At 41.1% G+C, this 57,671-nt stretch carries 60 protein-coding genes (1 of these 60 only partly in view); 32 read left to right on the top strand and 28 right to left on the bottom strand.

Features of this window, described 5'->3' with window-relative positions:
• The 4 genes from JFU56_RS18195 to lexA form a co-directional block, all read right to left on the bottom strand.
• Positions 1 to 1,187 carry the 5' portion of a chemotaxis protein CheA gene (locus JFU56_RS18195; RefSeq protein ID WP_198438680.1) on the bottom strand. 871 nt of this gene lie to the left of the window's left edge, so 1,187 of the gene's 2,058 nt are visible here — the first part of the coding sequence; the start codon lies at positions 1,185 to 1,187; its stop codon lies beyond the left edge, outside the window.
• A gap of 2 nt (positions 1,188 to 1,189) precedes the next feature.
• Positions 1,190 to 1,552, bottom strand: coding sequence for a response regulator (locus JFU56_RS18190; protein ID WP_198438679.1), 363 nt, complete (start codon positions 1,550 to 1,552; stop codon positions 1,190 to 1,192).
• 9 nt (positions 1,553 to 1,561) lie between these two features.
• A complete protein-coding gene (locus JFU56_RS18185; protein ID WP_198438678.1) occupies positions 1,562 to 1,849 on the bottom strand; it encodes an STAS domain-containing protein in 288 nt (95 codons plus the stop codon).
• A 242-nt stretch (positions 1,850 to 2,091) separates the two neighbouring features.
• Positions 2,092 to 2,715, bottom strand: a complete 624-nt coding sequence (gene lexA, locus JFU56_RS18180) for a transcriptional repressor LexA (RefSeq protein ID WP_198438677.1) — start codon at positions 2,713 to 2,715, stop codon at positions 2,092 to 2,094.
• A 197-nt stretch (positions 2,716 to 2,912) separates the two neighbouring features.
• On the opposite strand from lexA, the gene plsB reads away from it, so the two are divergent.
• The gene (plsB, locus tag JFU56_RS18175; RefSeq protein ID WP_242066010.1) at positions 2,913 to 5,348 is read left to right on the top strand and encodes a glycerol-3-phosphate 1-O-acyltransferase PlsB; all 2,436 of its coding nucleotides are present in this window, start codon (positions 2,913 to 2,915) and stop codon (positions 5,346 to 5,348) included.
• Positions 5,349 to 5,467: 119 nt separating this feature from the next.
• Here plsB and ubiA read toward each other — a convergent pair whose 3' ends face one another.
• Positions 5,468 to 6,328: a 4-hydroxybenzoate octaprenyltransferase gene (gene ubiA, locus JFU56_RS18170; protein ID WP_198438675.1), complete on the bottom strand. Its 861-nt coding sequence runs from the start codon at positions 6,326 to 6,328 to the stop codon at positions 5,468 to 5,470.
• Positions 6,329 to 6,344: 16 nt separating this feature from the next.
• Positions 6,345 to 6,941: a chorismate lyase gene (locus tag JFU56_RS18165; RefSeq protein ID WP_198438674.1), complete on the bottom strand. Its 597-nt coding sequence runs from the start codon at positions 6,939 to 6,941 to the stop codon at positions 6,345 to 6,347.
• A gap of 173 nt (positions 6,942 to 7,114) precedes the next feature.
• Between JFU56_RS18165 and JFU56_RS18160 the strand changes: the two genes are divergently transcribed.
• Positions 7,115 to 7,516, top strand: a complete 402-nt coding sequence (locus JFU56_RS18160; protein WP_198438673.1) for a flagellar basal body-associated FliL family protein — start codon at positions 7,115 to 7,117, stop codon at positions 7,514 to 7,516.
• Positions 7,517 to 7,603: 87 nt separating this feature from the next.
• Here the strand turns inward: JFU56_RS18160 and hldE are convergent, their stop codons facing one another.
• From hldE to glpE, 3 genes are read right to left on the bottom strand one after another with little or no spacing between them, the layout of a single operon-like run.
• Positions 7,604 to 9,025 carry a bifunctional D-glycero-beta-D-manno-heptose-7-phosphate kinase/D-glycero-beta-D-manno-heptose 1-phosphate adenylyltransferase HldE gene (hldE, locus tag JFU56_RS18155; protein ID WP_198438672.1) on the bottom strand — a complete coding sequence of 474 codons (1,422 nt, stop codon included), beginning with the start codon at positions 9,023 to 9,025 and terminating at the stop codon, positions 7,604 to 7,606.
• Positions 9,026 to 9,042: 17 nt separating this feature from the next.
• Positions 9,043 to 9,891, bottom strand: a complete 849-nt coding sequence (gene glpG / locus JFU56_RS18150; protein ID WP_198438671.1) for a rhomboid family intramembrane serine protease GlpG — start codon at positions 9,889 to 9,891, stop codon at positions 9,043 to 9,045.
• Between the two features lie 9 nt (positions 9,892 to 9,900).
• Positions 9,901 to 10,221, bottom strand: coding sequence for a thiosulfate sulfurtransferase GlpE (glpE, locus tag JFU56_RS18145; protein WP_198438670.1), 321 nt, complete (start codon positions 10,219 to 10,221; stop codon positions 9,901 to 9,903).
• Between the two features lie 133 nt (positions 10,222 to 10,354).
• On the opposite strand from glpE, the gene waaA reads away from it, so the two are divergent.
• The gene (gene waaA, locus JFU56_RS18140) at positions 10,355 to 11,686 is read left to right on the top strand and encodes a lipid IV(A) 3-deoxy-D-manno-octulosonic acid transferase (RefSeq protein WP_198438669.1); all 1,332 of its coding nucleotides are present in this window, start codon (positions 10,355 to 10,357) and stop codon (positions 11,684 to 11,686) included.
• Between the two features lie 85 nt (positions 11,687 to 11,771).
• Here the strand turns inward: waaA and JFU56_RS18135 are convergent, their stop codons facing one another.
• Together JFU56_RS18135 and JFU56_RS18130 are read right to left on the bottom strand one after the other, a co-directional pair.
• Positions 11,772 to 12,437 (bottom strand): TetR/AcrR family transcriptional regulator, encoded by a 666-nt coding sequence (locus tag JFU56_RS18135; protein ID WP_198438668.1) that lies wholly within the window; start codon positions 12,435 to 12,437, stop codon positions 11,772 to 11,774.
• A gap of 94 nt (positions 12,438 to 12,531) precedes the next feature.
• The gene (locus JFU56_RS18130) at positions 12,532 to 13,239 is read right to left on the bottom strand and encodes a 3-deoxy-D-manno-octulosonic acid kinase (protein WP_198438667.1); all 708 of its coding nucleotides are present in this window, start codon (positions 13,237 to 13,239) and stop codon (positions 12,532 to 12,534) included.
• Between the two features lie 93 nt (positions 13,240 to 13,332).
• Here JFU56_RS18130 and JFU56_RS18125 point away from each other — a divergent pair, with 93 nt between their 5' ends.
• The 3 genes from JFU56_RS18125 to coaD all read left to right on the top strand — a co-directional run bounded on the left by JFU56_RS18125 (position 13,333) and on the right by coaD (position 15,962).
• Positions 13,333 to 14,334 carry a glycosyltransferase family 9 protein gene (locus JFU56_RS18125; protein WP_374221053.1) on the top strand — a complete coding sequence of 334 codons (1,002 nt, stop codon included), beginning with the start codon at positions 13,333 to 13,335 and terminating at the stop codon, positions 14,332 to 14,334.
• 87 nt (positions 14,335 to 14,421) lie between these two features.
• Positions 14,422 to 15,471, top strand: a complete 1,050-nt coding sequence (locus JFU56_RS18120; protein WP_198438666.1) for a CDP-glycerol glycerophosphotransferase family protein — start codon at positions 14,422 to 14,424, stop codon at positions 15,469 to 15,471.
• Positions 15,468 to 15,962, top strand: a complete 495-nt coding sequence (coaD, locus tag JFU56_RS18115; RefSeq protein ID WP_198438665.1) for a pantetheine-phosphate adenylyltransferase — start codon at positions 15,468 to 15,470, stop codon at positions 15,960 to 15,962. The genes JFU56_RS18120 and coaD overlap by 4 nt, the downstream gene beginning before the upstream one ends.
• A gap of 13 nt (positions 15,963 to 15,975) precedes the next feature.
• On the opposite strand, the gene mutM is transcribed toward coaD, so the two are convergent.
• The 5 genes from mutM to radC all read right to left on the bottom strand — a co-directional run bounded on the left by mutM (position 15,976) and on the right by radC (position 18,740).
• Positions 15,976 to 16,788, bottom strand: coding sequence for a bifunctional DNA-formamidopyrimidine glycosylase/DNA-(apurinic or apyrimidinic site) lyase (mutM, locus tag JFU56_RS18110; RefSeq protein ID WP_198438664.1), 813 nt, complete (start codon positions 16,786 to 16,788; stop codon positions 15,976 to 15,978).
• Between the two features lie 104 nt (positions 16,789 to 16,892).
• Positions 16,893 to 17,357: a hypothetical protein gene (locus JFU56_RS18105; RefSeq protein ID WP_198438663.1), complete on the bottom strand. Its 465-nt coding sequence runs from the start codon at positions 17,355 to 17,357 to the stop codon at positions 16,893 to 16,895.
• Between the two features lie 153 nt (positions 17,358 to 17,510).
• Positions 17,511 to 17,666, bottom strand: a complete 156-nt coding sequence (gene rpmG / locus JFU56_RS18100) for a 50S ribosomal protein L33 (protein ID WP_017222427.1) — start codon at positions 17,664 to 17,666, stop codon at positions 17,511 to 17,513.
• 11 nt (positions 17,667 to 17,677) lie between these two features.
• Positions 17,678 to 17,914, bottom strand: a complete 237-nt coding sequence (gene rpmB / locus JFU56_RS18095) for a 50S ribosomal protein L28 (protein ID WP_019441194.1) — start codon at positions 17,912 to 17,914, stop codon at positions 17,678 to 17,680.
• A gap of 151 nt (positions 17,915 to 18,065) precedes the next feature.
• Positions 18,066 to 18,740: a DNA repair protein RadC gene (radC, locus tag JFU56_RS18090; RefSeq protein ID WP_198438662.1), complete on the bottom strand. Its 675-nt coding sequence runs from the start codon at positions 18,738 to 18,740 to the stop codon at positions 18,066 to 18,068.
• Between the two features lie 211 nt (positions 18,741 to 18,951).
• Here radC and coaBC point away from each other — a divergent pair, with 211 nt between their 5' ends.
• From coaBC to slmA, 3 genes are all read left to right on the top strand, one after another.
• Entirely contained in the window at positions 18,952 to 20,187 is a 1,236-nt protein-coding gene (gene coaBC, locus JFU56_RS18085; RefSeq protein ID WP_198438661.1) for a bifunctional phosphopantothenoylcysteine decarboxylase/phosphopantothenate--cysteine ligase CoaBC, read from the top strand.
• 86 nt (positions 20,188 to 20,273) lie between these two features.
• Entirely contained in the window at positions 20,274 to 20,729 is a 456-nt protein-coding gene (dut, locus tag JFU56_RS18080) for a dUTP diphosphatase (protein WP_017222423.1), read from the top strand.
• A 28-nt stretch (positions 20,730 to 20,757) separates the two neighbouring features.
• Positions 20,758 to 21,351, top strand: coding sequence for a nucleoid occlusion factor SlmA (gene slmA, locus JFU56_RS18075; protein ID WP_198438660.1), 594 nt, complete (start codon positions 20,758 to 20,760; stop codon positions 21,349 to 21,351).
• 158 nt (positions 21,352 to 21,509) lie between these two features.
• Here the strand turns inward: slmA and pyrE are convergent, their stop codons facing one another.
• Together pyrE and rph are read right to left on the bottom strand one after the other, a co-directional pair.
• Positions 21,510 to 22,151, bottom strand: coding sequence for an orotate phosphoribosyltransferase (gene pyrE / locus JFU56_RS18070; protein WP_198438659.1), 642 nt, complete (start codon positions 22,149 to 22,151; stop codon positions 21,510 to 21,512).
• A 144-nt stretch (positions 22,152 to 22,295) separates the two neighbouring features.
• Positions 22,296 to 23,027 (bottom strand): ribonuclease PH, encoded by a 732-nt coding sequence (rph, locus tag JFU56_RS18065; protein ID WP_198438658.1) that lies wholly within the window; start codon positions 23,025 to 23,027, stop codon positions 22,296 to 22,298.
• Between the two features lie 122 nt (positions 23,028 to 23,149).
• On the opposite strand from rph, the gene JFU56_RS18060 reads away from it, so the two are divergent.
• The gene (locus tag JFU56_RS18060; RefSeq protein WP_198438657.1) at positions 23,150 to 24,013 is read left to right on the top strand and encodes a YicC/YloC family endoribonuclease; all 864 of its coding nucleotides are present in this window, start codon (positions 23,150 to 23,152) and stop codon (positions 24,011 to 24,013) included.
• A gap of 284 nt (positions 24,014 to 24,297) precedes the next feature.
• The gene (locus JFU56_RS18055) at positions 24,298 to 25,629 is read left to right on the top strand and encodes a GGDEF domain-containing protein (RefSeq protein ID WP_198438656.1); all 1,332 of its coding nucleotides are present in this window, start codon (positions 24,298 to 24,300) and stop codon (positions 25,627 to 25,629) included.
• Positions 25,630 to 25,720: 91 nt separating this feature from the next.
• Here JFU56_RS18055 and JFU56_RS18050 read toward each other — a convergent pair whose 3' ends face one another.
• From JFU56_RS18050 to JFU56_RS18035, 4 genes are all read right to left on the bottom strand, one after another.
• The gene (locus tag JFU56_RS18050; RefSeq protein WP_198438655.1) at positions 25,721 to 26,170 is read right to left on the bottom strand and encodes a PTS sugar transporter subunit IIA; all 450 of its coding nucleotides are present in this window, start codon (positions 26,168 to 26,170) and stop codon (positions 25,721 to 25,723) included.
• Positions 26,167 to 27,423, bottom strand: coding sequence for a PTS ascorbate transporter subunit IIC (locus JFU56_RS18045; RefSeq protein ID WP_242066009.1), 1,257 nt, complete (start codon positions 27,421 to 27,423; stop codon positions 26,167 to 26,169). Before JFU56_RS18045 ends, JFU56_RS18050 begins: the two co-directional genes overlap by 4 nt.
• Before the next feature lie 10 nt (positions 27,424 to 27,433).
• Positions 27,434 to 27,703 (bottom strand): PTS sugar transporter subunit IIB, encoded by a 270-nt coding sequence (locus JFU56_RS18040; protein WP_075518666.1) that lies wholly within the window; start codon positions 27,701 to 27,703, stop codon positions 27,434 to 27,436.
• Positions 27,704 to 28,005: 302 nt separating this feature from the next.
• The gene (locus JFU56_RS18035) at positions 28,006 to 28,476 is read right to left on the bottom strand and encodes a hypothetical protein (RefSeq protein ID WP_198438654.1); all 471 of its coding nucleotides are present in this window, start codon (positions 28,474 to 28,476) and stop codon (positions 28,006 to 28,008) included.
• Between the two features lie 266 nt (positions 28,477 to 28,742).
• Here JFU56_RS18035 and hppD point away from each other — a divergent pair, with 266 nt between their 5' ends.
• From hppD to JFU56_RS18010, 5 genes are all read left to right on the top strand, one after another.
• Positions 28,743 to 29,831: a 4-hydroxyphenylpyruvate dioxygenase gene (gene hppD, locus JFU56_RS18030; protein ID WP_198438653.1), complete on the top strand. Its 1,089-nt coding sequence runs from the start codon at positions 28,743 to 28,745 to the stop codon at positions 29,829 to 29,831.
• An 11-nt stretch (positions 29,832 to 29,842) separates the two neighbouring features.
• Positions 29,843 to 30,967, top strand: coding sequence for a homogentisate 1,2-dioxygenase (locus JFU56_RS18025; RefSeq protein WP_198438652.1), 1,125 nt, complete (start codon positions 29,843 to 29,845; stop codon positions 30,965 to 30,967).
• Positions 30,968 to 30,991: 24 nt separating this feature from the next.
• Positions 30,992 to 31,972, top strand: coding sequence for a fumarylacetoacetate hydrolase family protein (locus tag JFU56_RS18020; RefSeq protein WP_198438651.1), 981 nt, complete (start codon positions 30,992 to 30,994; stop codon positions 31,970 to 31,972).
• Positions 31,973 to 32,022: 50 nt separating this feature from the next.
• Positions 32,023 to 32,703, top strand: coding sequence for a maleylacetoacetate isomerase (gene maiA, locus JFU56_RS18015; RefSeq protein WP_198438650.1), 681 nt, complete (start codon positions 32,023 to 32,025; stop codon positions 32,701 to 32,703).
• Positions 32,704 to 32,992: 289 nt separating this feature from the next.
• Complete coding sequence (locus JFU56_RS18010) at positions 32,993 to 33,175, top strand: hypothetical protein (protein WP_019441208.1); 183 nt, start codon at positions 32,993 to 32,995, stop codon at positions 33,173 to 33,175.
• Between the two features lie 64 nt (positions 33,176 to 33,239).
• Here the strand turns inward: JFU56_RS18010 and JFU56_RS18005 are convergent, their stop codons facing one another.
• Positions 33,240 to 33,491, bottom strand: a complete 252-nt coding sequence (locus tag JFU56_RS18005; RefSeq protein ID WP_198438649.1) for a DUF1127 domain-containing protein — start codon at positions 33,489 to 33,491, stop codon at positions 33,240 to 33,242.
• A 586-nt stretch (positions 33,492 to 34,077) separates the two neighbouring features.
• Entirely contained in the window at positions 34,078 to 35,055 is a 978-nt protein-coding gene (locus tag JFU56_RS18000) for an LPP20 family lipoprotein (protein ID WP_198438648.1), read from the bottom strand.
• A 367-nt stretch (positions 35,056 to 35,422) separates the two neighbouring features.
• Between JFU56_RS18000 and JFU56_RS17995 the strand changes: the two genes are divergently transcribed.
• The 4 genes from JFU56_RS17995 to JFU56_RS17980 all read left to right on the top strand — a co-directional run bounded on the left by JFU56_RS17995 (position 35,423) and on the right by JFU56_RS17980 (position 39,342).
• A complete protein-coding gene (locus JFU56_RS17995) occupies positions 35,423 to 36,415 on the top strand; it encodes a hypothetical protein (RefSeq protein WP_198438647.1) in 993 nt (330 codons plus the stop codon).
• Between the two features lie 4 nt (positions 36,416 to 36,419).
• Positions 36,420 to 37,028 (top strand): LPP20 family lipoprotein, encoded by a 609-nt coding sequence (locus tag JFU56_RS17990; protein WP_198438646.1) that lies wholly within the window; start codon positions 36,420 to 36,422, stop codon positions 37,026 to 37,028.
• Between the two features lie 76 nt (positions 37,029 to 37,104).
• Positions 37,105 to 38,559: a transglycosylase SLT domain-containing protein gene (locus JFU56_RS17985; protein WP_198438645.1), complete on the top strand. Its 1,455-nt coding sequence runs from the start codon at positions 37,105 to 37,107 to the stop codon at positions 38,557 to 38,559.
• A gap of 12 nt (positions 38,560 to 38,571) precedes the next feature.
• The gene (locus JFU56_RS17980) at positions 38,572 to 39,342 is read left to right on the top strand and encodes an ETEC_3214 domain-containing protein (RefSeq protein WP_242066008.1); all 771 of its coding nucleotides are present in this window, start codon (positions 38,572 to 38,574) and stop codon (positions 39,340 to 39,342) included.
• Between the two features lie 107 nt (positions 39,343 to 39,449).
• Here JFU56_RS17980 and JFU56_RS17975 read toward each other — a convergent pair whose 3' ends face one another.
• Both JFU56_RS17975 and JFU56_RS17970 read right to left on the bottom strand, forming a co-directional pair.
• Entirely contained in the window at positions 39,450 to 40,070 is a 621-nt protein-coding gene (locus JFU56_RS17975) for a response regulator transcription factor (protein WP_198438644.1), read from the bottom strand.
• Between the two features lie 25 nt (positions 40,071 to 40,095).
• Complete coding sequence (locus JFU56_RS17970) at positions 40,096 to 41,955, bottom strand: sensor histidine kinase (protein ID WP_198438643.1); 1,860 nt, start codon at positions 41,953 to 41,955, stop codon at positions 40,096 to 40,098.
• 187 nt (positions 41,956 to 42,142) lie between these two features.
• Here JFU56_RS17970 and dsrO point away from each other — a divergent pair, with 187 nt between their 5' ends.
• The 5 genes from dsrO to JFU56_RS17945 all read left to right on the top strand — a co-directional run bounded on the left by dsrO (position 42,143) and on the right by JFU56_RS17945 (position 49,085).
• Positions 42,143 to 42,916 carry a sulfate reduction electron transfer complex DsrMKJOP subunit DsrO gene (dsrO, locus tag JFU56_RS17965; protein WP_198438642.1) on the top strand — a complete coding sequence of 258 codons (774 nt, stop codon included), beginning with the start codon at positions 42,143 to 42,145 and terminating at the stop codon, positions 42,914 to 42,916.
• Complete coding sequence (gene nrfD, locus JFU56_RS17960) at positions 42,913 to 44,040, top strand: NrfD/PsrC family molybdoenzyme membrane anchor subunit (RefSeq protein WP_198438641.1); 1,128 nt, start codon at positions 42,913 to 42,915, stop codon at positions 44,038 to 44,040. The genes dsrO and nrfD overlap by 4 nt, the downstream gene beginning before the upstream one ends.
• A gap of 10 nt (positions 44,041 to 44,050) precedes the next feature.
• Positions 44,051 to 47,140, top strand: a complete 3,090-nt coding sequence (locus JFU56_RS17955) for a tetrathionate reductase subunit A (protein WP_198438640.1) — start codon at positions 44,051 to 44,053, stop codon at positions 47,138 to 47,140.
• Positions 47,141 to 47,405: 265 nt separating this feature from the next.
• Positions 47,406 to 48,023 (top strand): c-type cytochrome, encoded by a 618-nt coding sequence (locus JFU56_RS17950; protein ID WP_198438639.1) that lies wholly within the window; start codon positions 47,406 to 47,408, stop codon positions 48,021 to 48,023.
• A 9-nt stretch (positions 48,024 to 48,032) separates the two neighbouring features.
• Positions 48,033 to 49,085, top strand: a complete 1,053-nt coding sequence (locus tag JFU56_RS17945; RefSeq protein ID WP_198438638.1) for a c-type cytochrome — start codon at positions 48,033 to 48,035, stop codon at positions 49,083 to 49,085.
• 54 nt (positions 49,086 to 49,139) lie between these two features.
• On the opposite strand, the gene JFU56_RS17940 is transcribed toward JFU56_RS17945, so the two are convergent.
• Positions 49,140 to 50,096: a LysR family transcriptional regulator gene (locus tag JFU56_RS17940; protein WP_198438637.1), complete on the bottom strand. Its 957-nt coding sequence runs from the start codon at positions 50,094 to 50,096 to the stop codon at positions 49,140 to 49,142.
• A gap of 108 nt (positions 50,097 to 50,204) precedes the next feature.
• Between JFU56_RS17940 and JFU56_RS17935 the strand changes: the two genes are divergently transcribed.
• The 4 genes from JFU56_RS17935 to JFU56_RS17920 all read left to right on the top strand — a co-directional run bounded on the left by JFU56_RS17935 (position 50,205) and on the right by JFU56_RS17920 (position 53,103).
• A complete protein-coding gene (locus JFU56_RS17935; RefSeq protein ID WP_198438636.1) occupies positions 50,205 to 51,407 on the top strand; it encodes a multidrug effflux MFS transporter in 1,203 nt (400 codons plus the stop codon).
• 86 nt (positions 51,408 to 51,493) lie between these two features.
• Positions 51,494 to 51,739: a YdcH family protein gene (locus JFU56_RS17930; protein WP_198438635.1), complete on the top strand. Its 246-nt coding sequence runs from the start codon at positions 51,494 to 51,496 to the stop codon at positions 51,737 to 51,739.
• Positions 51,740 to 51,811: 72 nt separating this feature from the next.
• The gene (gene cobO / locus JFU56_RS17925) at positions 51,812 to 52,420 is read left to right on the top strand and encodes a cob(I)yrinic acid a,c-diamide adenosyltransferase (protein ID WP_198438634.1); all 609 of its coding nucleotides are present in this window, start codon (positions 51,812 to 51,814) and stop codon (positions 52,418 to 52,420) included.
• The gene (locus JFU56_RS17920) at positions 52,420 to 53,103 is read left to right on the top strand and encodes a YceH family protein (RefSeq protein ID WP_198438633.1); all 684 of its coding nucleotides are present in this window, start codon (positions 52,420 to 52,422) and stop codon (positions 53,101 to 53,103) included. The genes cobO and JFU56_RS17920 overlap by 1 nt, the downstream gene beginning before the upstream one ends.
• 114 nt (positions 53,104 to 53,217) lie before the next feature.
• On the opposite strand, the gene JFU56_RS17915 is transcribed toward JFU56_RS17920, so the two are convergent.
• Complete coding sequence (locus JFU56_RS17915; RefSeq protein ID WP_198438632.1) at positions 53,218 to 54,093, bottom strand: LysR substrate-binding domain-containing protein; 876 nt, start codon at positions 54,091 to 54,093, stop codon at positions 53,218 to 53,220.
• A gap of 177 nt (positions 54,094 to 54,270) precedes the next feature.
• Between JFU56_RS17915 and JFU56_RS17910 the strand changes: the two genes are divergently transcribed.
• From JFU56_RS17910 to JFU56_RS17900, 3 genes are all read left to right on the top strand, one after another.
• Positions 54,271 to 55,527: a dicarboxylate/amino acid:cation symporter gene (locus JFU56_RS17910; protein WP_198438631.1), complete on the top strand. Its 1,257-nt coding sequence runs from the start codon at positions 54,271 to 54,273 to the stop codon at positions 55,525 to 55,527.
• An 89-nt stretch (positions 55,528 to 55,616) separates the two neighbouring features.
• Entirely contained in the window at positions 55,617 to 56,216 is a 600-nt protein-coding gene (locus tag JFU56_RS17905) for a TetR/AcrR family transcriptional regulator (RefSeq protein WP_198438630.1), read from the top strand.
• A gap of 119 nt (positions 56,217 to 56,335) precedes the next feature.
• Complete coding sequence (locus tag JFU56_RS17900) at positions 56,336 to 57,568, top strand: NADH:flavin oxidoreductase/NADH oxidase family protein (RefSeq protein ID WP_198438629.1); 1,233 nt, start codon at positions 56,336 to 56,338, stop codon at positions 57,566 to 57,568.
• Positions 57,569 to 57,671: the final 103 nt, after the last annotated feature.

Raw genomic sequence — 57,671 nt, 5'->3', positions numbered from 1 at the left:
ATTGGATCGGAGAGTTTCTCAAGCATAATTTTATCCAGCTCAGTTTCCTCTCCATGCATTCTCAGTAATACATTTTTACCGAGTTGTTCACTTAAATCTCTGACCATTCTTGGTATACGATTAAAAGCAAATTGGATTGGTAGCATCCTAATTTTCATCACACTGTCTTGCATTTCTCGAGTATGTTGCGATAACTGATCAAGACCTTTTTTTAATGCCGGTAATCTTTCAGCTGAAAAGTTTTGCCCAAGCTCACCTAACATGGCTTGTGTGATCACCAGTTCACCAACCATATTGATTAACGCATCCACTTTATCGATTGATACCCGGATTGAATTTGTTTCTGCCGATTTAGGCGCAGCAATATTTTTCGTAACAGCTGCAGAGGCTGGTGATTCACTTAATTTATCACTCACTATTACTATTTTATTGTCTGCTGATTCATCTGACGCAGTAGAGCGATTGATCGTTATCGTAGAGTCATCTTCCACCCATTCAAATGCTTCTTTTATTTGCGCCTCACTCACCGAACTGACTAACTCAAGTTCCCAACTTACATAGATATCCTCAGGTTCTACATTTTTCCATGTCGGAATATTTTTACATTGAGGTGTTACTTTAAGCTCTCCCATCTCAGCTAATTCCGCAAAAATTAATCGCGGTTCATTACCTTGTTTTAAAATATCCTGACCGGGAATAAAGTGGATTAACCAAGTATTATCATCGTATTCATTAAACGCTGATGGATTTCCTTTAATAACAAAATCATCCTCAACCGCTAATGTGTTTTGATTCGTATCAAGCTGTAAAAATTGGTTATATTGTTGCTTGAGGCTTTCGGCCGCCTCTGGGATTGATTGCGAGTCTTCCGCTAACAGTTGGATCCAGGCACTTAAACAATCTTTTGTTTGTAAAAAAAGATTAATGTGTCCATCAATAAGCGTTATTTTTTCTGCACGTAAATCATCAAGCAGTGTTTCAGCAACGTGCGTGAATTCGGTTAATTGATTAAAACCGAATGTACCAGCGCCCCCCTTAATCGAATGCGCGACCCGAAAAATGGTATTAATAACTTCACTATCAACGTTACCCGGAGTGAGCTTGAGTAACTCGGATTCCATTACCTCCAAGCCTTCTCGGCATTCTTCAATAAACACTTGTTGAAACTGCTTAAGATCGATATCCATGCTCACCTCAATACTTTTTGTACGGTAGCAATGAGTTTTTCTGGGTTAAAAGGTTTTACGATCCAGCCAGTTGCGCCAGCAGATTTACCGGCCATTTTTTTATCCGCACCAGATTCTGTGGTTAACATCAGAATCGGCGTAAATTTATAAGCACTTTCATTACGTAATTGACTAATTAAGCTAATACCATCCATACGTGGCATATTAATATCTGAAATAATAAGATCGAAATGGCCAGTCTTGGCTTTGGCTAAGCCATCAACCCCATCGACGGCCGAGTCGACCTGATAACCTGCTTGTTTTAAAGTGAATAAGACCATTTCACGAATGGATACCGAATCATCTACAGCTAATATTCGTTTCATTAGAGTGCCTCACATTGATGCGTAATTAAAATCCGTTTCAAATCCTAACGCTTTTACCACCGTCATAAATTTATCCGACGGAGATAAAAACACCAGTGTCGTATTATGTAATGCTAAGTGTTGAGCATAAGCATAAAAAAGTTGGCAAGATGCACTGTCTATATGCGTGATGTAACGTGCATCGAAAAGTTGAGGTTCGGTATTAATAGGCAACGAATCAAGCGTGGCTTTAAGGCTCGAGATCGCGGAGATATCGATCTTTTCACCGAGTTCCATGGTGATGGGGGCTTGTTCCATAAATTAATCCTGTATTTACACAAACGTATTAAAAAATAAATTATTAATATAACTCGTGTTGAGTATAGGAAAGGATTTTATAAATAAGTGGACGATAGAGAGAACTGTGATGTGAAGACAACATTTAAAGTCGTTTACAAGATGAGAGAACAAGAATAGACGGCGGAAAATACAAAATAAAAAGATAGATAGTCATAAGATTATTAACTATCTATCCTCAAAACAACCAAGGTAAAGCGTGATTACATCCAATCAGTATTACGAATAATACCCACAGCAACACCTTCAATATCAAAGCTTTGGAAGTTTAAATCAACACGTATCGTGCTCATTTCATCATTTTCAGGATGCAGTAAAATTTCACAGCCTTGTTGTTCAAAACGTTTCACGGTTACTTCATCGTCAACGCGTGCCACAACAACTTGGCCTTTACTGATGTTTTTAGTTTTATGTACCGCTAATAAATCGCCATCCATAATACCAATGTTGCGCATACTCTCGCCGCGAACACGCAATAAAAAATCAGCGTTTGGCGTGAACATTGATGGGTCAACATTATAATGCGCCTCAATATGTTCTTGCGCTAAAATTGGCTCACCAGCGGCAACCTGACCGATCAAAGGTAATCCACTCTCATTACTGGCTTCTTCAGCATTAACCAACAAACGAATACCGCGAGAGGTACCCGCTAAAATTTCAATGTGGCCTTTTCGGGCTAATGCTTTTAAATGTTCTTCGGCAGCATTCGGCGAACGAAAACCAAGTTCCTTCGCAATCTCAGCTCGGGTTGGCGGCATGCCGGTATTTTTAATATGCTGCTTAACTAATTCAAATACTTCTGCTTGTCTTTGTGTCAATGCTTTCATTATGAACCCTAACTGGTTTTATATACAGTTTCTTGTAATTATATACAGTATAATCAAGTTTGCAATATAAGCAGTCGGTATATCAAAATAATAATGAATTAACCGCTTGCTGGTGCTTAAACACAGATTTATAGCCACGTATCTGATATTATTGGAGTAAGCACTCTCGCACTTTAAATAACAGAATGATAACCATTATGCAACAAACACCGTCAATGTTAAGTCGAAGTTTCGTTAACGGCTTAGTTAAATCTCAGTACGTACCAGATAACCCAGTTGATGCGTTAAAGTTAGATTTAACGCGTCCTATTGTTTATGCTTTGAAAACTAAATCGATGACGGATCTCGTCGCATTACAACGCGCCTGTAAAGAACTAGGCCTGCCCGATCCGCTCACACCAATCAAAGTTAACGGTGTAATTATTCCTAGCCACGTTTGCTTAGATAATCCAGCCCCACTGTTTGGCAAGACCAAAAATACCGACGTATTTTTTGATGAATTCCAACAATTATTACGTTTACACAAAGATGATAAAGTCCTCGACATTCAATTGATGCCAGTAGCATTATTTTGGGGCCGTGCACCAGGAAAAGAAGGCCAAGTGCCACTGCTATCATTAGCTAACAGTATTTCACCAAGCCGCTTGCGCAAAACGTTAATCGTCGGACTGAACCGTAAAGACAACTTAGTTCGCTTTAATAATCCTGTGTCACTGCGTTTCATGGCTGATCAACACGGTAGTGACGAGAAACTCGCACAAAAATTAATTCGTGTTGCGAAGATCCATTTTAGTCGTCAAAAGTTAGCGGCGTCGGGTCCTAAACTACCAAATCGTTACCAATTGTTTGAACAACTATTACGTAATCCAGAAGTAAAAAAAGCGATTCAAGTTGAGATAGCGGAACATAACATTTCAGCACAAAAAGCTGAAAAACGCGCCAACGATTATATCGATGAAATTGCCAGTGACTTCTCGTATAAACTCGTCAAAAACACCAGTAATTTCATGAGCTGGTTATGGAATAAAATATACAGCGGTATCAAAGTAAACAATGCCGAACAAGTGCGTAAACTTGCAGCCGATGGCCATGAAATTGTATTCATGCCTTGTCATCGTAGCCACATGGATTACTTACTTATTTCTTATGTGATTTATAATGAAGGTTTGATTCCACCGCACATTGCTGCCGGTATTAATCTTAACTTCTTCCCTGCTGGGCCTATGTTCCGCCGTGGTGGTGCATTCTTCTTGCGTCGTACATTTAAAGGCAACAAACTTTACGCGACCATTTTTAGAGAGTACTTAAGTTTGCTATTCTCGAAAGGTTATTCGGTTGAATTCTTTACCGAAGGTGGGCGTAGCCGTACAGGACGTTTATTACCACCGAAAACAGGTATGCTTAACATGACGCTACAAGCGATGTTAAGAGAGCAAAACCGACCAATCACCTTAGTGCCTGTATATCTAGGCTACGATCATGTGATGGAAGTAAGCACCTATGTAAAAGAATTGTCTGGTGCCAATAAGAAAAAAGAAAGTATGTTCCAGGTATTTGGTATCGCTAAAAAATTGAAAAATTACGGCCAAGCATTTGTAAACTTTGGTGAACCAATCAACCTGAATCAATATTTAAATAAACACGTTGAAAACTGGCGCGATGACATGAATATGCCTGTCGAAGAGCAACCGCAATGGTTACAGCAAACCACTCGTGATCTTGCCAATAAAGTCATGGTAAATATCAATAGTGCAGCCGCGGTGAACTCATTAACTATCTGTGCACTCATTTTACACGCTGCACCACATAAGGCCTTAAGCCGAGAAATTTTAGTACAGCAAATTGATAGCTACCTAAAACTATTACGCAATAACCCTTATAGTGAATTCAGTACCTTGCCAGAAAATAGTGCAGAAGAAATTCTAGATCAAGCAATATCACTGAAAAAATTCACCGTACGTGAAGATAGCTTAGGACAAATGCTATCTATGTCATACGAGCAAGCCGTATTATTAACTTTCTATCGTAATAATATTCTACACTTGTTTGCGCTACCGTCTTTAATTGCGGCGATCGTGGCAGATACACCGACAACGACAGTCGAAGATATTAACGCTAAAGTTTGTCAACTTTACCCGCTAATTCAAGCTGAACTATTCTTGAAGTACTCAAAAGATGAGTTAAGTGATTGCATTAATAACACGTTAACTGAAATGCAAGAACAAGGATTGATTAACAATGACAATGATATCGTCACTCCGGTGAACGAACGCCTCATGTCATTGAAGCTACTTGCTGCCAGCATCCAAGAAACATTACAGCGCTATGCAATCGTACTAACAGTATTAGAGCATGACCAAGTAATTGAACGGACTCACCTTGAAGATCGTAGTCAGTTGATTGCCGAGCGTCTATCGTCACTCAATGGTGTGAGCGCGCCAGAGTTCTTTGATAAGAAAGTACTGACCATCTTTATTGATAAGCTGCAAGAACTGCATTACTTATCCGATACAGGTACCGCGAAAGCAGATAAGATCAGTCTGTTAGCTAACACTGTTAGAAATTTAACGACGTTAGAAGTAAAACAAACGATCTCAGATGTAATGCTCAGTCAGCAATCTAACAACGCCTAGCATTAATGCCGAAGACCTTTGATTTATATAATCAGCAACGGCCTGATATTTGATATTGAAGATAATAAAAAAGGAGCCTCGGCTCCTTTTTTATTATTCTGTGTATCGTCAACCTTTACCTATAAATAACTTAAAACCAAGCTTATAAAGATAACCATACCCACATAATTATTATGTAAAAAAGCTTTAAAACAAGAAGCTCTATCGCGCTCAACAATCAAGGTTTGTTGATAGACAAACAATCCGGCCACGATAGTCAAACCAATAAAGTACACGCTTGGCAATACCAGTAACCAACCTAACATACCAAGACATAACAGCGATGATAGCTGTAACAGTCCCACAATCAGTTTATCTTTTTCAGCAAATAAAATAGCGGTAGATTTAATCCCAATCTTTAAATCATCATCACGATCGACCATGGCATATAACGTATCATAAGCCACTGTCCATAAAATATTAGCGACAAATAATAACCAGGCATAACTCGGAACGGTATCAAGTTGCGCCGCAAAACCCATTGGAATAGCCCAACCAAATGCCATACCAAGTACTACCTGAGGTAGATGAGTATAACGTTTCATAAATGGATAACATGCAGCAAGGCCGACTGCCGCAAACGATAGCATGATAGTCAATGTATTCATGGTCAGAACAAGCAAGAAAGCTAACAAGGTCAACGCAAAGAAAAATGTTAACGCAGCGCGACTTGATATACGCCCAGCTGCCATCGGTCTATTTTCAGTGCGCTTTACATGACCATCTACATGTCGGTCAGCAAAGTCATTAATCACACAGCCAGCGGCACGCATTAAGATCACGCCCAGTGTAAAGACCAGCAGCACATCTAATTTTGGTAATCCTTCAGCTGCAATCCACAACGCCCATAACGTCGGCCACAATAATAGCAAGGTGCCGATGGGTTTATCCATGCGAGTAAGCTGTATGTAATCTTTTACTTTTTCTGTCATTAATGACATGTCGTTTACGTCCTTATTATTTATATGCCAGTGCGTCAGGCAAAAAAACTTCAGATACCAATAATGATTTACCCGCTAATAAAAAGCATGAACGACGACCAAATAACGACATTGTCGGTATTGAGGTAAGTTGACTCGCTAATTCATATACGCGGCTGTGAGCATCAAACTCTGCGATTTCAATTTCACTACGCTGCATATCCGGCGCACTAAATAACACCGTACCTAATGAACGTTCACCCAATTTTTCAAGTTCACCACCCGGCGCCGTTAAGGCATTAAGCGGCATAACACTGCGCGCAAATACCCAAGGAATACCGTCGAGTTTTAGTAATACCTCTCGTACGAAGCCAATGTTTTCTGTTAGGTTTAATTTTGTTTTTTCATCATCGGATAATGGATAATTGCCTTCAATAAGTATTTCGACCGTAAAGGCCTGACAATACTGCTTCAACCTTGCCGTTAACGAGCCTGTATCAACCAACCAATCAAAAAGGCTAGCAGACAAATTCTCTGCCAATATAGTTGGCCATAGCCAGTTAGCATCACAACCAATCGGATAATGAGCTGGTCTTGATTCACGCATCTGCTTATTATTTATATTATCTGACATATTATAAATTACTTTTTCTAACAACAAAATCAGGCATAATTATCTGCTATTCAGGCTAAGATTGTAAGTCGGGACACAAGTTGTGCACGGATTTATTTAATTAATCATTTGAAAATGAGTATACTAGCGACAACACTGCCATTTTCCATCTCATTTAACTAAGGATACGGTAAATGAAAAAGCTATTCTGGCTACTATGTATGATCACTGCATCACTTTCACCTACCGCCGTATCAGCAAATGGTGATAAGCCCGTGTATATTTATTTCGGTTTAGAACCTGATATTATTACTAACTATGTCAGTGAAACCAACAAAATTGGCTTTATCAGTGTCTCAGTCGAATTTATGTTGGCAGATAAAAATAGCCTCGAGGTGATTGAAAAACATGAGCCGTTAATCAGAGATAAGATTATCTCATTATTAGGTCAGCAATCACCACAGCATTTACGCTCATTAACAGGGCGAGAGGAAGTTAGAAAGCTTATCCAAAATGAAGTGAATAGCCTACTGAAACAAGAAAGTGGTAAAGGGGTTATTGAAAATCTGTTATTTACCAAATATTTATTAATGTAATAAAAAAGGAGTAAGCTATTTAGCCTACTCCTTCATTTATCTAGCTCACCAATAACATGCGCGTCACATGATTAGCCGTTAATCGTATTAACTTTTTATAGCATTAATAATCGCCGTCGTAGAGCAGCCATCTTCAAATTGGAGAATATTGACCTTACCGCCATTTGCTAACACTTGTTTATGGCCAGCAATCTCTTCAACTTTATAATCACCACCTTTTACCAATACATCAGGTAATAACTTAGCGATTAAACGCTCTGGTGTGTCTTCAGTAAATTCAACCACCCAATCAACAGCACCTAATGCAGCCAATACCGTCATACGGCGATCACAAGTATTAATTGGACGACTAGATCCTTTCAAAGCGCGGACGGAAGCATCTGAATTAACAGCAACAATTAAACGTTGGCCTAACTTACGTGCAGAATTTAAATAAGACACATGGCCAGCATGCAGAATATCAAAACAGCCATTGGTCATGACAATGTCTTCGCCGCGTAATTGCGCTGATTTAACTGCTATTTTCAGCTGTTCTTCAGATAATACCCCAAAGCCACTTTCGTGCGAGCCATACACTGAATTAGCCAATTCAAGCGGGCTAACCGTTGAAGTACCTATCTTAGCAACGACAACACTGGCTCCAGCATTCGCGAGGGCGCAAGCTTGTTCTAACGAGGAGCCAGCAGAAACAGCCGCCGCTAAAACCGAAATAACGGTATCACCAGCTCCGGTTACGTCATACACTTCTTGTGCTAGTGCAGGCAGATGAAATTCATCGTTATCAGCGCGAATCAACGTCATGCCCTTTTCACTGCGGGTAACTAATAATGCTTCAAAATCATGCTCAGCAATGAGCTTACGACCTTTTTCAACGAGATCTTGCTCACTCTTACAATGACCAACAACCGCTTCAAATTCCGATAAATTCGGCGTTAATAATGTCGCACCACGGTATTTTTCAAAGTCACAACCTTTCGGGTCAACAAAGACTTTAACGCCTTGTTGCTTCGCTGCTTGGATCATTTTCTGCACTTCAACCAAAGCACCTTTGTTATAATCCGATACGATCATTACCGAGTAATCAGCTAAGTTCGCAATCGTTTTTGCAACAAGCGGTTGCGTATCAACAGCCGCAACAGACTCTTCAAAATCTAAACGAATAACTTGCTGACCACGGCTTAATACACGTAATTTAGTGATTGTTGGATAATCCTCTAACTGCAAAAAATCACAAGTAACATCAACCGCATTCATTTTGCCAGATAACGCCTGCGCAGCTTCATCATTACCCGTTAAGCCAAGCAGTTTAGCCTTAGCACCTAAAGCAGCAAGGTTAAGTGCAACGTTCGCTGCACCACCAGGGCGGTCTTCAACATTACCGACTTTAACGATAGGTACGGGCGCTTCAGGAGAAATACGGCTTGAATCGCCAGTCCAATAACGATCTAACATGACATCGCCAACGACTAATATTTTTGCAGTGTTAAAGTCAGGTAAAATGATTTCCATTATTTTCTCGATAATATCTAGTTAAAAGATTTAAATTTATGGTCTACAAACGCTTGGGCACAACCGACAACTAAGCCAAGTACATGCGCGGCATTGGCAACATTAAGGCCAAATAGTGGGAAAAAGCCAAGTACCAACCAAACTAACATAAAGCCAATATAAGGCTTAGGCAAACTAACACCTTGTTCCGGCGCTAACCAACCAGTCCACCAAATATAACCGACTAAGGCATAAACCACACCCGATAAACCACCAAAATTAGGTCCGGATAATAAAAACTGGCCGATATTGGGTATTAACGCGGCAACTAAAAACAATAACAATAATTTCTTACTGCCCATTTTATTTTCAATCAAGCCACCAAGGTACCACCACCATAATAAATTAAACACGAGGTGTAACACTGAAAAATGCATGATAGCTGGGGTAAATAAACGCCAAACTTCACTCAATGAACTGAAACTTAAATCATACGGAAAATGCAATGCAGCAAAAATAAATTCATTTTGGGTCAACATGCTAAAGTACATTGCCGCAAAGACAATCAAACTCAAGGCAAAAATAACCAGCGTGACTTTACCAGCATGCATCAAAAAGTTGCTGAGCATATTACCCGAGCCATAACTGAAACTCGCCGTTCTGCTGTCAGCTACATCCCACGATGCCGCCTGGTATTTTTCTTGATAAGGGTCAGCTAAAAACAAGTCTAGTTCTGCTGACACCGTTTCAACGTGTGTCATCGCCGGTAAACAAATCGCAAATCCCTCATCGGTCTGAGCGACTTTCGCATCAATTTTTTGTACCGCTAAATAATCAACAAAGGCCTGCGCCATACGTGGATTATTAATTACACCAATCTCGATCATTACGATTACCTACTTTGTTACAAATGCACATTCTCGACGCCAAGCTTCAAACCCACCATCCATGCTATAAACGTCTTCAAAACCTTGTTCAACTAAATATTGCGCAGCACCCTGGCTACTACGACCATGGTAACAAACCACCACAACAGGCGTATCGAAATCAGTTTCTTGCATAAAATTACCTAACACCGAATCAGTTAGGTGCAAGGAATCTTCGATATGCGCATCGCTAAATGACTGTGGATCGCGAATATCGACAATTTTCAGTTCACCCTTATTACTGACTAATTGTTGAACTTCGTTAATTGAAATATGTTTAAAACTATCCATGCTACACCTTAATATAATTTAATTTCGTTCGATTTTATCGACAACAAATACCGAATTTAACAATTCAACAGCGAACCATTAGTTTATGATGATATTATCACATTGCTTATACTGATACAGAAGGGAATATTGAATGCTCAGCCGAACACTCTACACCACGTTACTTTATGCAACTTCACCGTTGATATTTTCGCTGCTATTAAAAACCAAAAAAGGTAAACCACCTGTTGGTGACCGCTGGAAAGAGTTCGTTGGCATCGCACCCGAGTTAAAGCAATCTCAACAACCAATCTGGATCCACGCCGTATCTGTGGGAGAAGTGATTGCAGCAACGCCTATTATCAATGCGCTACAACAACACTATCCTGAACAGCCGTTACTCATCACCACGACAACCAGTACAGGGGCTGAACGCGTAGCAGCCTTAACGGGGAATATTGAGCACAGATACTTCCCAGCTGATTACCCTTGCGCAGTGAAACAATTTATTAATCGCATGCAGCCTGCGCTGTGTTTAATCATGGAAACCGAGCTGTGGCCAAATATGCTCACCATTTGTGAAGATAAAAATATCCCGACCATCGTAGTAAATGCACGATTATCAACGAAATCACAAGAAAAGTATCAGCGTTTTCAATCGCTATTCTCAGCACCACTGCAAAAAATAACCCATATTTTATGCCAAGATGAAGATGACCAGCGCCGCTTTAGCAGTCTAGGATTAAACCAAGCCCAACTATCTGTCACAGGTACGGTAAAATTCGATATTCAATTTTCAGATGCCATCATCAATAACGGGCTCGCACTACGCCAACAGCTTGGCCTGCAGCGCCCTGTTATTATCGCCTCAAGTACACATAAAGGTGAAGATGAGATCGTTCTCGCGGCGTTTGAGCATGTAAAAACACAACACCCAGATGCCGTATTAATATTAGTACCACGCCATCCCGAACGTTTTGATGATGTTGCAGCGCTCTGCTTAAAAAGTTTCCCACATACGCAACGTCGTAGCCAAACCAAGCTAGCAGATGACTTAAGCCATTGCGATATTTACTTGGGCGATAGCATGGGCGAAATGCCAATATTACTCGCGGCAAGTGATATCTGTTTCATGGGCGGTAGTTTAATTGGTGATAAGGTCGGCGGGCATAACTTACTCGAGCCAGCTGCGCTTGCAAAAGCTTGCATCACAGGTCCAAGTTACTTTAATTTTGCTGATGTCACGGCGCAATTACTCGATTGTGAAGGCGTTGCTGTCGTTAATGACGCGCAGGAATTAGCTAACAAAATAAATACACTGATATCAGAACCCGAAATGGCAGTGACAATGGGGAAACAAGCAAAACAGGTCGTCGAAAAAAACAAAGGGGCGTTAGAGAAAATAATGCACACGTTAACGCATTATATTGACCAAACTATTAACCAGCGCAATGACCAAACCACTAAGCAGAACGGTACAAAATAAACTGATTATTCAATATGGTTTATCTTAGTCAACGACATCATCGACGATGAAAGAAAACCATATTGTATATAGCTAGCGTTACAAATTAGCCGTTAGTCTCAGTGACAACCACATCAGCCGTCGCTAAACGTAAATAATATTCACGCATATGCTGATAATCAACCAATGCTTTTTCGGTAAAGTAAGGCTTCATCATAAAGATTGATTTTAGAATACCGCGATAAATATCCGCTTTATATACCTTCGCATCTTTACTAATTGTAGTGCGGTAACTTACCCAAGAAACCAATACCACTTTAATCGAGTTAGCTAATTCATCCAGATCTTCCATCGGAATATTAACCACATTATTTTTCTGTAACGAAAATAATAAATCGACTTCACGTTGCGCTGAAACTTCTTGGAATTTCAAATACTTTTTATGTAAGTTCGGATCTCGCGATAGCAGACTTGGTAAGCTGTAATACAAAAATCGAAAACGCCACATGGTTTCAAACATAGAATCTAAATAACTCATCATCACTTCCAATGTGACTTCACCTTCACGGTGAGGCTGGAAATGTTCAGCTAAATAATTTACATATTGATCAAAGATAGAATCAATAATGTCTTCTTTATTTCGAAAATGATAATAAAGATTACCAGGACTAATGCCTAAGTGCGCAGCAATATGATTGGTAGTGACATTACGCTCACCACATTCATTAAACAGCTCAAGTGCAGTATGAATGATCTTATCTCTGGTTTTCATGAAAATGACCGCTTTGATTTATAATAGATTTGTTAATACTCGCACATTTATTACTAAATGACACAGTGTAATATCTCATTGTTAGAATATTCGCTCAATTCTGATAACCTGCGAGCAACAAATCCCAATCAGACATTTGCCATTTAAATGCAGTGTCTTTGTTTTGTTCTTTCACAAAAGAACGTTTTAAGCGGGCTAGGTTTGCTTGCTTCCATGAATCAGCTGCAGGTTTAAATTTACAGCGGTCAAAATCAATCAACCACCACTTGCCATCACCATCTAAGATGATGTTATGGGTGTTTAAATCGGCATGCCATAAATTCACATCGTGAAAACGTCTTATCATCTCGCCAATCTGTTGGTAATCATCTTGATTCAACGCGCGATCTTTTAATACAGCCACCAAATCGTTAGCGCCAGCAATTTTTTGAGTAATTAAATCCGCACGATAAAATAAGCCGTGTTTAATCACCTGCCCCGCTATCGGTTGTGGTGCCGGTAAGCCTTTTTCAACTAATTGCTGTGTCACCATAAACTCTTGGTAAGCACGAGTATTTTTAAGCCCTGTATAGCAATATTCATCCTTAATGAGCTTACCAATCAGCCCACCGCGGTGATAATGGCGTAATACAAACTCATCATGATTAATCTTGAAAAACCAGGTAATACCACGACCAAATGCCGACCCAATAATTGCATTATTCCGTTGCCAATACGCCCCATCAAAATATTCGGGGGTGATTTCGCCTTTTAATTCATCCTGAAAAAATAAGACTCGAGCGCCTTGTGTGTCTATTAACATGTGATCTCCAAAAAAACTTTACCGATAAATTTTACATTACCTCAAACGATTTGCATAATAGCCTTTTACATTCAACAACTAGAAATGATGAATATGACCCCTCCACAGAGTATCTGTATTTTACGTTTTTCCGCAATTGGTGATGTTTGCCATGCTGTATCTGTTGTACAAGCAATTCAGCGCCAGTACCCAAATGCCAAGATAACTTGGGTAATAGGTAAAATAGAGGCTATGTTAGTTGGGGATATCGCTGGTGTTGAATTTATTATTTTTGATAAAAAAACGGGTCTAAAAGGCTATACCGACCTGCGTAAAAAATTAAATAATCGCCAATTCGATGTATTACTGCATATGCAAGTTGCACTCAGAGCCAGCGTAGCGAGCTTATGCATCAAAGCAAAGCAGCGTTGGGGGTTTGATAAAGCCAGAGCCAAAGAAGGCCAATGGTTATTTACCAATCATAAAATCAAACCACAATCTCAACCGCACGTACTTGATGGTTTTATGGCGTTTGCCGAAGCCATTGGCGTACCTGTAGCGCCACCGCAATGGGATATACCGCTTACCACCCAGGATAGTTTATGGGCGCATTCGCAATTAAGCCACACAAAGAAAAACTTTATTATTTGTCCATCAGCCAGTAAAGCTGAACGCAATTGGACAACTACTGGCTATGCTGAAATTGCGAATTATATGCATGAAAATAATTACCAAGTCTCTATTTGTGGCGGTCCTACCGACAGTGAAAAACAATTAGCCAAAGATATTATCGAGCTTGCGACAGCGCCAGTTAATAATCTTGTCGGTGAAACATCACTAAAACAACTGCTCGCGATCCTAAAACATGCAGACCTAGTACTCGCACCAGATACTGGTCCTGCCCATATGAGTACCACAGTAGGTACACCTGTTGTCGGTTTATATGCACACAGTAACCCAGGACGGACAGGTCCTTATAATAATCTAAGTGATGTGGCTGAAGTTTATCATCAACATTTACCCGATAGTGAATGGGGTGTAAGAGCGAAAGGTCCTGATTTAATGGACGCGATTTCCGTTGGAAAAGTCAAATCTTGCTTACAAAAATGGCTTTAAAACGTCAATTAAAATTAGAGTAATATAGCGTTCAGTTGTACCTTTGTATTACTCACCAATCAAAATCTGAATACGAGTCGTGTGACCATGCCAAAAAAATACCTTTTTTACATTAGTCAAAATTACAGCTTCGCCATATTAAGACCACTACAAACCGAGATCCGACGCCGTGGTGGAGAAGTCTCATGGTTTTTAGAGCCAAATGTTAATGCCGATTACTTATCTAGCGATGAAATTCAGTTAACAACAGTAGAAGCGATCAACACCTTCAATCCGTTTGCGGTATTTGTGCCTGGCAATGTCGTACCGAGCTTCATTCCCGGTCTTAAAGTAACAGTATTTCATGGATTCGATGCAGGTAAACTTGATTGGAAAGGTAAGAATACCCACTTTAGGATCCGCGGTTGTTTTGATTTACATTGCTCATATGGCAAAGACATGACAAAACAATTTGAGCAATTGGCTGACAAATATCAAACATATAAAGTAGTGGATACGGGATGGCCCGCGTTAGATCCTTTGTTCACACCAGACACAACATTGAATCCTTACATTGATAACGAAGACAATAGACCAACTGTGTTATTTTGTTCTACATTCTCGCCGCGTTTTTCTTGTGCACCACATATTTTTGAGGCCATAAAGAAATTATCAGAATCAGGAAAGTGGCGTTGGCTAGTGCAATTCCATCCCAAAATGGGCGCTGATATTGTTGAGAAATACAAAGCGTTAGAAAGCGATAACTTAACTTTTATTGAAACTGATAATGTTGTTCCATTATTAAAAAGTGCTGACGTGATGCTTTGTGATACATCTTCAGTATTATTGATGTTTTTATTACAAAGAAAACCAGTGGTCACCTTTAAAGGTAACCAGCAAGGAGAGCACCTCATCAATGTCAGTTCACCAGAACAAATTGAATCCGCGCTAATTGACGCCCTCAAGCAACCTGATGAGCTCATGCGAAAAATTGATGATTACATAGAATACATTCATGCGTATACAGATGGTAACTCAAGTGCAAGAGTACTCGATGCCGTTGATAACTTTAATTTTGATTCGCTAAAAAGCAAACCATTAAATTTATTACGCCAACTGAAACTAAGAAAAAAATTAGGATACTGGAAGCTATCATGACAGTAAAAGTAATTTACCCAGGTACATTTGATCCAATCACCAATGGTCACGCTGATTTAATCGAGCGCGCAGCAAAACTTTTTGATTACGTGATTGTTGGCGTTGCATTTAACGCAACAAAGAAGCCTTTCTTCACGCTTGAAGAACGCGTGCAATTAGCAAAAGACGTCACAGCACATTTAGATAATGTGGAAGTCGTTGGGTTTAGTGGCTTGTTAGTTGATTTTGCAAAAGAATATAATGCATCGGTATTGATTCGTGGGTTACGTGCCGTATCTGACTTTGAATACGAATTCCAACTTGCGAACATGAACCGTCGCTTAAGCCCTGATTTAGAAAGTGTTTTCCTCACCCCATCTGAAGAGAATTCATTTATCTCTTCGACATTAGTAAAAGAAGTGGCGATCCACAACGGCGATGTGGCGCAATTCGTCGCGCCCGTGGTATGTCAGGCTATTTTAGCGAAGATCGCCGAAAATAACCCGCTATAAAAATTAGATCGCGTTAGCGCTGACACTGATTACAATAAATCGTGTTGCGCTGACCGATCTTAACCGCTTGTAGTACCTCTCCACATTTAGGGCACGGTTTACCTGCTTTGCCATATACCTGCAACTCTTGAACAAAGTAGCCTGGTTTACCATCGCTTTGAGTAAAATCTTTTAGTGTCGTGCCGCCTTGTTGAATGGCTTTGGCTAATACACTTTTCACTTCATCGACCAAAACTTTGTAGCGCTGCAAAGAGACATTGCCCGCAGCTCGTTTCGGACTAATACCCGCGGCAAATAAAGCTTCATTGGCATAAATATTACCAACACCGACTACGTTATGATTATCCATCAAAAATGACTTAACTGGCATCTTGCGAGAACGAGATCGTTCAAACAAACGCTGTGCAGTAAAATCATCCGTTAGTGGCTCAGGGCCTAAGCTAGCTAATAATTTGTGTTCAAGCACCTCGCCGACTTGCCACAATACCGAACCAAAGCGCCTAGGATCGTTCAGACGAAGACATTTACCAGAATCTAGGACTATGTCCACATGATCATGTTTTTCAACTGCTATAGTTGAATCAAGCACCCTTAGACTACCTGACATCCCCAGATGAATGATGATTGTGCCTTTTTCTGTTTCCAAGAGTAAGTATTTAGCCCGGCGACGTACACTTATCACAATACAGCCAACAGCATCCTGCAAGGTCATCGGTACAGGCCAACGCAATTGACCATTACGCACGACGATCTTGGTGATCTGCGCGTTTTCGAGATATGGGGCTATGCCTTGGCGGCTTACTTCAACTTCCGGTAATTCAGGCATAAGACATCCTATCGGTTATATTTAGGTTAAAGAGTAAATGGCAACATTAAGTGCAGCTAAGTAAAAGAATTACTCAGCCTCATTGGTGAGTATAAAACAAGAGACTAACGCGGTAATAAAACCTGTAATTCAGCTTCGTCAATTTGTAATAATTGGCTTTGCCAATTTTGTAACAAATAACCACTATCGATTTGATATAAAATCAAGATAACAGGTTCGGCTAAATTAGCTAATTCGAAGGAGATATTAATACCGTAAGCAAGATTGGCAATCACAACATCTTTAGCCACTGGTTTAAAAGTCGCGCTTTCCCATGCTTTGATGATTTGTTGCAATTGTGGCTGTGATAAACCCAGCTCAGGCTTTGTCGCCAATTGGCTACCAACGCGTTGGATTTGAATATTATCAAACTGCATCGACAATACGACAGCCCTAGAGGGCAATGCTGATTGATACTGGCTTTCGCTATCATCACCATTCATCTTCTTGCCTGAATATTGAAATATCAGCATCATAGCCAATACTGCAAATATTAAAACGTTATTCCAACCTCGTCGTGATAACTGCACGCGCTCATCCTTCCAATCTAGTCATTGATTTATCAATAAGTATACGCAAATTACGTGAAAACGCCGACCAGAGCAAGTTTCGTAAGAATGAATTTCAGGCAAAAAAAAACCCAGCAAAAGCTGGGTTTTAAATATCGAACATAAAATCAAGAATTACTTGATTTTACCTTCTTTGTAGATAACGTGCTTACGAACAACTGGATCAAATTTTTTGATTTCCATTTTTTCAGGCATGTTTTTCTTATTTTTATCAGTGGTATAGAAGTGACCTGTACCAGCAGATGAATTCAAACGAATTTTATCGCGCATAATATAGTTCCTTAAACCTTCTCACCACGGGCACGCATTTCAGCTAAAACTGAATCAATACCCTTTTTATCGATAATACGCATACCTTTACAAGTAAGACGTAATTTAACAAAGCGGTTTTCGCTCTCAACCCAAAAACGGTGTGAATGTAGGTTTGGCAAAAAACGGCGACGTGTGCGGTTTTTTGCGTGAGAAACGTTATTACCAACAGCTGGTTTTTTACCAGTGACTTGGCATACTTTAGACATGTCGTCTTCTCCAAATATTTTCTTGCTCGAGCAAATATACAGCGTCTTGTTGGCCGTCGCCCAAGACGCGTGCTAAAGGCCGCATTTTATACAGTAAATTAAAACATAGAGCAAGCTTTTTATATTTTGAAAATGAATGGAAATCGTAATTTCACACCCACCCTCGCTCTGCAAAGCTCGCTATGTCACTGTCACCTATAACAAAATGATCGAGGACTTTAACATCAATTAATTGTAAGGCTGAGATAAGTTTATCTGTGATCATACGATCTGCATGGCTGGGCTCAGCAATGCCAGAGGGATGATTATGCGCAAAAATAACTGCCGCAGCATTTCTTTCTAACGCTTTTTTTACCACCACTCTCGGATAAACACTAGCACTGTCTATTGTGCCATAAAACAACTCCTCAAAGCGAATAACTCGGTGCTTATTGTCTAAAAATAATACCGCAAACACTTCATGAGGCTGATCGCGCAGCTTTGCCCGAATGTAATCTCGACTTTCCTGCGGACTAGTGAGTGCATTACTACGCTCTAATTTTTCGGCTAAAAAACGTCGAGACATCTCCACTGTCGCCTGTAACTGTACATATTTAGCGACACCCAGCCCCTTAATCTGACAAAACTCATGTTCACTGGCCGCAAGTAATGCCCGTAAGGTGCCAAACTCAGCCAAAATATGACTCGCCAGCGCCACGACATTAGTCCCCTTGATACCAGTGCGTAAGAATATCGCTAACAATTCCGCATCAGATAATGAATCAGCCCCTAATTTAACCAACTTTTCGCGTGGCATTTCACTGCACGGCAATGATTTCAATTTCATTTATTTCACCATTTAACATAACGTCCTGTTAGCTTAGTTATTCGGTGAATAAACGAACTCAATAATGATAAAACAGTGAAATAGTTCAAATTTATAGATTTGATAATGATGCATATAAAATTAATAACAAACCTTAGCCTCTGCGAATTTAATTATGGTATTGTTATCACGTTATTAGAATATCCTTTCAGATTTTAACGTGGAATACACAATGACTGCTATTGCCAATAAACGCATTTTGCTCGGTATTACCGGCGGCATCGCCGCTTATAAATGCGCAGAGTTAACCCGTCGATTAACGGAACAAGGCGCGGAAGTTCGCGTCGTAATGACCCAATCGGCGCAAGAGTTTATCACTCCTCTCACCATGCAAGCAGTCTCAGGAAACCCCGTAGCACACAGTTTATTAGACCCAGCAGCCGAAGCAGGCATGGGCCACATTGAATTCGCTAAATGGGCCGATTTAGTATTAATCGCCCCTGCTACCGCTAATTTCATTGCCAAATTTACCGCCGGTATTGCCGATGATTTGCTTTCGACCTTATGCCTTGCAACGCCAGCACCTATTGCCATTGCCCCTGCGATGAATCAAGTGATGTACCAAGCGCCTGCAACACAAGCTAATTTAGCGACACTTAAACAACGTAACATTACACTTTGGGGACCAGCAGCAGGCGCGCAAGCGTGTGGTGATGTGGGGCCAGGTAGAATGGTGAACCCTGACGAATTAGTGACAGCGGTTGTTAACTACTTTAGCGAACAAGCGAAAATGAATACACAACCGCAACTCTTAGCCGGTAAAAATATCATGATCACCGCAGGACCAACTCGCGAGGCGATTGATCCAGTACGTTACATCAGCAACCACAGCTCAGGTAAAATGGGTTATGCCCTCGCACAAGCAGCACGTTCATTAGGTGCTAATGTCACCGTCGTAAGTGGTCCAGTCGCATTAGCGGCGCCAATTTCATGCAAACTTGTTAAAGTGACCAGCGCACTTGATATGCACGCTGCAGTCATGGCCGACATTCAGCAACAAGATATTTTCATTGCCTGTGCAGCCGTCGCCGATTACCGCCCTGAAAGCGTTGCAGAACAAAAAATTAAAAAGACCAATAGCGACGAAATGGTCGTACGCATGATCAAAAACCCCGATATTGTCGCCAGTGTGGCCGCGCTCGAAAATTCTCCTTTTACTGTCGGTTTTGCTGCAGAAACACAAGATGTTGAGCATTATGCACGCGACAAAATGCAACGTAAAAATCTTGCTATGATCGCCGCAAATGACGTGGCACAATCAGGCCAAGGCTTTAACGCAGAAGACAACGCATTAACGGTATTCTGGCCACAAGGCAGCATACAAATTGCACTCGCGAGTAAGCAAGACGTAGCAGCACAGTTATTACAATTAATCGCCACACAGTTCAACGCGAATAATAAACTATAACTAAAGTAGGCTCATTATTTTACCGTGTATTGCGCTAACGCAATGCATCAACGAGCCATCAATTGATATATTCAGTGAAGCAAACAATGAAACAAATAGAAGTTAAAATATTAAATCCACGCGTGGGTACTGAGTTTCCATTACCAAGTTATGCAACACCTGGTTCAGCAGGTTTAGATCTGCGTGCTTGTCTTGCAGAACCATTGACGGTTAATCCAGGTGAGACCCATTTGATCCCAACCGGTATTGCAATTCATATTGCAGATCCGACAATGGCAGCAACCATTTTACCGCGTTCAGGCTTAGGTCATAAACACGGTATTGTGTTAGGTAACTTAGTGGGTTTAATTGATTCTGATTATCAAGGTGAGTTAATGATCTCATGCTGGAATCGTGGTCAAGATAGTTTCAGTATTCAACCAGGCGATCGTATTGCGCAAATGATGATAGTGCCAGTAATACAAGCACAACTCACCATAGTTGAAGAGTTTGATAGTAGTGAACGTGGCGAAGGTGGCTTTGGCCATTCGGGTAAGCAATAACGGTTAACACCATTCTAGGATGAAAAAGATGTCAACAAGCACTAAAAAGAATCGTCGAGAACAGATATTACAAGCATTAGCACACATGCTGGAAACCAGTCCTGGTCAGCGTATTACGACCGCTAAACTTGCCAAGGAAGTCGGCGTATCAGAAGCTGCGCTTTATCGCCACTTCCCAAGTAAGGCGCGTATGTTTGAAGGGTTAATTACCTTTATCGAAGATTCAATCTTAGCCGGTATTAATCAAATCTTAAATGAAGAGAAAGATACCATTACCCGTTGTCATCACATCCTGCATTTGTTGCTGGTATTTACCGAACGTAACCCAGGTATCACTCGTATTATGACGGGCGATGCACTGCAAGGTGAACACGAACGTCTTGGTGAGCAAATCAGTGCGTTATACGCCAAGATTGAAACTCATCTAAAACAAGTACTGCGTGAAAAGAAAATGCGTGACGGTGCAGGTTTTAGCTTAGATGAAGGTATGTTAGCAAATCTATTGTTAGCCTATGCAGAAGGTCGTATCAATCAATATGTACGTACGCGCTTTGCATTGAAACCAACGACAGACTTTGATCAGCAGTGGGTATTCTTAAACAAGCAGCTACTGCAGAGCTAATCACAGTCAGTTCACCACAGTAACGTTCACGGTATAGAAATAAAAAAAGGCTACCTCGGTAGCCTTTTTCGTCTCTTCTTTAACGGCAGTGATAGATAGCGCGTTTATAAACAGAGTAGTTATAAATAATACGCTAACTTTGCCGTGAAGCGTGTAAATTAGATACCGTAGTTTTCACGGTATTTTTTTACAGTCTCAAGGTGCTGTTGCATTTCAGGCTTATCCGCTAAGAAAGTAACAAGGTCGCCCAGTGTTACGATTGATAATACGCTACAGCCATAGTCACGTTCAATTTCCTGGATTGCAGATAATTCGCCTTTGCCTTTTTCTTGGCGATCTAGCGCAATTAATACACCTGAAAGTTCAGCGTTATGTGCTTGGATGATATCCATTGATTCACGGATTGCAGTACCCGCAGTGATCACGTCATCAACCAATACGATACGACCTTCCAATGCAGAACCGACTAATGAACCACCTTCGCCGTGGTCTTTCTTCTCTTTGCGGTTAAAGCAGTAAGGTGCATCAATATCATGATGATCGTTCAGCGCTACAACCGTAGTTGTCGCGATTGGGATACCTTTGTAGGCAGGACCAAATACCACATCGTATTCGATACCAGAATCAACTAAAGCGGCTGCATAGAAACGACCAAGACGCGATAAGTCACGACCCGTGTTAAACAAACCAGCGTTGAAGAAATAAGGGCTAGTACGACCAGACTTTAGTGTGAATTCACCAAATTTAAGCACTTCTTTTTCTAAAGCAAACTCAATAAACTCGCGTTGGTAATCTTTCATCGTTTTCCCCTATTATGATTAATTAGATGTTGTTGGCTAAAAGCCACTTCACCTAAAAAGCCTAATAATATGGGGCATATTATTAGGCAATTAACCTTGTTAGCGCTTGGCGACTAACGATAAGCGCCGCTATTCTAACAAGCTTTACACTTTAATCAAGCTATCACCGAGTGCTTTCTTTTGCTCTACAATGATCTGTTCGATGCCGTCTTTCGCTAAGGCCAGCATGGCTAACATTTCTTCGTGGCTAAACGGTTCGCCTTCAGCAGTTCCTTGGATCTCGATAAATTTGCCGGTATCAGTCATCACTACATTCATGTCTGTTTCAGCATCAGAATCTTCTGGATAATCTAAATCGCATACCGCTTCGCCTTTATAGATACCAACAGACACAGCGGCAATCATAAATTTGATCGGGCTAATCTTTAATTTACCTTTACGGATCAAAAACTCAACCGCATCAGCCAAGGCCACACAAGCGCCAGTAATAGCGGCAGTACGTGTACCACCGTCAGCTTGAATAACATCACAATCGATTACAATCGTATGCTCACCCAATGAACCAAGGTCGATACAAGCGCGTAGTGAACGCGCGATCAGACGTTGAATTTCCATAGTGCGTCCAGTTTGTCCACCACGTGCCGCTTCACGATTCATACGTTTGTGCGTCGAGCGCGGTAGCATGCCGTATTCAGCCGTTACCCAACCTTGGCCTTTACCTTTTAAAAATCGTGGCACATTGTTTTCAACAGTCGCAGTACACAATACTTTCGTAGCTCCGAATTCAACTAATACAGACCCTTCTGCATGAGCGGTAAAGTTACGGGTAATTGTTACAGGTCGAATTTGACCTAATGTTCTTTGACTTGGGCGCATTATTTTAACTCTTCATTGATGATTGCCCAATATTATATGAGCTAAGCTAAACTATCGCTATAGCAAGTTGTAATAACCTACAGGTATAATTGGCTTAATTTACTTTAATTAACGGATTCAACATGATTCATAGTATGACGGCATATGCCCGTAAAGAGTTTAAAGGCGATTGGGGTACAGCAGTATGGGAGATCCGTTCGGTTAACCAACGCTACCTCGAAACGTACATCCGACTACCTGAGCAATTTCGTGGTTTAGAAGCTGTACTACGTGAACGTTTCCGTAAAAAATTACAACGCGGTAAAGTAGAATGTAACCTGCGTTTTGAAGCAAATTCAGCTAACAGCGGTGAATTACAGTTGAACGAAGCATTAGCAGAAAAATTAATTGAAAGCGCAAACTGGGTAGCTAAAAAAGCCGGTAAGGCAAAATTAAACCCAGTTGATATCCTACGCTGGCCAGGCGTAATGGAAGCGGCAGAAAAAGACATGGGCGAGTTATCAACTGACCTATTAAGCTTCTTTGACGAAACACTGATTGAATTCCTTGATTCTCGTGCGTCTGAGGGTGAAAAACTGCAAGCCATGCTAGAGCAACGCTTAACAGGTATTTCCGAGCAAGCTGATTTCGTTGAAGGCAAAATGCCTGAGATCATCGAATGGCAACGTGAACGTATTCAAAAGAAATTCAGCGATGCGAAAATTGAACTTGATGAAACACGCGTAGAGCAAGAACTTATCTTAATGGCGCAAAAATTAGATGTGGCTGAAGAGATTGACCGTTTAAATGCCCACGTCACTGAAACTCGTAGCATCCTAGCTAAAGGTGGCGCTTGCGGCCGTCGTTTAGATTTCATGATGCAAGAATTCAATCGTGAATCAAATACCCTAGGTTCAAAATCGATTAGTACTGATATTACAAAGTCGGCTGTAGAGCTGAAAGTATTGATTGAGCAGATGCGCGAGCAGTTACAGAATATTGAGTAGCACTCACTAAAGATCAGCTTAATTAAAGGCGATAACTTTTGTTATCGCCTACTTTCTAATACTCTAGCGCTAACTGAGCCTTTAAACCTTTCGATAAACTCAGTTTTCTTTCTTCTGCAAGAATTTTCAATATCATCATCACGTTATAATAAGCGTCTAAGCTGACGCAGCATTAAACGCTAAATATATAATCATACATAAAACTATGTAAGCATATGTATTTAAAGTTGCGATTAAATGTCCTACCATGCCAAGCTCTTTTTTAAGAAATAAGGGTCTTGAGCTTGTTACATAGTATCTATTTTGCAGTGAGAATGTTCATTGTTTCTTTTGTCGTGTTAACCGTTATGTTTTATTACATGTTCTCAGCAAGTACGCTTAAAGCGGAACAATCAACCATACACCAAACCATGAACGACCTCTCAGATGCCCTACTCGAGCTCTCTAACATCATTGTTATATCCGAGAATGAAGAGCTCGCATCATCAACACCACTAAATAAAAGATCTTATATTTATATGAGTAAGGCGGAGCCTAAAAAAGAGGCTGCGACTGAAGGCACAGCGCTTCTTTCTCAATATAAAAATGCCCTCGACAGTTTAGGTTTTATTACTACATCGTCTATTTCTGGTAACTTCATGATTAAAGACTGGCAGTCCCAGAGTGTGTTATACCGACAAAAATTAGCACCGAGTGTGGTAACTACTATTTTTGATCCCATTCGTTGCCGTGAACTCAATATTTGCAAAACAAAAATGAACAAGTACCGCGTTAGCTACATGCATGAAGATGCCCTCTCGGGTAATAAACTGTTCACGATATTCAAAGGCATGAATGAGCATATTGATATCAGCTTTAATGTGCACTTGAATAGTAACTCTTACTATGACGATAAAAATATAACGATCATTCCACCCAGCTCGAAAACAAATCAAAGAAATTATGTTATCTCGGTTAAATATGCCGATTATCCCGATTCTTTATTATTTTACCGCAGTGAATACGCCGTAATTGCCGATGGTATTACCGTGATAGTCCGGATCCCGTTATTATATATCCTTGATATACCCTTAAAAGTTTCCTTTATATTGTCTTTCTTTATCGCTATTTTCATTTTTTACTTTCACTTTATTCGACGTATTACCAGTGAGTCTGAACTGCATAAACAAAAATCCATGATAGATACCCTCACAAAAGCTTATAACCGACGTTATTTTGATTATTACAGTGAAGCAACTTCATCAGGTATATTGGCTGTTATCGATGGCAATAAAATAAAAGAAATCAATGACACCCTCGGTCACTCTGCTGGTGATAGTGCCATTAAATTGCTGGCGTCATCGGCTCAAGAAGCAATAAGAGACGAGGACTACTTAATCAGAAGCGGTGGCGATGAATTTGTCATTTTATTAAATGATTGTCCGTCAATAGACATTGCCACAGAGATAATAGAGAAAATTCAAAACAAAATAATTCAAAAATCTAAATACAAAAAAGAATTTAGAGAGCATAAAATTTCTTTTGCCTATGGATTAACACCTTACTCAGAGGGTGACCAATATGAGGATATTATTGAGATGGCTGATTTTTATATGTATGAGCACAAGAAAAAATAAATAGATCAACAAAGTCATCCATTCATATTTTAGCCAATAAAAAAGGCGATAACTTGCGTTATCGCCTCCTGATTCACACTGTCATTTCACGTTAATATTGTTTAAGTATCTCGATAATGTCAGCATGATTTTCCGCTGCAATGATCTTATCGATATCATCATCGTTTTGGAATAACTCAGCCAGTGTCATGATCGTATTAATATGACTATCAGAATCCATTGCCGCTAACGTGATCGAGAAATACACAGCACCATTATCTGTTGACCCCAAATCAACGCCATTTTTAAATACCGTCAGCTGTAATGCAGCCTCATTAACCCCATCTTCAGGACGCGCATGCGGCATCGCAATTTTAGGAGCTAATACATAATACGGACCAATGTCTTTATGCGTCGCTTTAATCGCTTCAACATAACTTGCTTCAATTTTACCGTTTGCCAACAGGGTTGAACAAGTTAAGTCTAATGCAGCATCGACCGTTAAGTTTTCTTCCGACGTAATAACAATACCGTTATCACCAATTAAATCAAATAAGCTCATGATACGATCCACCCTAGAATCAGACCCACAACACCGAAGTCAAAATCTGCAAACGTTGTTGCTTCTAGACCAAGTCCACCGAGAACAGGCAGTAATAACATAGGCAGGAATGAGATACATAAACCTTGGGCAAATGACCCTAAGATCGCACCACGTAAACCGCCTGTCGCATTACCATAAACACCTGCCGCACCACCGACGAAGAAGTGAGGCACAACACCCGCAACAATAATCGTCCAACCGAAAGCACCTTGCACCCCCATCGCAAGAAGACCTGCGGCGAATGAACACAAGAAACCAATCAATACTGCATTTGGTGCCATTGGGAATACCATCGGGCAATCAAGAGCTGGTTTAGCCCCAGGAACTAACGTATCTGAAATACCTTTAAATGCAGGTACAATTTCAGCAATCAACATCTTCACACCTTGCAGTACAATGTATACACCGCCAGCAAATATCAGTGACTGCATAAAGGTGAATACCACCCAGTTTTGACCATCAGAAATAGTCTCAACAAAGTCACCGCCAGCAAAGATAGATGCTAGGAAGAAAAAGATAGCCATTGTCGTTGCGACAGCTACTGGTGTATCACGTAAAAACATCAAACTTTTTGGCATATTGATGTCTTCTGTCGATTTCGAAGTATCACCAAATTTACTGCCTATATAACCAGAGATGACATAAGAAAGCGTAGAAAAGTGACCGATTGCAAGCTGATCTGTACCCATTACTTTTTCAGTATATTTCTGACCAAGTGCAGGCATAATAACCATCAACGAACCAACAATAATCGCGCCTAATGCAACTAATACCGTACCAGTAATGCCAGCTGTTGACAGGATCACGGCCACCAACATTGACATGAACATAGTATGGTGACCCGTTAAGAAAATATACTTCAGCGGCGTAATTCGCGCTAATACAATGTTCACTACAAATGCGAAGAACATAATCAGTGCCATTTCATAACCAAACGCTTCTTGAGCTAATGCCACAATCGCTTCGTTATTAGGGATCACACCACTTACGCCAAACGCTTCAGTAAATACCACTGAGAAATTATTAAGCGCGCCAACCAGAGCGCCAGCACCAAAACCAAGGATTAAGAAACCCATTACCGTTTTGATTGTGCCTTTTAAAATGGTCGATACATCTGCTTTTTGTGCTATTAAGCCAATGAAAGCAATAAGACCAACCATGATTGCAGGCTCTTTTAATAAGCCAAGCATAAATTCAAAAAAGTTCACCATAACAATCGCCTTACATGAAAGTTTTTAGTTGTGCTTCAATTGAGGCTTTATCAAAAATATTAACTAATTTAATAATATTTTCTTTGCCTGCTTCTTCTAACTGAGTCGCAACGTCTGTCGCAGCAACCCAAATATCTGCTTTGCTTGATGCTGCAGAAGATAAATCTTCATGATCAATTTCTGCTTCTAAGCCCAGTTTTTTTGCAACTTCTTTAACAGCCATTTCCATCATTAATGACGTGCCTAAACCGTTTCCGCATACAACTAAGATTTTTTTCATAATATTGATCTCTACTTGAATTAACGCTATTGCACAATTGCATTGGCGAACATGTATGGCAGGAGCATAACTGAATGGGGCGAAACCAAATAAGATTTACGTCACAAAACCACTATGAACTTGCGACACAGGTCTCTAAAATACGTATTTGTATTAGAAGTGTGATTTGTAACATAAAAATAAAAGCGGATGGCGAGAGAGAATTTGATTTTATTTATACAGAGGCATCAAAAAACAAACGAACAAGTTAAAGCTTACAAATATCAACAACTTAAACAATTTAAATTTAAATATTAACAACACTACTTGCCATAATCGGTCAGCATTTTTTTAACCAAAGTATTAACACTTTTAGTTCTTTTTGTTAAATCTTTCAATGAGGTAGGATTGCTTGATGGTGATTTTAAACTTTCAATTTCGGCTGATTTATCTTTCATCTTTTGCACTGCAGGCAGGAGCATTCTGATCTCCTCATTTTGCTCGTTGGTCATTAACACAATGTTTTCAGATTCGACTTTAGTGATCGTCAACCAACCATGTTTGATTGAGTGCACGCGTTCGCCAACCATAATCGATTCCGGTGGGATATCACGATCAGGCACATTACCACTTCTTAATTTAGTGGCACTGATAGCGCGAATATTACCCGTGTTTTCAAACGCAACAATCACAGTATGACAATTATAATATTCAACAATAGTCACATAACCATATTTATTGGTTTTAAATTTAGCTCCGTTATACATGTCCTGTGGAGCAGCCATCTTTTTCACTATTTAGTTCCCTTATGCGTTTAGATGATGAATAGATCGGTCATCATTATCCATCAATGATCTCACTGTTGTTAAACAGATAATAGCACAACCCTTATCACGAATAATCACAATAACCAGCCACACTTCGCCTTATCCAGTGCGAATTTCTAATTCAGTTTGTGACCTCGAGTAAGCAAAATCAGCATAAATCGTCCATACTAGCTCTACATTCCTGTTAAATTTGTAGGCTGCTCTGTACTTCTAAAGTCTGCAAAGGAGGTATTATGGGTCATGCATATGATTATACTAAACAAGAGTTTAGCAATCCTGCTGGCACTGAAGGCTTCGAATTTGTCGAGTTCACATCTCCCGATCCAACACAGCTAGCCACGCTTTTCAAAACATTGGGTTTTCACGCTTTAGCCCAACATCAAACACGCCCGTTAACTTGGTTTAAACAAGGTGATATTCATTTTTTGGTGAGTACTGAAGGCCGTGGTTTCGCCTCTGAATTCTCGCAGCAGCACGGCCCTTCCGCCTGTGCCATGGGATTCAAAGTCAGTGATGCCGACAAAGCCTATCAACATGCCATTAGCCGCGAAGCCCAACCTTGTAAGCGTAAAATCCTCGAGTTTGGCGTGCCAGCGATTTATGGCATTGGCGAGAGTCTGCTGTACTTAGTCGATGACGATGTAAGAAAACGCCTTTATCAGGAACACTTTAAATTAACTGGCGAAACTGAGCATCCAGCAACCTCTGCCGGACTGACTTACATCGATCACCTCACCCATAATGTGCATTGTGGCCACATGGATACTTGGTCAGAATTTTATGAACGGGTATTTAATTTTCGTGAAATTCGCTATTTCGATATCCAAGGTAAAATGACCGGATTACGTAGCCGCGCCATGACTAGCCCTTGCGGTAACCTGCGTATTCCGATTAATGAAAGCAGTGATGATAAATCCCAAATTGAAGAGTTTTTGCAGGAATATCATGGCGAAGGAATCCAACACATCGCTTTAGGTACTGACGATATTTACCACACAGTCGCCACCTTAAAAGCCAACGGCATTCAATTTATGGATGTACCCGATACGTATTACGACATGATTTCAGAACGCTTGCCAGAACATCACGAGGCGATTGACCAACTCAGAAAACACCGTATTTTGATTGATGGTCACATGGACAATGGCAAGTTAGTCCTGTTACTACAAACATTCACCAAGACTTTAATAGGGCCTATTTTCTTTGAAATAATCCAGCGTAAGGGTGATGAAGGTTTTGGCGAAGGCAATTTCCAAGCCTTGTTCGAATCCATTGAACGCGACCAAGTTGCGCGTGGCGTTATCATAGATAAAAATGACTAAAGGGGCGAAATATGATCCGTAGAATTGCGTTTCCATTACGAAAAGGGACTTATTCTCGGCAAGCGCACGCGGATCTCCCCAGGCAAGGTGTTTTTGAAAGGGAGGTAAGTCGAGAAGGGTTTTATGGGCCTGCCACACATTTGCATCATAAACACCCACCTACAGGATGGTGTGCTTGGTCTGGCGAACACAGGCCAAGAGCCTATAATTTATTAAAATTACCCTATGCTCAGACTTCCCCTTGGGATGCCCCCCTGTTATTTCACAATGCACATTGCCAGATCCGCTTCTGGCAGTGTCACGAAAACATGCAAACCTTAGTCAGAAATGCCGATGGTGATGATCTCATTTTTATCCACCAGGGCCACGGTGAGTTGTTTTGTGATTACGGCCATTTGAGTGTTGTTCAAGGTGATTATGTATTGATTCCGCGTTCTTGTTTGTGGCGTTTAGAACCAGCCAAACCAATGACCTTAATGATGATCGAAGCAACCAATGATTATTACGGTTTACCCGATAAAACCATCGTTGGTCAGCATGCAATATTTGATCAAGCGGTATTAGATACCCCAGAAATTGATGATGCCTATTTACAACAACAGGACGAGCAGCCCTGGCAAGTCATTATCAAACGCTTTAATCAACAATCCATCATTGCCTATCCTTTTAACCCACTAGATGTCGTGGGATGGCATGGCGACGTATCTGTCGTGCGGCTTAACTGGCTCGATATTCGCCCGTTAATGAGCCACCGATTTCACCTTCCCCCCTCCGCGCATTCTACTTTTGTAACCAGTCGCTTTGTGGTGTGTACGTTTGTACCTCGACCAATGGAAAGCGATCCCGGTGCATTGAAAGTGCCTTTTTATCACAACAACGATGATTTTGATGAAGTGATCTTTTACCACCAAGGCGAGTTTTTTAGTCGCGACAATATTGAACCGGGGATGTTGACCTTTCACCCTTGTGGTTTTACCCATGGACCGCACCCTAAAGCCTATCGCGCAGGGTGCAAATCACAACGCAAAGAAACCGATGAAGTTGCAGTGATGATAGATACCCGCGATGGTTTAGCCATCGGTTCAGGCATGGCGGATGTAGAATGGTCAGGTTATGTCGATAGCTGGAAAGAATAGCGTGAAGCAGGAGGATAAAATACGATGAAATTAGCCACATTACGAGATGGGTCTAGAGATGGCAGCTTATACCTCGTTAGCAAAGACTTACAAACTGCATTGTGTGTATCCTCGATAGCGGCCAATTTACAATGGGCGCTAGAGCATTGGTCTACAGTGGAGCCACAATTACAAAGCCATTACGCACAATTAAATAACGGTGAGTCGACAGGTATCATTGAATTTAAAAACTGCTCACTAGAATCGCCCTTACCCAGAGCATATCAATGGGCCGACGGCAGTGCTTACGTTAATCATATCGAGTTAGTGCGTAAAGCCAGAGGTGCGGAAATGCCCAAGTCATTTTGGACTGAACCGTTAATGTATCAAGGCGGCAGTGACAGTTTTATAGGGCCCAAAGATGATATTCCATTACAAGATCCCGCTTGGGGTTTAGACTTTGAAGCCGAGGTGGCAGTGATCACCAGTGATGTGCCGATAGGATTAACCACGGCTGCAGCTAGCGAATATATTTTATTAATTACCTTGGTTAACGATGTATCCCTGCGTAATTTAATTCCCACTGAGTTAGCCAAAGGTTTTGGATTTTTTCACAGTAAACCATCCACCGCATTCTCGCCTGTTGCCGTAACCCCTGATGAATTAGGTGATGCATGGGACGGAAAAAAATTACATTTACCGTTATCAACGTACCTTAATGGCACTTTATTTGGCAGCCCTGATGCTGGGGTCGACATGACATTTAATTTCCCTGAATTGATTAGCCATGCCGCCAAAACCCGCACCTTAACTGCCGGTACCATTATCGGTTCAGGTACTGTATCTAATTGTGACCGTACGGTAGGTTCATCCTGCCTTGCAGAAAAAAGAATGTTGGAAAAAATAGCCACAGGTGAAATCACCACCCCATTTCTACAGCATGGCGACAGAGTAAAAATTGAAATGCGAGATCAGACCGGACAATCCATTTTCGGCGCTATTGACCAGATCGTCGCTTTTCAGTAAACAAGTCAGTGGTACAGGTATAGCCAACAGAGATAAAAAGGGGATACAAGATGAAACTCTATAGCTATTATCGTTCATCAGCCGCTTACCGTGTTCGGATCGTATTAAATTTAAAGCAGGTTCGATATAGCACCGAGCCCGTACATTTGATTCGCAATGGCGGCGAGCAGCACGCCGCAGAATACCAGAGTGTTAACCCCCAAGGTTTACTGCCAAGCCTTGATATCGCAGTACCAAATTTTAATGCTGTGGACTCAGAGTCTAAACCACAAATAATAACTCAGTCAGGCGCTATCATTGAATATCTAGAAGAAGCTTTTCCGCAGCCCGCTTTATTACCAATCAATTTAACCCAGCGTGCCTATGTGCGTACATTAACGCAAATTATTGCCTGCGATATGCATCCACTGAATAACTTACGAGTATTACAGTATCTCGAGGAAAATTTCGACTGTGACGGCACCGAAAAAATGACTTGGTATCATCACTGGTTAGAAGAAGGATTTGCAGCCTTCGAAGCATTGCTAACAAAAAAAGGCAGTACTCACTATTGCTACAACGACCAGGTAACCTTAGCTGATGCCTATTTGATACCGCAAGTTTATAACGCACTACGCTTTAAGCTTGATATGGCACCTTACCCCGCTATTAATCGAATTTATCAGCATTGCATTCAATTACCCGCCTTTCTCGAGGCTGCGCCAGAGCAACAACCTGATGCAGGCACATGACGAGGCGAAGAAGAATAATCCCGTTGCGAATGTCCCCAGAGTCAGTTAGCCGAAGTTCATTGCTTATAACAAAAAACAGCATTATCTCCATCATATATATGACAAAGCATCGCTGTATATATAGATAAAAGAATAACAAACCCGCGCTTTAGTTTCATTTGAAATAAGCGAGATTTATATTTGAAGTGGAACGATATTTATTATATTACTATTTAGCAGAGTAACCATTACCAGACGATAATCGCTTCGTAATAGGCAGCTAGTAAGACCAACAATATAGAGGTACGTTATGAAAGTAGTTGTGGAATTTATAGAAACAGGTCGATACAAAGATAGAGCTTGGGAACCTTCATTCCATAGTGGAAAAGGTAGTTTACGCTCGGTCTCACCATCTTGTGCAGTGCAATTAATTAACCAAGCAAAAGCCAAACTTCACATCAACGAAGATGGCTCTGCAGCGTTTGAAAATTAAATAAAATTCTACTACTTCAAAATACGCAAGGGGCTAAGCTGCATATACAGCCTAGCCCCTTTTGTTACGTTGCTATTTTCACACGGCAGGCACGGCGTAGATGACGCACTCGACGTTTCGCAGCTACATCACGTGGCAGCGCACTGCAAAGTGGACGACCATCGGCATTAAGACCAATATCTTTTAGCAGATACGCATTGCCCAATGGGAGCTGACTGCTGGTACGACGATTTTTTGTTAACCATAGTTGCTCTTCACGGCGGATATCAGCACGAACAAAAAATACAGCAAGGTTTAAATAAAGTGAATGACGCATAAGAATTCTCCAGTATATAAGTTTGAAACTTAAAAATTTAACTGGGAAAAATGGCGTGAAGTATTTCGACTATCTAGGGATGTAAATGAAGATTACCCTATCAGCTGCCATTTTTCGCAGCCGTTAAGGTTACGAATTAATTAGTTAATAATGTGGTGCCTGGTTTTCGATCGGAACAAGTCATAAAGGCTTTATGAACGGCCGTCATGGGACAAGTATGATCAAGCGATACACAGACGAATTGAACAAGATTTAAATTTTTCATATGTACCTCCGGTTAACTAATAAATTCGAAAAGATATGTGAATTAAATGTTAATTCACATTGAGAAGTCTATGCGATATTGGATATTCTGCAACTGTAAATTACCACTTAAGAGTAAAACGATTTTTTATTCTAGCTATAGCCCTATATTATCTATTTTCACACTATATCTGACTAGCTTATCGCCATCCTATATTGTAGAACAGGCTTAGTCATCGATAAAAAAATCCCCAACCTAAGTAAGGTCAAGGATTATAAACTCGCAATAGTATTCCAGACATAGCTCTATGTTCACGATGACATCATACGACATCACGCATAATTAGCCGTTAAAACCGAGAGATGGCCATACTCCATTTTCATCCATCTGTGCAGAAAAATGACGATCAGCGCCTTCTTTCGAAATTTTATAATTAGACATAGAGTTACCCGTTGAAATCATTTCATTACTTGCAACGACATTACCTTGTTTATTTAACAACTGTAACGAGGTGATTTTTGTTGAAATATAAGCGCTACTCATAATACTTTGACGCAAATCGGTATTTAGTTTTAATGTATGAGTCACTGACCTTGTATTTTTAAACGTTGTGCTTATTCCTTGGGCTGACAGTTTCTCAACAAGATATTGTGCACCTTTTTTATCATGCTTCGATGGCTGTATTTTAATTAATAACTGTGATTTTATTTTTGATACTTGATCTGTTAATGCGAGAACGTAAGGAGCGCTCACATCATCTTTTGGAGATATAGCCCCCAACATTGCGGTTCGAACATTAACATATTCCAGATTAGAGCTTGTCTCACGATTCATCAACCACCAAGACAAAAGGTCCTGATGTTTTAATTCATCAATCAACCTTTTCGATTTTTTATTTACGTTACTAATGTCTGATTTTAGCTGTTTAATAATTACGTCTTTTTTTATTCTCGCCTGAGCAAAATAAATATTATTCTGATTATCTATATTGGTATATTCGACGCCACTAAAAGTCACACTAGATGTTTTAGCATTCACATTATTATTGACTGAACCATAGGTATAATTCTTATCATTGATATTAGTATTACTATCTTTCATCGAAAAAGAAGAATCAACCTGCGTCCACAATGTCGCATTTATATTATTGAGAGCCGATTTTTTCGCTTGATTTAAACTTCTTCCTTCACCAACCGCAAATATATATTCTGTATTACTCACCTGTGGTTGATCGTACCACTCTGGATTACTTGTGGATTGACAAGCGGTCAACATAGACAGCAAAAATAAAGGTAATAGTTTTTTTGTATATTGTTTCATATGACTTTTTATGTTGTTGAAATGATTTAATCATATAGATATTAATCATTAATTTGAATTTAAATAACTAATTTAAATTCAATCTATGATGTAAAGCAACTGCTATTTAAATATATGTTATCAGCACAAAAAAACGAGTGAATAGCAGGAACGCCTAACATTTAAACTTTTTATAAATTAAGTTGAACTATTTTTTATTTATTTGATCATCAGCTCATTTTATTATAATTAAAATTTGCAAAATCTAACCATTTAGAGCGATACTACCTTTTAGGTGCACTTTAAGTCGATGTAATTACAAGCAATCTTCGCCACCTGCACACTATAAAATATTATAAAAACAATTAAAAACAATGGAATGATACTCATGTTAAAAAAAACAGCTCTTGCATTAAGCTTATCAGTCATACTCTCGGGGTGCGCCGCTAATAAAGTTTGTGAGCCCAACTATAAAATTGATATAGCCGCTTCAGAACAACCAGCAAAAAGTGCAGCGGATAGAAAAGTTATCGTATTACCAGTTGAAATTGGATTTAAAGATCCTGCAGCTAAAAAAATCCAATCAGTTTTACGTAACGAACTTGAATCTCAAATTATAAAATCAGGTACCAATGTAGTTGATCGTAAAATAGCGAATAAATTAAAAAATGAATTAAAACTTGCAGAACAAAGTGGGCGATACAATACCAAAGGTGTTCCAATTGCAGACTATGCTATTTTAACTGAAATTACCGCAAGTGATCTCAAAACTAGTTTCTCTAAATCCCGAACTTATAAAAACGACGACGGCGAAACAGTTAAAGTTGCAGCAAAATGCTCTTATGAAGTTGACGTATCTGCGATCGCAAAAATTGTCTCACTACCAGATATGCAGTTGATCAAACGCATTGAATTAAAAGGCGATGAAAGTTCATCGTCTGAAACTAATAACAGCCGCTGTCCAGTAAGTAATGCACATTACTCTGGATTAGCGAGTGCAGCAGCAAGCGAAGCGGTTCAACATGATAAAGAACTTAAATCATTATTAGCACTTAGCGCTCCGGTTATGGAGTTACGTCAATGTGATGCCGGTACTATGGTAAAAATTGCTATCGGTTCAAATAAAAATATCCAACCAGGTACAGACATAGCATTCTCAAAAGCAATCCAAAATAGTGATGGTGAAATTGAAACGTTTAGTATCGGTGACGGTACAATTGTAAATATCCCACAACATGGTATTAAGCCAAAATATTCTTGGGTTGAAATTACGGAAGAGTTAGCACTACAAATTAATACTGGCGATAGAGCAAAAGTAGTGCCTGAAGTTTGTGCTACGTGGGATTTAGAATGCCAATTACGAACAGTTACAGGAGGTTAATATAATGAAAAAAATAATCCTAATCAGTGCAATTACCTTAGCTTTAGCTGGCTGTGCCACTACGAATAAAACAGTTGAAGAAACACAAAACGTTCGAATTGTAACGTGTAACTTCCCAGACTCTCCAGCTGCAACAGCACCCGCTTGGATCTGTGATGTATTACCAAGCGATCTTGCTGCGGGCGGCGTAGGTTATTCTAAGAAAAGCGCTGCTGGCATGTCTATCATGCGTAAAATAGCAATCAATAACGCACGCGTGCAATTAGCATCACAATTTGAAGTCGATGTGAATAGCATGTTTAAACAAGCTGTTGAGTCTAGCGTTACGTCTTCAACATTAGCAGGTTCTAATGAAGATGTATTAGAAACAATGGAGAATGTAACAAAATCCGTTGTTTCTCGTACGCTTGCAAACAGTAAGTTAATCGTAAGCCAAGCTACCCCGACAGGCGGCTTATATGTGCTAGTAGGTATGGATCAAGCGACTTACGATGCAAACCTTAACAAAGTTATTGATGGGGTAACTCAGGACTCTAAATTATGGGGTCAGTTTAATAATGAAAAAGCGGCTACAGATTTATCTAACGCGCTTCAGTCATTAAAAGCAATGTAATCCCATAAAATAGTAAGTAAGAAGCTATGACTAAATAGCCTCTTACTTACCCTCCTTTGATTAGAGAATAATAATAATGAAACCCTATCAAAAAAGCCTTATTGCACTGTCATTCATTTCATTCTTACCTACAAGTTATGCCAATTCGAGTCTAGCATTCGCAGAACTTGAGCAAGAAAAAATAGAAATGAACCGTTCTCAAGAAGAAAAAATAGCTGAATTTCACGCTTATATTAATGATTATCTAGACGAATATGAACAATGGCGAGAGACATATACAACAAACCTAGATAAACAAAAAGCGCATTTAATTGAGCAATGGGGCAGCGGTGATGTATCAGACCAAACACAAAATGTAGAATACACGAAAGATAACAAAGTAAAAAAAGTCATTAATTATGAAGAAAATACCGCTACTATCTCTATTATCGTAGACCCATCAGAAAATAATAATGACATCACTTCCATTGCAAATAATAATATTATAAGCGTAGATGGCCAAAACCTAGATTTACAAGACGCTAAAATTACTCACAGTGATATCAACTACTCTGCCGAACAACAAAATAAAGAAAAAACATTTGTTATTGAGCAAACTCAGGCTCAAATGAAAGAATTCGATATCCAAGCTGATCGTTTAATTGCTTCACAAACAGGTATTCCAGATTCGTTTATTTATGAACGTGCAAATAACAAAAAAATGCACTTGCTTGCTGAAGCACAGCAGCGCATTAGCCAAATAAACAAACTATATAAAGATAAAAGAAAAGCTCTTGGCATACCTGAGCCAGTATTAGTTAAGAGTAAAGAACAGCCTACTGCCACTATCGTAACAGATATCGCTGCCGTAACAGATACCGCTGCCGTAACAGATACCGCTGCCGTAATAGATACCGCTGCCGTAATAGATACCGCTGCCGTAATAGATACTGTCGTAGCACCAGTAAAAGCGAAGAAAATAGTCTCTTATACAATAAAACTACCAAATAATAGTTTAAAGAAACGAGCAACTAAATATCAAGAATTAGCGATACAAGAAAGTGAAAAATGGGGTATAGATAAAGCACTAGTTATGGCGATAATGCACAGTGAATCGGCCTTCAGAGCAGACGCTAAATCGCACGTTCCAGCTTTTGGATTAATGCAAGTAGTTCCAGTAAGCGCAGGGCATGACGTTAATAAGCAAATTCGTAAAATTGATGCTCCGATGACACCAAAAGAGTTATACATTCCACCCGTTAACGTTGAAACAGGTACTGCCTACCTGCACATATTAAATAGTCGATACCTTCGCTCAATAACAGATAAGCAAAGTCGTTTATATTGTACGATTGCCGCTTATAATACCGGAGCAGGTAATGTTGCACGTGCATTTAACAAGGGTCACTCAACCAATATTCGTAAGGCTTCGAAAATCATCAACACCATGACACCTGATGAAGTTTATAGCCATCTATTAGCAAATTTGCCGTATGACGAAACTAAAAACTATTTGAAAAAAGTTAATGGTCGCATAGCGTTATATAAATAAGAGGCAAATACGATGAGTACAATAGAACCAACGAACACAAGTTCAAGTAGCCAAAGCGTGACACCTAAAATTAAAGAGCAATGGGGGCGTATTGTTGCGATTGCCTCTTTAGTCGCGATCGCCTTGGGTGGGTTTAACGACACGATGGACGCGGTTGAGAAAATTTATGATTTTTCCTTATCACAACTAACCGATATACCATCACAAAATAAGTTAGATAAAATCTATATTCGGGCATCTTCTAATTCTTTAGAAGAAAATTTTGGCGCCCCTATATATATTAAAAAATCTTATTCTGGCGAAGTAATACAATACTATCGAGATAATCGTTTCATCCTATCTACAATCAGTAAAGATGATGCTATTGCAGCCTATCTCGTTTTCCCTAGTTCAAACTTCAGTCCCGATACTAGTGCGTCTAGCGGTGGTAACGATTTACTCTCGACACCATTTAAAAATCAGGAGGGGCTCAGCGATATAAAAGCCTCGGTATCTCGAAGCATTACCTATTATATTGAAGAAAATTCAGCAGGTGAATTCAGTAATCTTTATTCTTCTGTTGCAGGTTATACTGAGATTAACAGCATATTAAGTGATAAAAAAAGAACTTTATTATCAACTTTAACTGATAAGCAAATTTTAGGTGATGATGATATTTCAGCAGAAGTGTCCGCAATTAGACAAAATTTAACGCCTAATTTTTATGGTTATAGTAATTTAGGGTTATCCTCTTTAGAAGAGGCTATTTTAACTAAATCTGAATACGCACTTATTAATAAATAAGCTACAAATACTGTAAATAATTCAGCCAAATATCCCAGAGAAATAATTTGATAATCCTGGGATATTTTCTGTTCTATGAATTATTTAAAATCATATGTTCGCTTTCATTAATTTATCGCCAGACCATATTGTAAAACCAACTCAGCAATGGTTTTAGCATTAAACTTTTTCATTAAACTCGACCTATGTACTTCAACAGTCCGAACTGCAATGCATAATGTATCGGCAATCTGTTGATTACGCTTACCTTGTACTAATAATAATAATATACCCTGTTCACGTTCAGTCAGTGATTGATAAGATAATAACGCACTAAGTTGTTGGCTACGCGCAACTGATTTATCGGCAGCAAGCATAATCGCCTGCACTAATTTTTCACCATCGACGGGCTTTTGAAAGAAATCCACCGCGCCTGATTTAAACGCATCGACAGCCATTGAAACATCGCCATGGCCAGTAAGAAAAATAATCGACAGTGGACTATTACATTGAGTCAGAATAGCTTGTACATCCTGCCCGCGTAGTTCCGGCATCCGACTGTCTAAAATCACACAGCCCGGCAGCATGATTTCGGCGTTATCTAAAAATGCTGGGCCACCAGCATAAGTAGTGACGTTAATATCATAACCATCAAGCATAAATGCCAACGAATCACGTACTGATTCATCATCATCAACAACATAAACTGGCACTGATATTTCATGCCCTGTTACTGGTTCTTGGCTCATATTAATCATCCTCAATTATAAGCTGTTATTGCAATGGTAACTGTATGCTAACGCGACAACCAATGGGATCCGCGGCCACCAGCGAAAATTGACCATGATGTGCTTCAACCACGTCACGACAAATCGCTAATCCTAAGCCTAATCCCTCTTTTTTGGTGGTGAAAAAGGCATTCTGTAATTCTGCACTCGACGCTGTTAAGCCAATGCCATTATCAGTCACCGTTAATATTAAGCGGTCATCACTATAGTGACTCTCGATACTAATTTTATTATTTATCAGCACCGCAGGATCTCGCATCAAGCACGCATCTGCAGCATTGTTTAATACATTTAATAATACCTGCTGCAAACCAACAATATCAGCATCTAGATCCACAGCATTACCGACACAGGATTGGCTTACGGTAATATTTTTTTGCTGAAAATCATACTCAAGCAACTCTAAGGTATCGCTAAGTAATGCTTGCACGTCACAGCGCGACTTAGCCACGGCACGTTTATTAATAAGCGTACGTAATCGCTGCACAATACCATCAGCTCGCTTCACTTGCTGTTGTATTTTCTCTAATGCGGGTGTGATTGCACTGGCATCAGCACCTTTATTTATGCGTAATAACCCACCCTGGCTGTAGTTTAGGATCGCAGCCAGTGGTTGGTTTATCTCATGGGCGAGACTACTGCCCAACTCACCAACAATCGCCACTCGCTGCGCATGTTCTAACATGGCGTTTTTTTCTTTTAAACGGTTTAAGGTCGCTTTTAATTTACGTTCACTGCGACTAAAACGGTATTCCAAAATTAAATGATAAATACTTAATACCAGCACAAATAAAAATACCACCCAAGCCCACTGCTGATTTTTCTTGATCCAAACAGCAGCTTCCTGCCACCAAGGTCGCTGCAAAGGATGCATATCCAAATCACGATATAATTGGTCGACAGACAATTGACTGATGGGTGGGGTCCAACCTGAAGAGTATGCTGCAATACTGGCTGCGTGATCGCTAGGCAAGGCCAATAGAGCACGGGTTATTTTTTTGGCTAACGAGGCTGAAATAGCACTGGTTTTAGCAATCGACCAGTTCGGGTATAACTGTGTTGACAGCGCACAAGCAAAATTATCTGGGCTGATATCATCTAACACACGAAAGACACCTTTCTGAATCAAGCCTTCTTCTAACATGCTTTCGAGTTGGCATACCGGCACCACAGCAGCATCTACATAGCCATCTCGCAGTTGGTAAATAATGGCATCTACAGGAAAACCTAAAAACGATACGTCAGAGAAAAAAGCCGTTGGGTTAATACCTAGATTTTGCACCGTCAGTTGCATCGTTAAATAACCACCAAAGGCATTACTGGCAACCGCTGCTATCTTGTCACCACTGACATCGACCAAGTGTTGATAATGAGAATCAGCGCGAACAACCAAAGCTGAGCCTATCACATGAGTACCGTCACCGAGTTTACTGTTTAACGTCGCTAACCAAGACAGCGGGTATTGCCGACCTAAACGCACCGCTTGCCCAGGGTTGGTCACCACCACATCGACACTTTGTTGTTCTACTGCCGCTTCCATTTCGGCCAGAGTGAAGGGATGCAATCTAAATTCGCTATTGGGGATCTGACTTTGTAGCCATAATAAGGTGGGTTGCCAGCGCTGCTTCGCTTCAAAGATACCACGCGTTGCTAATACGCCCACATCAACGGTGATCATGGTTGGCTTGTTATCAGCGATGCGCTCAAGAGTACGGTCATCAATAAAAGGGTCAGCATTACTATTACGGCTATTGCTGCTCGTCGTATCTGTCGCGTTACTGGCATGCACTTGTGTCATCATTAGCAACAACGTACCTATCACTGCTTTTATTAATACGTTAGCCATGCCAATTCCCTGCTCATACCGTTTATTACAAATAAGATAACAACCTCAGCATACCAAAATAACGATAAAGCCAAAATATTTATTGTTTTAGATCAAACCGCCCCTGTGTATGTGGAAAACCACAATACAATATACCTCTTAATTTCCAGACAATAGCCTTAATCAGTATTAACCACAAGGTGTTCTCATGGACTCAACTAAACGCCGCTTAATGTCCCGCCTCGGCGCATTAACAGTAGGCGCAGCCATCATACCAGTGTCGACGGCAAACCCGCTCACCACGACCATTATCCGTAATAGCGAAGCCCCCGATCGCAAAGGCCAGAGCGGTAAACGCTATGCCATGGTGGTTGATTTACGTAAATGTGTAGGGTGCCAAGCCTGTACCGTCGGTTGCAGCATTGAGAACCAAGCACCTATTGGCCAATTCCGCACTACGGTAAAACAATACGAAGTCACTTTAGATGACGGCAGTAGTGAACTACAAAATGTAAAATCATTTACCCTGCCACGCTTATGCAATCACTGTGAAAATCCACCCTGTGTAAAAGTATGCCCAGTACAAGCAACCTTCCAACGTGATGACGGTATTGTCATGGTCGATAACGAGCGCTGCGTGGCTTGTGCTTATTGCGTACAAGCTTGTCCTTACGATGCCCGTTTTATTAACGAAGAAACTCTCACCGCTGACAAATGTACCTTCTGTGCTCATCGCTTAGAAGAAGGTTTATTACCTGCTTGTGTAGAAACCTGTGTGGGTGGTGCGCGTATTATTGGTGATATTAAAGATCCTAACAGCCACATTAGCCATTTAATGCGCGAACACCAAGATGATATCAAGGTATTGAAACCAGAAGAAAACACCCAGCCACATGTGTTCTATATCGGCATGGACGAGGCGTTCACCAGTAATGTTGACGGTAAAGTTGCCATCTACGACCCTGCAGGAGAAAACGCATGAACATCACCGAAATTTTAGTACAACCACAAGCCATTGCTTGGCTCCCGTGGGCAGTACAATACTTTTTCTATATTGGCTCTGCGTATGCGGCTGCGATATTGTTTTTATTAAGCTATATATTCCGTGCTCATACCAGCCATTACTTACGCTCGGCATTAGTGTTGACCATGTCGATTGGCGCAGTTGTTGGTCCACTGGCATTAACAGGTGACTTACACCAACCCGGTCGAGCACTGCACTTCTATAGCAACATAACACCTTGGTCATGGATGTCTTTAGGCTCGCTATTTTTACCGCTATTTTCAGCATTAGCGATATTAACTGCTTGGTTATATTTACGTGATGATATTGCCAAACTCAAACACAGTGACAGTGCTATCGCACAGAAGGTTGCGTTGTTTAGTTTAGGTAATTGGCAGACCAGTAGTAAGCAAATGCTCGCGGTAACCACGCTAACCTGCCTTTCAGGTTTAACTATCGCACTATACACAGGTGCAGAGATATACGTGGTGCAAAGCCGTCCACTGTGGCATCAACCTGCCGCGCCATTATTATGGTTTGTGACTGCATTCATCGGTGCCATCGGTTTTGCGTTATTACTATTAGCGCTATTCCCTATTCCTGCAAAAGCGCATGCCTTTACCCAAAGCGACCAGGGATTAATAAAACGAGCCCTGTTAGTCAGTGCTATCTTAGCCGCTGTGTTACTGCCAATCTGGGCATCCAATAATGCCTCATTTTCGTTATATGAAAGCGATGCATGGTTAGTACGTCTGGGCAGTTTAGCGGTCAGTTTCTTCGCCTGTATCGGTATTGCGTTATTAGCCTCTAAAATTGCGCGGTATAACCGCGCGCAATTATTAATCATGAGCGCGATCAGCTTGCTCTGCTGTTGGTATTTACGTTGGGTCACCATCATGGATGTACAAACCATCGCTAAATTTGACCAAGGACCGTATCCGTATGAATTGCCTATGGGTTCAGCAGGGCTACTCGGTATTCTTGGTATGGCTGGTTTGTGGTTAGCTTTAGCATTAGCGGCTTCAGAGATTGTCGCAATACAAGCAAAACCAGTAAAAAATAAAACCGTCTCACAACCTCTCAAAACACAACACACACAGTAAGGGCTTAACTATGGATAACAAACGTCGTCAATTTCTTAAATCAGGTCTTGCTGTGGGTGGTGCTGGCGCTTTTGCAGCGGGTTATGCAACAACCACATCACATGCGGTACATGGCATTATCGATGGTACTGCAGGTAAAAAAACCAAACACCCGCATCATGGCAACTCATTAACACCAGAATATAAGGTGACTGAAAACGGTAAGCTGATCAATAATCCAGCGCAACGAGTAGCACCGTCAATGTGTTTCGGCTGTTGGACCCTGTGCGGTTTGCGTGTACGTGTAGATAACGCCAGCGACGAGATATTACGTATTTCTGGTAACCCGTATCATCCATTATCAAATGAGCACCAGATCCCCTTTAATACCCCTGTCAAAGATGCCTATATCGCCATGGCTGGTGAAGCAGGATTAGCAGGTCGATCAACGGCCTGCGCCCGTGGTAATGGCATGATGGAAATCCGTAAAAGTCCGTATCGGATCACCCAGCCACTAAAACGTGTTGGTAACCGTGGTGAAGGCAAGTGGATCCCAATCAGCTACGAGCAACTGTTAGAAGAAGTGGTTGAAGGTGGCGACCTGTTTGGTGAAGGTCATGTTGACGGCTTGCGTGTGATCCGTGATGTGAAAACGCCGCTCGATCCGCTTAACCCAGAATACGGCCCTAAAGCCAACCAGTTATTAATGACCAATGCCGGTAATGAAGGCCGTGACGATCTGTTTAAACGTTTCGCCTTCAACAGTTATGGCACGCGTAACTTTGGCCATCATGGATCATATTGTGGTTATGGTTTCCGTGCCGGCTCTGGCGCATTAATGAATGATCTAAAGAAATTCGCTCACGTGAAACCAGACCTAGAGAACTCTGAATTTGCGTTATACATAGGCATGTCGCCAGCTCAAGCGGGTAATCCATTTAAACGCCAAGCACGTCAACTCGCCACAGCGCGCACCAAAGGTAATTTTAGTTATACCGTGGTATCTCCAGCGCTGCCGGCATCATCAAGCTTAGCTGCGGGTGACAATAACAATTGGCTACCAATCAAACCCGGCACTGACTCAGCATTAGTACTCGGCATGATCCAATGGATATTAGCTAATGATAAATTTAATACAGCCTTCCTAACCCAACCGGGTCCCAATGCGATGAAAACCGCGGGTACTGCACATTGGTGTAACGCGACCCATTTGGTGATCAGCGATAAAGATCATCCGCGCTACGGCTTTTTCCTACGTGCTTCAGAAGTAGATCTTGGGTTTACGGGCACTGCACTATCAGAATCCGATCCATATGTGATCGTCGATGCACAAAGCGGTGATCTTTCAATGCACACACAAGATCATCCAGCGCGATTATTCATAGATCAAATCGTCACGACTAAGCAAGGTGATGTACAGGTTAAATCATCACTACAGCATTTAAAAGAATCGGCATTTGCCCACGATCTTGAATTCTACAGTGCGCAATGCGATATTCCAGTCGCCACGATCACCGCGCTAGCGAAACGCTTTACCAGTCATGGAACTAAAGCCGTTGTTGATAGCCATGGTGGTAACATGCACAGTAATGGTTTCTACAATGCTTACACTATCCTTATGCTTAACGCGCTGATTGGTAATATCAATCTGAAAGGTGGTGTCATGGCTAAGTCTGGCGGTTACCCAACATCAGGAAAAGGGCCACGTTACGATTTCACCAAGTTTAAAAACAAAGTAAAACCAAAAGGGATATTTTTATCTCGTAGTAAATTCCCGTACCAAAAAACCAGTGAATATAAACGTCGTGTCGCTGCAGGCGAATCGCCATATCCAACACGATCACCTTGGTACCCGATCTCTGCGCCTTTATTAACAGAACATCTCTCTGCTGCAGTGGATGGTTATCCGTATCGTGCCAAAGCCTGGATCAACCACATGGCGAACCCGATGTATGGCGTTCCTGGATTAGCTAACTTATTGGGTGATAAATTAAAAGATCCAAAACAGCTACCACTGATCGTGTCAGTTGATGCTTTCATTAATGAAACAACAGCATTATCCGATTACATCGTCCCTGACACTGTGACTTATGAAAGTTGGGGCATGGTGACACCTTGGCATGGCGTACCGACTAAAACAGTGACAGCGCGCTGGCCGATTGTGAATGCCTTAACAGAAAAAACCGCTGACGGTCGTAGTATCAATCTAGAAAACTTCTTAATTGATATTGCCAAGAAAATGCAACTCGGTGGCTTTGGTGATAATGCCATTAGTGATAGGCAGGGTAACTGGCATGGGATCCACAACGCTGAAGATTTTTACTTACGCTCTGCAGCCAATTTAGCCTATGTCGCCAATGGTGTCCCCAAAGCCAGTAGTGAAGATATGGTTTTGTCAGGGCTTGAGCGTCTATTGCCTGCCATGCAACGCGTGTTAACACCGGAAGAACTGGGTAAAGTCGCGTTTATCTTTGCCCGCGGTGGTCGTTTTGAAAATGCCACCGAGGCCTACAAAGGCGAAGAAATGAAACATCAATGGCAGAAACCATTAGCGATCTGGAATGAAAAGCTCGGAACCTCACGTAATACCATGACGGGTGAATATTATTCTGGTTGTCCTACTTGGTATCCACAAAAATTAGCAGATGGCACGCCGTTAACAGAAAAGTATCCAGCAACCGAGTGGCCATTTACCTTGACCAATTTTAAGTCGAATATTCACAGTGCAGTGTCGAATCTGTCACCACGGTTAAATTCGATTAAAGGTGTCAACCCGGTTTATATCCACCCAACAGATGCGGCTAAAATTGGCTTAACAAGTGGGGCGATGTTTACGATCACCACACCAACCAGTGCCACGAAAGCAATGGCGTTAATCGTTGATGGTGTTAAACAAGGCACACTCGGCTTTGAGCATGGCTTTGGTCATAAAGAGCTCGGTGAGCGTGCCCATTGGATTGGCGATACACAACAGCCAGTGAAAATGAAATCCAATGATGGGGTTAATATTAACGATATTGGTTTAGCCGACCCCACCCGAGAAGGTAAAGGGGTATTACTTGACTGGGTCGTTGGTGCAGCAGCAAGACAAGCACTACCCGCTAAAATTAGTTTAGGCTAGTTAATGAGCTAATTCATTAGTTAATTAGCTAACAAGCCCACAGGTACAACTGCACCAGTGGGCTTTTTTAATCACAACGCTAATCCACATCGAGATCCGCTCCTATATACCCCTAAATTTATGTGGATAACCACAATATCTTTCTCTTTCTCAAACAGCCAGACTATGCCCGTAATATGACCTTGCCTATAAGAATCCTACTTACGGCCAAAGCATTACTATAATTAGACCGACCCTGCCATCACCGACTACCTGGAGACATACCATGCCCATAAAGAATATATTCCGCAGCATCATTGGACTGAGCGCGTTGCTGTTAGTGCAAGCGCCAGCATTTGCAGCAACGCCACCCGCGGCAATGGTATGTGAAAGCTGTCATGGTACAGCAGGTTTAGGTATGCCGAATCTAGCGCCGATGTTAGCAGGTATGGATAAAGATTATTTAGTCGAACAGATTAATCACTTCAAAAATGGCAATCGTAAAAACCCATCCATGACGTCAATGGTAATGACCTTACCTACACAAGAGTCTGTACAGCAAGTGGCAGCATTCTTTGCTTCTTTACCTGCACCTGTTATCAGTGATGTTGAAAAGCGTGGTGATCATGTGATTATTACCGACCCCGCGAGAAAACTGGTTTACCAAGGTGATTGGACTCGTAACATTCCGGCCTGCGCAACATGTCATGGCCCGAGTGGTTTAGGCGTTGCCCATTTCCCTCGTCTAGCCAGCCAGCATGCTGATTATATCAGTAACCAATTAACGGCATGGCAAAGCAAGCAGCGCAGTGGCGATCACAATAATGTAATGGCAACCATAGCGCAGCAATTAACAGCCACTGAAATCCAACATCTTGCGCAATACTTTGCGGCGATAAAATAAGGTCATCTAATGAAAACATTATCTCTTATCCTCGGCGCAGGTCTATTGTTCTCAACGTTTACCAACGCAGAAACAAATTTACCCGATCGCCAGACCGAACTACCAGCTCACGCAAAAGCCGCCAGCAGTGAATACTTAGTGCCACGTGATTTAACTACTATCCCAGATACTGAGTTTGGCAATAAAGTAAAACAAGGTTATTCACTGTTCGTTAATTCACAGACCATGCGTGGTCAATACGTCGGTAATGAACAAAACTGTGCCAACTGTCACATGCAAGCGGGTATGAAAGCCAATTCAGCACCATTATGGGGCGCATTCATGGCCTACCCTGCCTATCGTAAAAAGAACGATAAAGTAAATACTTACGCAGAGCGTATCCAAGGTTGTTTTAAATATTCAATGAACGGCGTTGCACCTGCTGTTGATTCACCAGAACTCGTTGCCTTAACTGCCTATTCATATTGGCTAGCGATGGGTGGCTTGTTAGATAAATACGATATGCAAAGTACGCCTATCCCTGAAATGAGTGACGCAGTAGTACAACTGGGCGGTAAAGCGGATTCATTTGTATTACCTGAAAAGATTGCGGCTGCATTGCCAGTAGAACAACGCAATAAGTTAGCTGGCCGAGGTTATCCTAAGTTAGCTAAGCCAGCTCAAGCACCGTCGATCCCTCGTGGTGAAATAGTTTACCAACAAACCTGTGCAACATGTCATGGTGATAACGGCCAAGGGTTAAAGCAAGACGGCGTACAATCATTCCCGCCACTTTGGGGGAAAGGTTCATTTAACTGGGGCGCAGGTATGCATCGCGTTAATACCGCCGCTTATTTCATCTATGAAAACATGCCGCTGGGCAAAAGCATCCAACTTAGCAATCAACAAGCATGGGATGTGGCCGCATTTATGAATAGCCATGAGCGCCCACAAGATCCACGCTTTAACGGTGATTTAAAAGCCAATAAAGAGCAGTACCATAATCATCAAGGTTATTATGGTAAAACCGTGAATGGTAAAATCGTTGGCGAAAATGCCTTTCCTGCTAAAGCTGTAGATTAATCCTTAATAAAAGAAACCCAAGTCACTCGGCTTGGGTTTTTCATTCTATAACTCTCACCCCAATTTTTTCTCCACACTCTGACAAATCATGTCCCGAACCCATCTATGACCCGGTTCATCATTGTTACGTTCATGCCATAGCAGCACATACACCAATGACGAAAAATCGATTGGTAAAGGTAACTGTACTAGATCATATAATTTCTGTGCATGCGATACAAAACTCGACGGCAACGTAAAAACTAAATCGCTGTGTGCGCAAACACTCGCTGCGCCGTAAAAGTCCGGTAAGGTCGCGCAAATATGACGATGTTGGCCAGATTCTGCTAATTGATAATCCAATAACCACCAATCATTACCTTCACAGCGCACTTGCACATGCGACATACTTAAATAAGTGTCGACATCCCACACTCCAGCTTTAATACTCTCCAGCATAGGATGGTTACTACGAACCAAACAGACTTGACTATCGGTCAGTAAACGTTGATGTGCAATGCCATCAGGTAGATTGTTTAAGCGAAAATCAGCGGTCGGATGTAACTCCCTTGCCGTAATACCAAAATCAATTTGCCCTTGCTGCAAGTCCAATAATGATTTTTCATTCCAGCCATAAATCTCTAAATTCAGTTTAGGGGCTTGCGATAAAATAGGACCTATGTAATAAGGCAGTAACGTTTCATAGGCACTTTCTAACATCGCAAACGAAAACTGCCGATAACTTTTTTCAGGCTCAAAACTCGGCGGTAAACTGATCTGATACAAACCTTGTAATATGGTCGGTAATTGCAATTTTAACTGCAAAGCATGGGCGGTCGGTTTCAAACCATGGGCGGTACGTAGAAATAATGGATCGCCTAAAGTGTCACGCAAACGGGTGAGACTTTTACTTAATGCCGACTGACTCAAATGCAAGCGACTCGCCGCACGGGTGACGCTCTCTTCTTCTAATAGTATTTGTAATATCACCAATAAATTAAGGTCTATTTTGGCGAGGTTATCTAAATTCATAAGATATTCCTTAAAGGAAATTCAATATTGAAATTATACCACTTCCATTCATACCATGCTTTACGTAAACTGCCTCGCATTAATCCATGCCTTTATTTGAGAATAACAATGCGCCGAAATATATTACCTATTTTGATGGCCATGGTGGTGTTAAGCCCCCTCGCTATCGATATCTACCTGCCGTCAATGCCAACCATGGCTACTGAATTTCAGGTATCCTCAAGTGAAGTACAGTCAACCTTAGTATTATTCTTATTTGCTATGGGTGTTGGCCAGATATTAATTGGCCCACTGGCAGATCGCTTTGGTCGCCGCCCAGTCGCTGTTGGTGGTGTCATCCTCTATTGCCTAAGCAGTCTACTTGCTGCTGGCGCGGCTGAATTTCATTGGCTACAAATAGCACGCGTACTACAAGGCATCGCGGCTTGCGCCACTTCAATTGTGGTGTTTAGTGCTGTACGTGACAGCTTCGATTCTAAAGTAAGTGCGCATTATTACAGTTATTTAAACGGCGTGATCTGTGTTATCCCTGCATTAGCACCGACACTCGGTGGTCTATTAGCACTGCAGTTTGGCTGGCGTTCAACATTTATCTTCATGGCGATATACGGTTTAATCATCCTTGCACTCATCATAAAGAAATTACCTGAGACACGTCCAGACAATACCGACACATCCGGTTCACTGTATCACTGGGACCGCTTTAAGCCTGTATTACACGACTCGCACTTTATGTTTTATGCCATTGCTTGCATGGTGGGTATGGCTTCAATCTTAACCTATGTATCTTATGCACCCGATTGGTTAATCCGCCACTTAGGCATTGCAGAACTTGAGTTCAGTGGTTTATTTGGATTAAATGCCATCGTTAACATCGCCGCCTGTTTTGCAGCGCCACTCGTCATTAAGCGCTTTGGTAATCGCCCTACCGTTATTATCGCGCTACTCGCGTTATTATCATCTGCAGCATTACAGTTAATGGTACAACAATGGGGACCAACGGCAGGCATGGCAGCCGCATTTGCCTTTATGTTACCTATGATGCTGCTTTGCATTGGTTTTGCTTTATTGCTTGGTCCAGCAACCAGCATGGCATTAGCCGCATTTGGCGAGCGTGCAGGCACCGCTGCTGCGATGTTAGGTTGTATCCAAATGAGTGGTGCAGCACTACTTGCAGGCTTAATCCAACAAACTGATTTAACAGCACCTTATGCGGTTATCGTATTGATGGGCGGCTTGTCTCTGGTATTACTGGCTATCATGCTAACGCCACGTCTTAACCATTGGCATCAAGAACAAACTCAGCATTAGATGCCGCAATGAACGGGTTCGACTACACTGAAAGAATCCGTTCATCACTTTATCTTGAAGTAACTTGGAGATATAAGGCCATCATAATGCAAAATGAAAAACACCCGTTACACCTCGAGTTTCCAGACCACGCTATCGATATCGCAAAATTAAAAAGCGATAACCCCGAATTTACCACCCTAGCCAAAGAATATCATCAGCTCGATCATCAGATTCATGGCCTTGAAGCCAGCGGAATTCCAACCACAGACAGTCACTTTAGCGAATTAAAAAGTCGCCGCGTAGCCTTAAAAGATCAGATTTATCAAAAGCTCATTCAAGGTGATTTTTAATTTCCCTACTTCCATTTAGCCATAAAAGCCTTACACTGAAGTTAACTGTACGAGGCATTAAAGGAATTCGGAATGACGGAAGAAAATAGCCAAAGCAAACATCAACAAAAGATGCAAAAGATCCAAAGCACTGTCGCTAAGCGTGTTGATAAAGCCACTGAAGAACGTGGTATTTTGATCGTGATGACAGGTAATGGTAAAGGTAAAACCTGCGCAGGTTTTGGTAATGTGATCCGCTGTATTGGCCATGGCTTTAATGCCGGTGTAGTGCAATTTATCAAAGGTACTTGGGAAGCAGGTGAAGTTAAATTTATCCAGCAAGTGCGTCCCGACATGCCTTATCATGCAATGAAGACTGGTTTCACTTGGGATACCCAAGACAAAGCTGCCGATATTGCCGCAGCTGAAGCAGCATGGCTTCACGCCAAAGCAATGCTCGCTAATCCAGATCTTAAAATGGTATTGCTCGATGAACTGACTTACATGCTCAGTTACCAATATTTAGATCATGAAGAAGTACTGAGTGCTATTCGTAACCGTCCTGTTGATCAGACGGTTATCGTCACAGGTCGCAGTGCCCACAAAGACTTAGTCGCAATCGCCGACACAGTGAGTGAAGTAAGAGAAGAGAAACACGCTTTTCGCTCAGGTATTAAAGCTCAAATAGGGATCGACTGGTAATGGATGAACTATCACTACATGAAACCCGCGTCTTAGGTGCGTTAATCGAAAAAGAACACACGACTCCAGATAATTACCCGTTATCGTTAAACTCGTTAACGTCTGCATGTAACCAAAAAAGTAGCCGTGAACCAGTACTTTCGCTTAGCCAAGGTGAAGTACAAAACATTGTTGATGATTTAGTCAAAAAGCACTTAGTGATTAATGATGAAAACGGCGGTAAGCGCAGTGCTAAAATTCGTCATCGTTTTGGTAATACAGAGTTCAGTAAACTTCGTTTTAACCCACAACAATTAGCTATTTTGACGCTATTATTTTTACGAGGTCCACAAACATCGGGTGAACTAAGAACCCGCTCTGCACGTCAATGTCAGTTTAATGATGTACAAGAAGTTGAAACGACACTGGATCAGTTGGTCAATCATGAACAAGGTCCATTTATCGTTAAACTAGCTAAAATTCCGGGACAAAGTGCTTGTCGCTATGCCCACTTATTCAGTGGTGAAGTCAGCTCGACAGCAGGAACTGGAACTGAAGAAAATAGTACAGTTCAAACGATGGATCAGCGTTCTGATGAAAATAACGCATTATCAACTCGAGTCGATGAACTTGAGCAAGAAGTCGCAACGCTTAAAGCACAGCTAACTGAATTACAAGAAACCGTTAGCGCCTTAATCGACTAGTACTGATAACTTATAAAAATAAATCATAAAAAGGGAGTCAAACACGATGACTCCCTACTTCACTATCAACTTATCTACCTGTAATAAACCATGCAAATAACGATATTATTATCATTAATTTATCGCCAACTCTTTGGCTAAGTAATCCACCAACATGCGTACTTTCGGCGACAGATGGCGATTTTGCGGATATAAAGCCCACACAGCATCATCTGGTTCGCGGTAATTGGGCAGCAATTCAATTAGCTGACCTTGGTTAATATATTCCTGCACATAATAATCTGGCAATTGCACAATACCGACACCTTTCAATGCCGCATCCACTAATACCGGACCACTGTTACAACTAAAATTGCCTTTTACGCGGATATTTCTAGCTTTGCCTTTTTCTTGAAAACGCCAGTAATCTAACGTGCCAGATAAGCAATTATGACGGTCTAATTCTGACAGCGTATGCGGGGCACCAAAGGCACTTAAGTATTCAGGTGCAGCGCAAACATATTGCTTACGGGTCGCCAATCGCTTACCAATCATTGATGAATCGCCTAATTGACCGAGACGAATCGCTAAATCAAACCCTTCATCAATTAGATCAATTTGCTGATTAGATAATACTAATTGCACTTCTAATTCAGGATACTGAGTCACAAAATCATTCACGAGTGGTGCGACGCTGCGTTCGCCGTAAGTAATTGGCGCCGTTATTTTTAACTTACCTTTTGGCGTGCTTTGTAAATTACTGATAGCACGTTCTGCATCAGCTAAACCGTCCATCACCTGACGACAATGCTGATAATAGATACCGCCTACTTCAGTCACTGATACTTTACGCGTGGTTCGATAGAATAACTTTGCTGATAATCGTTCTTCAAGTGCCGAGATCTGTCGACTCACTTGTGCCGTCGAGATCCCTAAACGCTTTGCCGCTGCGGTAAAACTTTCGGTTTCTGCAACCGCAACAAATTCACTGACACCAGACCAATCACTCATCAACATATTCTCTTATTCAACTGTTAGGTAACAATTATAAGTTATTAGCGACAATAAACCTAAATTATTACTATGCAGTAAAAGTGATTTGCTTATCCAGCTAATTATCATCAGACCATAACTCCAATATAATCTCGCCTTCATTACTGATATCCAGTAACTCTAACGAGAAAGATTATGCTATCAACTATCAAGCGTTCATTGCCCTTGCAACTACTCATAGCCGCGATGCTGGCTTGGGTCTTTGCCACAATAATGCCCACTGTAGCCAATATTACCGAACCAGTTGCCGAACAAACTTGGTATCAATTAATCTTGTTAGGCAAGACCACTTATATCGGTTTACTGAAAATGGTTATCGGCTTAGTGGTAATGCTATCGTTGATGCAGGGTATTACCAATATAGGTTCAACGCTAAAGTTAAAAACCTTAGGCGTCAGCACCCTCGCCTTTTACAGCTTAACGTCGATTATCGCGATCAGCCTCGGCCTCGGCGCTGCGTTACTCATGCCAGAATGGCAACCACTTATTGAGCCAGTTGTTGTTGCTGACCACATTAATTTAATTGAACAAGATACGGTAACAGGCTCAAGTATTACGGCTAAATTATTGGCCATGGCGCTAGTGAATCCTTTTTCAGCCCTGGTTAACGGCAACCTGTTAGCGATTGTTTTATTCTCATTGTTATTTTCGGTATCGCTATTACGTTCGCTGCCACAAAATCATGTGCTATTTACTGTTATTGCAGGTTTGAATGACGGTTTAAATAAATTAGTACAGAGCATCATTCGTCTCGCTCCTATAGCCGTATTCGCCATTGTATTTGAGTTTACAATTACAGGTAATAACGGTTTATTTGGCCAATTGGCACTCTTCGCTTTACTGGTATTTGTACTCACCCTTATTCACGGCGCCATTGTATTACCAGCGCTGGCTAAAATTTTTACGGGCATCAAATTCAGCACCTTATTTAAAGCCATATCCGCACCACTGGCGATGGCGTTTGCTACATCATCAAGCTCTGCAACACTGCCCTTATCAATGCAAGTAGCAGAAAATGAGCTTGGCGTATCACAAAGTACCAGCAGTTTTGTATTACCGCTTGGCGCAGTGATGAATATGGATGGCACAGCCTTGTTTGAAGGTGTCGCTGCGATCTTCCTTGCGCAGTTATTTGGCATTGATTTGAGCACTACTGGCATCGTGATGATTTTTATTATGGCAATGGTTTCATCTGTCGGTGCACCCGGAATGCCATCTGGCTCGATGTCAGGCATGCAATTAGTGATGCTAGCCGCCGGTATTCCATTAGAAGGTATCGCGATCTTGCTTATTATCGAACGTCCACTCGATACATTCCGGACTGCAGTAAATGTGGAAGGTGATTTGATTGCAGCCCTAGTTGTTGATAAATGGCAACAGGACAAAATATAACCGCGCCTTATAGCGGGATAAGATAGGAGGAGATAAGCCTCCTACCTTTAATAATTGCATTTCAAGACGATCGGTCATAGAATAGCCAAATGCCAAGACCTAAACAAAATGAACATACCCGCGAAGCCCTGATTGAAGTTGGTATCAAGCATATCTCTCAACACGGTTATCACGGCACTGGGATTAAACAGATCCTAGATGAGCTAAAAGTACCGAAAGGGTCCTTTTATAACTATTTTAATAGCAAAGAAGCCTTTGTTGCCGAGCTAATCGAAGCCGATATGCACGCCAATGCCAAAGAAATTCAACCGCTATTGGATGACGCAAACCTCAACCCAATTGAAAAATTGCGGGCGCTATTTGAAAAAGGCCGCCAAAAGTACACCGAGAATCAAGGTAAGCAAGGCTGCTTAGTGGCAAGTGTCGCTAACGATATTGGTGATTCAAGTGCATTATGCCAACAGGCAATGCAACGTTCGGTGAAGGCGCTAAACATCTTATTATCTGGATTAATTCGCGATGCACAAGCACAGCAATTGATCCGCACAGACTTACCAGCCAAACAGCTTGCGACATTAATGTGGACAGCATGGGAAGGTAGTTTAATCGAAATGAAGATCGCCGGTAATACCGATAATCTAACGCAGATCACCGACTTCATTTTTGATGATATTTTAAAATCGAACTAATTAGTTAGTTAACAAAAACAAGTAAACAGACACGATATTATGAGCCAAATTGTAATATCGTTTTTTTGAGCCAAGACCAAGACGACCGGTCTAATGATTTATTTAAAGCAGGGTTAATAATGACTACAGCAATTACATTACAACAAGGTTTTACCTTAAAAAATGGCACGTTTATTAAAAACCGTTTATTTAAATCGGCGATGAGCGAGCAACTTAGTGATGCGAAACACAACCCATTACCAGGTCTAGCTACACTGTATCGTGCTTGGGCTTTAGGCGGTTTAGGATTATCAATTACAGGTAATCTCATGGTTGATCGCAACGCGCTTGGCGAACCAAAACAAGTCGTCTTAGATGAACAAAGTGATTTAACTGAATTTAAAAACTGGGCTCAGCAAGGTAGCCTTAACGATACGCAGTTATGGGCGCAGCTAAATCACCCCGGTAAACAGACCCCGAACTTTATTAATAAAGAACCTGTTGCGCCATCAGCTATCGCATTAACCAATGGTTTGGAAAAAGGTTTTAATACCCCACGCGCCTTAACCGAATCAGAAATTTTAAACATTATTGGTCAATTCCAAACGAGTGCCAAACTGGCTAAGCAAGTTGGTTTTACAGGCGTACAAATCCACGGCGCCCACGGTTATTTAGTCAATCAATTTTTGTCTCCACGCCACAATCAACGTGACGACCAATGGGGCGGTAGCATTGAAAACCGTATGCGCTTTGTATTATCAATCTATCAAGCAATACGTGCCGAAGTCGGTGATGAGTTTCCAATTGGCATTAAACTAAATTCAGCCGATTTCATGCGTGGTGGTTTTACCGAAGAAGAATCAATGCAAGTAGTAAAAGCGTTGTCGGATGCGGGAATCGATCAGATTGAAATCAGCGGTGGTACCTATGAAAGCCCAACGATGACCGGCCACAAAGTTAAAAAATCAACCTTAGCCCGTGAAGCTTACTTCCTGAGTTATGCTGAAAAAGTACGTGCGATCACCGACACACCGTTAGTAGTAACAGGCGGTTTCCGTTCAAGTAAAGCCATGTTGTCAGCACTGCAAAGCAATGCCACTGATTTTATCGGTATCGCGCGTCCAATGTCGTTAGATACGCAACTGCCGAATAAATTAATGGCGTCTGCTGAACATAAGATTAACCTACCGAACTTAACCACAGGCGTTAAAGCCATTGATCGTATAGCGATGTTAGACATTACTTGGTACGAAGCCCAACTTGCCCGAATTGCTAAACAGCAACAACCTAAAGCAAATTTAGGCACTTGGCCGGTATTCTTCAAAACCATCTATGGCGCAGGCATCTACGCATTTAGAAAACGCCGTGCTTAATCGCAACGAATACACTATCTATAAACCTGATTATAAAGAATAACTAATCAGATCGGGACCTAGGACCTTTGTTGAGAGACACAAGTGTTGTTCTGGGCGTCGC

Source organism: Moritella sp. F3 (assembly GCF_015082335.1).
Classification (GTDB): Bacteria; Pseudomonadota; Gammaproteobacteria; order Enterobacterales; family Moritellaceae; genus Moritella.
Note: the sequence above shows the minus strand (reverse complement) of the source record. Positions and strands in the feature narration are given on the sequence as shown.

Coding starts and splice junctions, on each gene's coding strand:
- JFU56_RS18160 (WP_198438673.1), top strand. CDS start 7,115: ATGAAAAAGCTATTCTGGCTACTATGTATGATCACTGCATCACTTTCA.
- JFU56_RS18135 (WP_198438668.1), bottom strand. CDS start 12,437: ATGAAAACCAGAGATAAGATCATTCATACTGCACTTGAGCTGTTTAAT.
- JFU56_RS17970 (WP_198438643.1), bottom strand. CDS start 41,955: ATGGCTAACGTATTAATAAAAGCAGTGATAGGTACGTTGTTGCTAATG.
- JFU56_RS17980 (WP_242066008.1), top strand. CDS start 38,572: ATGAGTACAATAGAACCAACGAACACAAGTTCAAGTAGCCAAAGCGTG.
- hppD (WP_198438653.1), top strand. CDS start 28,743: ATGGGTCATGCATATGATTATACTAAACAAGAGTTTAGCAATCCTGCT.
- JFU56_RS18185 (WP_198438678.1), bottom strand. CDS start 1,849: ATGGAACAAGCCCCCATCACCATGGAACTCGGTGAAAAGATCGATATC.
- JFU56_RS18130 (WP_198438667.1), bottom strand. CDS start 13,239: ATGTTAATAGACACACAAGGCGCTCGAGTCTTATTTTTTCAGGATGAA.
- JFU56_RS18025 (WP_198438652.1), top strand. CDS start 29,843: ATGATCCGTAGAATTGCGTTTCCATTACGAAAAGGGACTTATTCTCGG.
- JFU56_RS18010 (WP_019441208.1), top strand. CDS start 32,993: ATGAAAGTAGTTGTGGAATTTATAGAAACAGGTCGATACAAAGATAGA.
- JFU56_RS18060 (WP_198438657.1), top strand. CDS start 23,150: ATGATTCATAGTATGACGGCATATGCCCGTAAAGAGTTTAAAGGCGAT.
- JFU56_RS18020 (WP_198438651.1), top strand. CDS start 30,992: ATGAAATTAGCCACATTACGAGATGGGTCTAGAGATGGCAGCTTATAC.
- JFU56_RS18045 (WP_242066009.1), bottom strand. CDS start 27,423: ATGGTGAACTTTTTTGAATTTATGCTTGGCTTATTAAAAGAGCCTGCA.
- lexA (WP_198438677.1), bottom strand. CDS start 2,715: ATGAAAGCATTGACACAAAGACAAGCAGAAGTATTTGAATTAGTTAAG.
- JFU56_RS17975 (WP_198438644.1), bottom strand. CDS start 40,070: ATGAGCCAAGAACCAGTAACAGGGCATGAAATATCAGTGCCAGTTTAT.
- JFU56_RS17905 (WP_198438630.1), top strand. CDS start 55,617: ATGCCAAGACCTAAACAAAATGAACATACCCGCGAAGCCCTGATTGAA.
- JFU56_RS18120 (WP_198438666.1), top strand. CDS start 14,422: ATGCCAAAAAAATACCTTTTTTACATTAGTCAAAATTACAGCTTCGCC.
- rpmB (WP_019441194.1), bottom strand. CDS start 17,914: ATGTCTAAAGTATGCCAAGTCACTGGTAAAAAACCAGCTGTTGGTAAT.
- JFU56_RS17940 (WP_198438637.1), bottom strand. CDS start 50,096: ATGAATTTAGATAACCTCGCCAAAATAGACCTTAATTTATTGGTGATA.
- JFU56_RS17990 (WP_198438646.1), top strand. CDS start 36,420: ATGAAAAAAATAATCCTAATCAGTGCAATTACCTTAGCTTTAGCTGGC.
- plsB (WP_242066010.1), top strand. CDS start 2,913: ATGCAACAAACACCGTCAATGTTAAGTCGAAGTTTCGTTAACGGCTTA.
- hldE (WP_198438672.1), bottom strand. CDS start 9,025: ATGGAAATCATTTTACCTGACTTTAACACTGCAAAAATATTAGTCGTT.
- JFU56_RS17955 (WP_198438640.1), top strand. CDS start 44,051: ATGGATAACAAACGTCGTCAATTTCTTAAATCAGGTCTTGCTGTGGGT.
- JFU56_RS18040 (WP_075518666.1), bottom strand. CDS start 27,703: ATGAAAAAAATCTTAGTTGTATGCGGAAACGGTTTAGGCACGTCATTA.
- JFU56_RS17935 (WP_198438636.1), top strand. CDS start 50,205: ATGCGCCGAAATATATTACCTATTTTGATGGCCATGGTGGTGTTAAGC.
- slmA (WP_198438660.1), top strand. CDS start 20,758: ATGTCAACAAGCACTAAAAAGAATCGTCGAGAACAGATATTACAAGCA.
- maiA (WP_198438650.1), top strand. CDS start 32,023: ATGAAACTCTATAGCTATTATCGTTCATCAGCCGCTTACCGTGTTCGG.
- JFU56_RS17920 (WP_198438633.1), top strand. CDS start 52,420: ATGGATGAACTATCACTACATGAAACCCGCGTCTTAGGTGCGTTAATC.
- JFU56_RS18005 (WP_198438649.1), bottom strand. CDS start 33,491: ATGCGTCATTCACTTTATTTAAACCTTGCTGTATTTTTTGTTCGTGCT.
- rph (WP_198438658.1), bottom strand. CDS start 23,027: ATGCGCCCAAGTCAAAGAACATTAGGTCAAATTCGACCTGTAACAATT.
- rpmG (WP_017222427.1), bottom strand. CDS start 17,666: ATGCGCGATAAAATTCGTTTGAATTCATCTGCTGGTACAGGTCACTTC.
- dut (WP_017222423.1), top strand. CDS start 20,274: ATGAAACAAATAGAAGTTAAAATATTAAATCCACGCGTGGGTACTGAG.
- JFU56_RS17985 (WP_198438645.1), top strand. CDS start 37,105: ATGAAACCCTATCAAAAAAGCCTTATTGCACTGTCATTCATTTCATTC.
- glpE (WP_198438670.1), bottom strand. CDS start 10,221: ATGGATAGTTTTAAACATATTTCAATTAACGAAGTTCAACAATTAGTC.
- dsrO (WP_198438642.1), top strand. CDS start 42,143: ATGGACTCAACTAAACGCCGCTTAATGTCCCGCCTCGGCGCATTAACA.
- JFU56_RS17910 (WP_198438631.1), top strand. CDS start 54,271: ATGCTATCAACTATCAAGCGTTCATTGCCCTTGCAACTACTCATAGCC.
- JFU56_RS17900 (WP_198438629.1), top strand. CDS start 56,336: ATGACTACAGCAATTACATTACAACAAGGTTTTACCTTAAAAAATGGC.
- coaBC (WP_198438661.1), top strand. CDS start 18,952: ATGACTGCTATTGCCAATAAACGCATTTTGCTCGGTATTACCGGCGGC.
- JFU56_RS18125 (WP_374221053.1), top strand. CDS start 13,333: ATGACCCCTCCACAGAGTATCTGTATTTTACGTTTTTCCGCAATTGGT.
- pyrE (WP_198438659.1), bottom strand. CDS start 22,151: ATGAAAGATTACCAACGCGAGTTTATTGAGTTTGCTTTAGAAAAAGAA.
- JFU56_RS17995 (WP_198438647.1), top strand. CDS start 35,423: ATGTTAAAAAAAACAGCTCTTGCATTAAGCTTATCAGTCATACTCTCG.
- coaD (WP_198438665.1), top strand. CDS start 15,468: ATGACAGTAAAAGTAATTTACCCAGGTACATTTGATCCAATCACCAAT.
- cobO (WP_198438634.1), top strand. CDS start 51,812: ATGACGGAAGAAAATAGCCAAAGCAAACATCAACAAAAGATGCAAAAG.
- mutM (WP_198438664.1), bottom strand. CDS start 16,788: ATGCCTGAATTACCGGAAGTTGAAGTAAGCCGCCAAGGCATAGCCCCA.
- ubiA (WP_198438675.1), bottom strand. CDS start 6,328: ATGTCATTAATGACAGAAAAAGTAAAAGATTACATACAGCTTACTCGC.
- JFU56_RS18050 (WP_198438655.1), bottom strand. CDS start 26,170: ATGAGCTTATTTGATTTAATTGGTGATAACGGTATTGTTATTACGTCG.
- JFU56_RS17930 (WP_198438635.1), top strand. CDS start 51,494: ATGCAAAATGAAAAACACCCGTTACACCTCGAGTTTCCAGACCACGCT.
- JFU56_RS17915 (WP_198438632.1), bottom strand. CDS start 54,093: ATGAGTGATTGGTCTGGTGTCAGTGAATTTGTTGCGGTTGCAGAAACC.
- JFU56_RS18000 (WP_198438648.1), bottom strand. CDS start 35,055: ATGAAACAATATACAAAAAAACTATTACCTTTATTTTTGCTGTCTATG.
- JFU56_RS17945 (WP_198438638.1), top strand. CDS start 48,033: ATGAAAACATTATCTCTTATCCTCGGCGCAGGTCTATTGTTCTCAACG.
- glpG (WP_198438671.1), bottom strand. CDS start 9,891: ATGATCGAGATTGGTGTAATTAATAATCCACGTATGGCGCAGGCCTTT.
- JFU56_RS18165 (WP_198438674.1), bottom strand. CDS start 6,941: ATGTCAGATAATATAAATAATAAGCAGATGCGTGAATCAAGACCAGCT.
- waaA (WP_198438669.1), top strand. CDS start 10,355: ATGCTCAGCCGAACACTCTACACCACGTTACTTTATGCAACTTCACCG.
- radC (WP_198438662.1), bottom strand. CDS start 18,740: ATGAAATTGAAATCATTGCCGTGCAGTGAAATGCCACGCGAAAAGTTG.
- JFU56_RS17950 (WP_198438639.1), top strand. CDS start 47,406: ATGCCCATAAAGAATATATTCCGCAGCATCATTGGACTGAGCGCGTTG.
- JFU56_RS18190 (WP_198438679.1), bottom strand. CDS start 1,552: ATGAAACGAATATTAGCTGTAGATGATTCGGTATCCATTCGTGAAATG.
- nrfD (WP_198438641.1), top strand. CDS start 42,913: ATGAACATCACCGAAATTTTAGTACAACCACAAGCCATTGCTTGGCTC.